This is a genomic window from Pseudoalteromonas sp. SWYJ118 (assembly GCF_015864505.1).
Classification (GTDB): Bacteria; Pseudomonadota; Gammaproteobacteria; order Enterobacterales; family Alteromonadaceae; genus Pseudoalteromonas; species Pseudoalteromonas arctica.
This window is the reverse complement of sequence record NZ_JADYXC010000001.1, coordinates 519,044-576,714: the sequence shown is the minus strand read 5'-3', so window position 1 is coordinate 576,714 and position 57,671 is coordinate 519,044. Positions and strand designations below refer to the sequence as shown.

53 protein-coding genes and 1 tRNA gene (1 of these 54 cut by a window edge) are annotated in these 57,671 nt (G+C 37.9%); 17 read left to right on the top strand and 37 right to left on the bottom strand.

The annotated features are described in order from the left end of the window. A protein-coding gene (locus I6F48_RS02700; RefSeq protein ID WP_007580923.1) for a Yip1 family protein crosses the window boundary here: on the top strand, window positions 1-294 show its final stretch. Its footprint begins 306 nt before the window's first position; only the last 294 of its 600 coding nucleotides appear in the window; the start codon falls outside the window, past its left edge; its stop codon occupies window positions 292-294. A gap of 116 nt (window positions 295-410) precedes the next feature. Here I6F48_RS02700 and purF read toward each other — a convergent pair whose 3' ends face one another. The 10 genes from purF to I6F48_RS02650 form a co-directional block, all read right to left on the bottom strand. Further along, entirely contained in the window at window positions 411-1,937 is a 1,527-nt protein-coding gene (purF, locus tag I6F48_RS02695; RefSeq protein ID WP_007580920.1) for an amidophosphoribosyltransferase, read from the bottom strand. Window positions 1,938-1,955: 18 nt separating this feature from the next. Further along, complete coding sequence (locus I6F48_RS02690) at window positions 1,956-2,450, bottom strand: CvpA family protein (RefSeq protein WP_007376853.1); 495 nt, start codon at window positions 2,448-2,450, stop codon at window positions 1,956-1,958. Between the two features lie 195 nt (window positions 2,451-2,645). Then, window positions 2,646-3,287 (bottom strand): SPOR domain-containing protein, encoded by a 642-nt coding sequence (locus I6F48_RS02685; RefSeq protein ID WP_024590975.1) that lies wholly within the window; start codon window positions 3,285-3,287, stop codon window positions 2,646-2,648. Window positions 3,288-3,298: 11 nt separating this feature from the next. Continuing rightward, window positions 3,299-4,564, bottom strand: a complete 1,266-nt coding sequence (folC, locus tag I6F48_RS02680; RefSeq protein WP_024590974.1) for a bifunctional tetrahydrofolate synthase/dihydrofolate synthase — start codon at window positions 4,562-4,564, stop codon at window positions 3,299-3,301. A gap of 25 nt (window positions 4,565-4,589) precedes the next feature. Beyond that, entirely contained in the window at window positions 4,590-5,465 is an 876-nt protein-coding gene (gene accD, locus I6F48_RS02675) for an acetyl-CoA carboxylase, carboxyltransferase subunit beta (protein ID WP_007376856.1), read from the bottom strand. Between the two features lie 140 nt (window positions 5,466-5,605). Beyond that, complete coding sequence (gene truA / locus I6F48_RS02670; protein WP_007584098.1) at window positions 5,606-6,403, bottom strand: tRNA pseudouridine(38-40) synthase TruA; 798 nt, start codon at window positions 6,401-6,403, stop codon at window positions 5,606-5,608. A gap of 148 nt (window positions 6,404-6,551) precedes the next feature. Then, on the bottom strand, window positions 6,552-10,817 hold the full coding sequence (locus tag I6F48_RS02665; RefSeq protein ID WP_197118720.1) for a FimV/HubP family polar landmark protein: 4,266 nt from the start codon (window positions 10,815-10,817) through the stop codon (window positions 6,552-6,554). Window positions 10,818-11,171: 354 nt separating this feature from the next. Next, the gene (locus I6F48_RS02660; protein WP_007586655.1) at window positions 11,172-12,188 is read right to left on the bottom strand and encodes an aspartate-semialdehyde dehydrogenase; all 1,017 of its coding nucleotides are present in this window, start codon (window positions 12,186-12,188) and stop codon (window positions 11,172-11,174) included. Window positions 12,189-12,236: 48 nt separating this feature from the next. After that, window positions 12,237-13,358 carry a 4-phosphoerythronate dehydrogenase gene (locus tag I6F48_RS02655; RefSeq protein WP_197118719.1) on the bottom strand — a complete coding sequence of 374 codons (1,122 nt, stop codon included), beginning with the start codon at window positions 13,356-13,358 and terminating at the stop codon, window positions 12,237-12,239. 265 nt (window positions 13,359-13,623) lie between these two features. After that, entirely contained in the window at window positions 13,624-15,846 is a 2,223-nt protein-coding gene (locus I6F48_RS02650; protein ID WP_197118718.1) for a TonB-dependent receptor, read from the bottom strand. Window positions 15,847-16,254: 408 nt separating this feature from the next. Here I6F48_RS02650 and I6F48_RS02645 point away from each other — a divergent pair, with 408 nt between their 5' ends. Beyond that, window positions 16,255-16,845, top strand: coding sequence for a LuxR C-terminal-related transcriptional regulator (locus I6F48_RS02645; protein ID WP_010553852.1), 591 nt, complete (start codon window positions 16,255-16,257; stop codon window positions 16,843-16,845). Here I6F48_RS02645 and I6F48_RS02640 read toward each other — a convergent pair. The 6 genes from I6F48_RS02640 to I6F48_RS02615 all read right to left on the bottom strand — a co-directional run bounded on the left by I6F48_RS02640 (window position 16,835) and on the right by I6F48_RS02615 (window position 22,557). Further along, entirely contained in the window at window positions 16,835-17,686 is an 852-nt protein-coding gene (locus I6F48_RS02640) for a hypothetical protein (protein ID WP_024594058.1), read from the bottom strand. The genes I6F48_RS02645 and I6F48_RS02640 overlap by 11 nt on opposite strands. After that, on the bottom strand, window positions 17,676-20,084 hold the full coding sequence (locus tag I6F48_RS02635) for a fimbria/pilus outer membrane usher protein (RefSeq protein ID WP_197118717.1): 2,409 nt from the start codon (window positions 20,082-20,084) through the stop codon (window positions 17,676-17,678). Before I6F48_RS02635 ends, I6F48_RS02640 begins: the two co-directional genes overlap by 11 nt. A 2-nt stretch (window positions 20,085-20,086) precedes the next feature. Continuing rightward, complete coding sequence (locus I6F48_RS02630; protein ID WP_231615168.1) at window positions 20,087-20,728, bottom strand: hypothetical protein; 642 nt, start codon at window positions 20,726-20,728, stop codon at window positions 20,087-20,089. 74 nt (window positions 20,729-20,802) lie between these two features. Next, on the bottom strand, window positions 20,803-21,501 hold the full coding sequence (locus I6F48_RS02625) for a fimbrial biogenesis chaperone (protein ID WP_197118715.1): 699 nt from the start codon (window positions 21,499-21,501) through the stop codon (window positions 20,803-20,805). Between the two features lie 55 nt (window positions 21,502-21,556). Then, a complete protein-coding gene (locus I6F48_RS02620; RefSeq protein WP_197118714.1) occupies window positions 21,557-22,033 on the bottom strand; it encodes a hypothetical protein in 477 nt (158 codons plus the stop codon). Window positions 22,034-22,086: 53 nt separating this feature from the next. Then, window positions 22,087-22,557, bottom strand: coding sequence for a hypothetical protein (locus I6F48_RS02615; RefSeq protein WP_024594052.1), 471 nt, complete (start codon window positions 22,555-22,557; stop codon window positions 22,087-22,089). Window positions 22,558-23,011: 454 nt separating this feature from the next. Here I6F48_RS02615 and I6F48_RS02610 point away from each other — a divergent pair, with 454 nt between their 5' ends. After that, window positions 23,012-24,142, top strand: a complete 1,131-nt coding sequence (locus tag I6F48_RS02610) for a porin (RefSeq protein WP_165728728.1) — start codon at window positions 23,012-23,014, stop codon at window positions 24,140-24,142. Between the two features lie 12 nt (window positions 24,143-24,154). Next, window positions 24,155-24,562: a phosphate ABC transporter substrate-binding protein gene (locus I6F48_RS02605; protein WP_024594050.1), complete on the top strand. Its 408-nt coding sequence runs from the start codon at window positions 24,155-24,157 to the stop codon at window positions 24,560-24,562. A 440-nt stretch (window positions 24,563-25,002) separates the two neighbouring features. Here I6F48_RS02605 and I6F48_RS02600 read toward each other — a convergent pair whose 3' ends face one another. The 8 genes from I6F48_RS02600 to rlmE all read right to left on the bottom strand — a co-directional run bounded on the left by I6F48_RS02600 (window position 25,003) and on the right by rlmE (window position 33,081). Then, on the bottom strand, window positions 25,003-26,628 hold the full coding sequence (locus I6F48_RS02600; protein WP_165728727.1) for a methyl-accepting chemotaxis protein: 1,626 nt from the start codon (window positions 26,626-26,628) through the stop codon (window positions 25,003-25,005). Between the two features lie 198 nt (window positions 26,629-26,826). After that, window positions 26,827-26,911, bottom strand: a tRNA-Leu gene (locus tag I6F48_RS02595). Between the two features lie 81 nt (window positions 26,912-26,992). Further along, a complete protein-coding gene (gene secG, locus I6F48_RS02590) occupies window positions 26,993-27,346 on the bottom strand; it encodes a preprotein translocase subunit SecG (protein WP_002962769.1) in 354 nt (117 codons plus the stop codon). A 1-nt stretch (window position 27,347) separates the two neighbouring features. Beyond that, complete coding sequence (gene tpiA, locus I6F48_RS02585; RefSeq protein ID WP_165728725.1) at window positions 27,348-28,097, bottom strand: triose-phosphate isomerase; 750 nt, start codon at window positions 28,095-28,097, stop codon at window positions 27,348-27,350. A gap of 71 nt (window positions 28,098-28,168) precedes the next feature. Then, on the bottom strand, window positions 28,169-29,518 hold the full coding sequence (glmM, locus tag I6F48_RS02580) for a phosphoglucosamine mutase (RefSeq protein ID WP_007586638.1): 1,350 nt from the start codon (window positions 29,516-29,518) through the stop codon (window positions 28,169-28,171). Beyond that, window positions 29,515-30,363, bottom strand: coding sequence for a dihydropteroate synthase (folP, locus tag I6F48_RS02575; protein ID WP_010553862.1), 849 nt, complete (start codon window positions 30,361-30,363; stop codon window positions 29,515-29,517). Before folP ends, glmM begins: the two co-directional genes overlap by 4 nt. Window positions 30,364-30,441: 78 nt before the next feature. Continuing rightward, window positions 30,442-32,385: an ATP-dependent zinc metalloprotease FtsH gene (gene ftsH / locus I6F48_RS02570; protein WP_231609128.1), complete on the bottom strand. Its 1,944-nt coding sequence runs from the start codon at window positions 32,383-32,385 to the stop codon at window positions 30,442-30,444. A gap of 66 nt (window positions 32,386-32,451) precedes the next feature. Next, window positions 32,452-33,081 carry a 23S rRNA (uridine(2552)-2'-O)-methyltransferase RlmE gene (gene rlmE / locus I6F48_RS02565; protein ID WP_007586629.1) on the bottom strand — a complete coding sequence of 210 codons (630 nt, stop codon included), beginning with the start codon at window positions 33,079-33,081 and terminating at the stop codon, window positions 32,452-32,454. Window positions 33,082-33,169: 88 nt separating this feature from the next. Here rlmE and yhbY point away from each other — a divergent pair, with 88 nt between their 5' ends. After that, window positions 33,170-33,466 carry a ribosome assembly RNA-binding protein YhbY gene (gene yhbY, locus I6F48_RS02560; RefSeq protein ID WP_002963153.1) on the top strand — a complete coding sequence of 99 codons (297 nt, stop codon included), beginning with the start codon at window positions 33,170-33,172 and terminating at the stop codon, window positions 33,464-33,466. 80 nt (window positions 33,467-33,546) lie between these two features. On the opposite strand, the gene I6F48_RS02555 is transcribed toward yhbY, so the two are convergent. Continuing rightward, entirely contained in the window at window positions 33,547-34,050 is a 504-nt protein-coding gene (locus I6F48_RS02555; RefSeq protein ID WP_165728722.1) for a SixA phosphatase family protein, read from the bottom strand. After that, window positions 34,047-35,201 (bottom strand): serine hydrolase domain-containing protein, encoded by a 1,155-nt coding sequence (locus tag I6F48_RS02550; RefSeq protein ID WP_197118713.1) that lies wholly within the window; start codon window positions 35,199-35,201, stop codon window positions 34,047-34,049. Before I6F48_RS02550 ends, I6F48_RS02555 begins: the two co-directional genes overlap by 4 nt. A 113-nt stretch (window positions 35,202-35,314) precedes the next feature. On the opposite strand from I6F48_RS02550, the gene I6F48_RS02545 reads away from it, so the two are divergent. The 6 genes from I6F48_RS02545 to I6F48_RS02520 all read left to right on the top strand — a co-directional run bounded on the left by I6F48_RS02545 (window position 35,315) and on the right by I6F48_RS02520 (window position 41,305). Beyond that, window positions 35,315-36,118, top strand: a complete 804-nt coding sequence (locus tag I6F48_RS02545; RefSeq protein ID WP_007586622.1) for a hypothetical protein — start codon at window positions 35,315-35,317, stop codon at window positions 36,116-36,118. A gap of 429 nt (window positions 36,119-36,547) precedes the next feature. Beyond that, on the top strand, window positions 36,548-37,330 hold the full coding sequence (locus tag I6F48_RS02540) for a MipA/OmpV family protein (protein ID WP_010553867.1): 783 nt from the start codon (window positions 36,548-36,550) through the stop codon (window positions 37,328-37,330). Then, on the top strand, window positions 37,320-37,703 hold the full coding sequence (locus tag I6F48_RS02535; RefSeq protein WP_007586617.1) for a DUF3019 domain-containing protein: 384 nt from the start codon (window positions 37,320-37,322) through the stop codon (window positions 37,701-37,703). The genes I6F48_RS02540 and I6F48_RS02535 overlap by 11 nt, the downstream gene beginning before the upstream one ends. 25 nt (window positions 37,704-37,728) lie before the next feature. Further along, window positions 37,729-38,433, top strand: coding sequence for a response regulator transcription factor (locus I6F48_RS02530; protein WP_024590954.1), 705 nt, complete (start codon window positions 37,729-37,731; stop codon window positions 38,431-38,433). 19 nt (window positions 38,434-38,452) lie between these two features. Then, entirely contained in the window at window positions 38,453-39,745 is a 1,293-nt protein-coding gene (locus I6F48_RS02525) for a sensor histidine kinase (RefSeq protein WP_101216201.1), read from the top strand. A 204-nt stretch (window positions 39,746-39,949) separates the two neighbouring features. After that, a complete protein-coding gene (locus I6F48_RS02520; protein WP_197118712.1) occupies window positions 39,950-41,305 on the top strand; it encodes a sodium-dependent transporter in 1,356 nt (451 codons plus the stop codon). 241 nt (window positions 41,306-41,546) lie between these two features. On the opposite strand, the gene I6F48_RS02515 is transcribed toward I6F48_RS02520, so the two are convergent. Further along, window positions 41,547-41,996 (bottom strand): GNAT family N-acetyltransferase, encoded by a 450-nt coding sequence (locus I6F48_RS02515; protein ID WP_165728719.1) that lies wholly within the window; start codon window positions 41,994-41,996, stop codon window positions 41,547-41,549. Between the two features lie 74 nt (window positions 41,997-42,070). Beyond that, window positions 42,071-42,814, bottom strand: a complete 744-nt coding sequence (locus I6F48_RS02510) for a sporulation protein (protein ID WP_197118711.1) — start codon at window positions 42,812-42,814, stop codon at window positions 42,071-42,073. 265 nt (window positions 42,815-43,079) lie between these two features. On the opposite strand from I6F48_RS02510, the gene I6F48_RS02505 reads away from it, so the two are divergent. Further along, window positions 43,080-44,654 carry a cation:proton antiporter family protein gene (locus I6F48_RS02505; protein WP_007586608.1) on the top strand — a complete coding sequence of 525 codons (1,575 nt, stop codon included), beginning with the start codon at window positions 43,080-43,082 and terminating at the stop codon, window positions 44,652-44,654. Between the two features lie 350 nt (window positions 44,655-45,004). Beyond that, entirely contained in the window at window positions 45,005-45,229 is a 225-nt protein-coding gene (locus I6F48_RS02500) for a DUF3820 family protein (RefSeq protein WP_007586607.1), read from the top strand. Window positions 45,230-45,317: 88 nt separating this feature from the next. On the opposite strand, the gene I6F48_RS02495 is transcribed toward I6F48_RS02500, so the two are convergent. The 6 genes from I6F48_RS02495 to ilvY all read right to left on the bottom strand — a co-directional run bounded on the left by I6F48_RS02495 (window position 45,318) and on the right by ilvY (window position 51,008). After that, window positions 45,318-46,565: an ATP-binding protein gene (locus I6F48_RS02495; protein WP_165740783.1), complete on the bottom strand. Its 1,248-nt coding sequence runs from the start codon at window positions 46,563-46,565 to the stop codon at window positions 45,318-45,320. A gap of 25 nt (window positions 46,566-46,590) precedes the next feature. Further along, entirely contained in the window at window positions 46,591-47,283 is a 693-nt protein-coding gene (locus I6F48_RS02490) for a response regulator (protein ID WP_007584133.1), read from the bottom strand. A gap of 14 nt (window positions 47,284-47,297) precedes the next feature. Beyond that, the gene (locus tag I6F48_RS02485; protein WP_007584132.1) at window positions 47,298-47,678 is read right to left on the bottom strand and encodes a DUF3019 domain-containing protein; all 381 of its coding nucleotides are present in this window, start codon (window positions 47,676-47,678) and stop codon (window positions 47,298-47,300) included. A gap of 1 nt (window position 47,679) precedes the next feature. After that, the gene (locus I6F48_RS02480) at window positions 47,680-48,492 is read right to left on the bottom strand and encodes a MipA/OmpV family protein (RefSeq protein ID WP_197118710.1); all 813 of its coding nucleotides are present in this window, start codon (window positions 48,490-48,492) and stop codon (window positions 47,680-47,682) included. Window positions 48,493-48,939: 447 nt separating this feature from the next. Then, entirely contained in the window at window positions 48,940-49,986 is a 1,047-nt protein-coding gene (locus I6F48_RS02475; RefSeq protein ID WP_197118709.1) for a GGDEF domain-containing protein, read from the bottom strand. A 116-nt stretch (window positions 49,987-50,102) separates the two neighbouring features. Next, entirely contained in the window at window positions 50,103-51,008 is a 906-nt protein-coding gene (gene ilvY, locus I6F48_RS02470) for an HTH-type transcriptional activator IlvY (RefSeq protein ID WP_197118708.1), read from the bottom strand. 138 nt (window positions 51,009-51,146) lie between these two features. Here ilvY and ilvC point away from each other — a divergent pair, with 138 nt between their 5' ends. Together ilvC and I6F48_RS02460 are read left to right on the top strand one after the other, a co-directional pair. Further along, complete coding sequence (gene ilvC / locus I6F48_RS02465; RefSeq protein WP_197118707.1) at window positions 51,147-52,619, top strand: ketol-acid reductoisomerase; 1,473 nt, start codon at window positions 51,147-51,149, stop codon at window positions 52,617-52,619. 192 nt (window positions 52,620-52,811) lie between these two features. Next, window positions 52,812-54,731 carry a methyl-accepting chemotaxis protein gene (locus tag I6F48_RS02460; protein WP_197118732.1) on the top strand — a complete coding sequence of 640 codons (1,920 nt, stop codon included), beginning with the start codon at window positions 52,812-52,814 and terminating at the stop codon, window positions 54,729-54,731. An 88-nt stretch (window positions 54,732-54,819) separates the two neighbouring features. Here I6F48_RS02460 and I6F48_RS02455 read toward each other — a convergent pair whose 3' ends face one another. After that, a complete protein-coding gene (locus I6F48_RS02455; RefSeq protein ID WP_165728714.1) occupies window positions 54,820-55,149 on the bottom strand; it encodes a GIY-YIG nuclease family protein in 330 nt (109 codons plus the stop codon). Window positions 55,150-55,256: 107 nt separating this feature from the next. Between I6F48_RS02455 and I6F48_RS02450 the strand changes: the two genes are divergently transcribed. After that, a complete protein-coding gene (locus I6F48_RS02450; RefSeq protein WP_004335706.1) occupies window positions 55,257-55,616 on the top strand; it encodes an outer membrane protein assembly factor BamE in 360 nt (119 codons plus the stop codon). A 133-nt stretch (window positions 55,617-55,749) separates the two neighbouring features. Here the strand turns inward: I6F48_RS02450 and I6F48_RS02445 are convergent, their stop codons facing one another. Together I6F48_RS02445 and I6F48_RS02440 are read right to left on the bottom strand one after the other, a co-directional pair. Then, window positions 55,750-56,073 (bottom strand): RnfH family protein, encoded by a 324-nt coding sequence (locus tag I6F48_RS02445; RefSeq protein WP_007584122.1) that lies wholly within the window; start codon window positions 56,071-56,073, stop codon window positions 55,750-55,752. Next, entirely contained in the window at window positions 56,070-56,510 is a 441-nt protein-coding gene (locus I6F48_RS02440; protein ID WP_007584120.1) for a type II toxin-antitoxin system RatA family toxin, read from the bottom strand. Before I6F48_RS02440 ends, I6F48_RS02445 begins: the two co-directional genes overlap by 4 nt. A gap of 147 nt (window positions 56,511-56,657) precedes the next feature. On the opposite strand from I6F48_RS02440, the gene smpB reads away from it, so the two are divergent. Next, entirely contained in the window at window positions 56,658-57,137 is a 480-nt protein-coding gene (gene smpB, locus I6F48_RS02435) for an SsrA-binding protein SmpB (protein ID WP_010553883.1), read from the top strand. Window positions 57,138-57,671: the final 534 nt, after the last annotated feature.

The following is a 57,671-nucleotide window of genomic DNA, read 5'->3' as shown; positions in this document are numbered from 1 at the left end:
ACATTTACACAAACACTTGAACTTGCAGCATATACTGCAACACCAGTGTTTATGTCGGCACTCGCCGCTTTTTGGCCTGTACTTTGGTTTGTAGTGTGTATTGGAATTATTGCACTGGCTTACTCGGTTTATTTACTCTACACCGGCGTACCAATACTTATGCATATCCCAGAAGAGCGCGGCTTTATTTACGCCAGCTCGGTAGTAACGTGTGGATTAATATTACTGGTTATTATTTTAGCTGTAACAGCTATGCTTTGGACTAATGGGATTGTTAGCCCAATGTTTACTTAATAAATTTCACCTAAAAAAAGAGTCATGTTTGATAGAAATGTTCCCTTTCTTTCCTTCGCAAAAAAGGAGCTAATTAGCTCCTTTTTTTTGTGTAACGACTTTTTATTAACTAATCATTAATCAGCTTCGTTTTCGTCTTGGTTGTGTATTTCTAAACCTGAAGACATTGCACTTTCGCGGGTGCTTTTTGCTGAATCGTTACGTAGCTTATCAATACGGTTTAAATAGTTTTGATCAATATCGCCAGTAATATATTGGCCATCAAATACTGAAGTTTCAAACTTAGTAATTTCAGGGTTTTCTTGGCTAACCGCAGCAATTAAATCTTTTAACGATTGAAAGATTAAACCGTCAGAACCAATACTTGCATTAATATCTTCTACTTCACGTCCGTGAGCAATAAGCTCAGCGGCTGAAGGCATATCAATACCGTACACATTAGGGAAGCGTATTTCAGGTGCCGCTGATGCAAAGTAAACGTTTTTAGCGCCAGACTCTCGGGCCATTTCAACAATTTGTGCTGATGTTGTACCACGAACAATTGAGTCATCAACTAATAATACGTTTTTACCTTTAAACTCGCGATCAATTGCGTTTAGCTTTTGACGCACTGATTTTTTACGCATCTCTTGGCCAGGCATGATAAATGTACGACCAATATAACGGTTTTTAACAAAACCTTGGCGATACGGTAAATCAAGTACACGTGCGATTTCCAGTGCTACATCACATGAAGTTTCTGGGATTGGGATAACTACATCAATATCTTTGTCAGCCCATTCACGTGCAATTTTTTCGCCTAGTTTAGTCCCCATGTTTACGCGTGTTGCGTACACAGACATACGGTCTATTGTTGAGTCAGGTCGAGCAAAATAAACAAATTCAAAAATACACGGCGAGTAAGATGCCTTATCAGCACAACTAAGTGAATGGAATTCACCTTCTTCTGTAACATATATAGCTTCACCAGGGGCTACATCACGAACAAACTCAAAACCGTCCGGTTTCAATGCAACGCTTTCTGAGGCAAACATGTACTCAGTACCTTTTTCGGTTTCGCGTTTACCAAATACAAGCGGGCGAATACCATTAGGGTCGCGAAAAGCAACAATGCCGTGGCCGATAATCATAGCAATAGTTGCATAACCACCGCTTACTTTATTGTTTACTTCGGTTACCGCAGTAAAAATATCTTCAGGGTCTAAATGCAACTTATCAGATTTGCTTAATTCGTGTGCCATGATATTAAGTAAAATTTCAGAGTCTGATGTTGTATTAACGTGACGACGTGCTTCAGAGAATAGCTGCTCTTTTAAAGCTTCTGCATTAGTAAGGTTGCCATTATGGGCAAGTGCTATACCAAACGGTGAGTTAACATAAAAAGGCTGTGCTTCAGATGAGCTTGAAGATCCTGCTGTAGGATAGCGCACATGGCCAAGACCAATTGTACCTTGTAGTCGTTTCATATGACGTGTGTGAAAGGCATCTTTCACTAAGCCATTTGCTTTGCGCAAGCTAAACGTATTATTCTCAATGGTAATGATACCCGCGGCATCTTGACCACGGTGCTGCAAAACAGTTAAGCCATCATAAATCGCCTGATTCACAGGGGATGTTCCGACTATTCCAACGATACCACACATGTAATTTATCCTCGCCGATTAACGGTTTACTGAATTTAAAAAGCTCGAGTTGTTTTCTAGGTACGAGAAGAACCATTCAACAACAAAGCCAAATTCTGGAATCAAAATAGAATTGCCCCACCAGTGCGTATTGGGTGCACCAGTAAAAGCATCAAGAAAGAAGAGTAACGCGCTCACGACCAACACGCCTCGTAGAGCACCAAACACTATGCCAAAGACACGGTCGGTACCCGATAAACCAGTACGATGTACAAGCTCACCTAAAATATAGTTTAGTAAACCGCCTAACAGTAGCGTCGCAAAGAATAATATGGCTATGGCCGCAGCATTTCTTAAAAGGGGTTCAGAAATGGTTGTTAGGAAGGAAGCTAAATATTGGTAAAATAAGCTAGAGATGATAAAGGCGCCAGCCCATACCGCTAATGACATTGCTTCTTTTACAAAGCCGCGTATTAAACCGATGATGGTAGACAATGCAATGATGCCAATAATGGCGTAATCAACCCAGATCATAAGAACCAATTAGTCGCTAATTTGGGGCGCATTCTATACCCAAACATCGTTAGTATGCAAGTTTAAACGGGAGATTACTGGGTTGTAGTCAATACAAAAAATTAACATTATAGAATGGGTATTGTGAGATAAAGATAATGGTAAAAACAAATATAAATAAATAAAAAAAGGCTTGTGATACAAGCCTTTTTTTAATTATTTTGTTACTTCGTATTGCGTAACTTTACCATTTAATTTAGTAAGCTCTTTCAGCTGGGGAAGCTGCTTTTGTAATTCATTTTTATCAAGCGAAGGACCAACAAATACCTTGGTTAACGTCCCATTTGGGGTTTTAATCGGTTTAGTAAACGTTTTAAACCCTTCAACTTTTAATTTAGCCTGTAATGCTTTTACATTTGCAACATGTGAAAAACTACCTAATTGAATAACGTAAGCCATACTTGTTAGGTTTTCATCACTTTTACGAGGCGCAATAGGTTTTGGTTTAGCCTGAACCGGTGCCTTAGTGATCGGTGTAGCTTTGGGTTCAATAGTCGCTTCAACAACTTTATTCTCTACAGCGTAGTCACTCTCATCCATAGCGTTTTGCTGCTCAAAAGCTTCATCGTCAGCTTGAATATCTTCAATTTCATCTTGTTTTAGTGGCTCAGCATTAGCCATGTTTTCATCAATTGACTCTTGAAGATCGATTGTTTTGAACTCAGGGCGATCAGGTATCGCTTTAAAGCCCTCTTTATAATGCACTTTTTCGCCATCGAGTATATTAGGGATAAACACAATTGCTGCGATCACTACTATACTTGTTCCGACTAAGCGATTAATAAAACTTGAGTTCACCGACATCCTCTCTATTTTTTAAAGTAATTAATAGCGCCGGCCACTGTAAAAAATGAACCAAATACAATCAACATAGTATCACTTTGTTGTTTTGGTAAAATTACACTCAGTGCCTGTGCCACACTATCATAGCTATTGATAGTATTATGATGAGATATACCCTGCAGCGCATTTTGTAAATTACTTGCAGTGTCGCCTCGCGGACCACTTAAGCTCGCTAATGACCACTCATCGACCAAGTGACTTACTTCTTTAAGTACACCCACTTTATCTTTATCAGCAAGCATAGCGGCTAATGCATGAATTTTAAAGCCTTTATCTTTATAGCTTGATAACTTATTGGCTAAATAACGCGCCGACTCAGGGTTATGTGCTACATCGGTAAAGACTAAAGGCTCAGCGCTTAACTGCTGAAACCGCCCTTCTACAACTAAATTAGCGAGGCAACTTCGTATGACTTGCTCACTAGGTAATAAGCTTAAAACACTTAGCGCAGTTAACGCAGTTGCTGCATTTTGACACGGTATTGCTGGCTTATCTATTACAAGATTATGTTCTTTATATTGCCAATTAAAGCTCTCAGCATTCTCTTTGAAAATAAAGTCACTGCCCGACAACGTCATATTGGCATTAATTTCTTTGCCGTAATCAGTCATTGTGTGAGGAATATTTAAATCCCCTATAATAGCAGGCGTATTTTCACGAAAAATACCGGCTTTATCATAAGCCACTAACTCTCGTGTATCACCTAAGTACTCTTTATGATCTAAATCGATAGTGGTGATCACGCTTGCAAAGGGAGTTACTATATTTGTAGCATCAAAGCGCCCGCCTAGACCAACCTCTAGTAATACATAATCGACCTTACAGCGTTTAAAAATTGCCAACGCACCCAAAGTACCATATTCAAAATAAGTCAAAGGAGTGTCTTTACGGCCTTGCTCAAGCTGGTGAAAAGCATCTATATGAAATTGGTCTGCCAGTTCTTCGCCATTAACTCGTACACGCTCGTTATAACGAATTAAATGAGGAGATGCGTAAGTACCCACGCTAAAACCTTGCGCTAGCAATAGCGACTCTAAGCAACGTGCAGTGGTGCCCTTACCGTTTGTACCGGCAATAAGAATAATTTTACTTGGAGTGTTTAAAAGGCCAATATTGTTGGCAACATTAGCAACTCGTTCTAGGCCCATTGCAATGTTAGCTGGGTGAACACTTTCTAAATAAAAAAGCCAATCATCAAGGCTTGATGATTGGCTAGGAATTGTTTTTGTCATAGCGTGTAATCAGTAAAGCTGAAATTTACGCTACTCTATGCTCTTGTTCCGTAGAAGGCAAGTTCATAAATTTAGCTAAAATGCGTGCAAGGGTATCGCGCATTTCACGGCGGTCAATAATCATGTCAATTGCACCATGTTCTAGCAAAAATTCACTACGCTGAAAACCTTCAGGTAATGTTTCGCGAACAGTCTGCTCAATAACACGAGGACCTGCAAAACCAATTAACGCTTTAGGTTCAGCAACGTTAATATCACCCAGCATAGCAAGTGATGCAGATACACCACCCATTGTCGGGTCGGTCATTACTGAAATAAATGGAAGACCTTTTTCCGTCATTTTTGCAAGTGCAGCACTTGTTTTAGCCATTTGCATAAGCGACATAAGCGCTTCTTGCATACGTGCTCCGCCTGATGCAGAAAAACAAATAAGCGGCATGTTATGCTCTAAACATTGATCAACAGCATCAACAAAGCGAGCGCCAACAACAGAAGCCATTGAACCACCCATAAATGAGAACTCAAATGCTACCGCTGCCACTGGAATACCTTTTAATCGGCCTTTCATAGCGACAAGTGCATCTTTTTCACCACTTGCTTTTTGGGCTGCACTGATACGGTCAGAGTACTTCTTAGAATCTTTAAACTTAAGAATGTCTTTAGGCTCATGTTGTGTACCAAGCTCTTGACGATCACCTTCATCTAAAAAGTGCTCTAGGCGCTTACGGCCACTAACACGCATGTGGTGATCACACTTAGGACATACGTTTAACGACTTTTCTAATTCAGCTTTATATAAAATTGAATCACACGATGTACACTTAGCCCAAACACCTTCTGGGATTTCTTTACGACCTGATGATTTTGTCGTTTTAGGTAAGATTTTTTCTAGCCAACTCATTTGCAACTCTCTTAATACTGTTCTGTGTCGCGAGCCTGCTAATAGCAATTAGCAGACAAATTTTTTCAATTAAAACATGAATTACACTAACGCGGTATAAAAAACTGGTCTTAGTAGTTAAAAGTGCTCATAAAAAGTACTTATACCACATCTATATCAGGCAAAAATAAAGGGCCTAAAGGTGTTTGAGGAATATTAAATTGCTCAGGGTAGTCAACATCCACTAAATACAAACCAGCAGCCTTAGCGGTAGCACTGGCCTTTGCGCGTTCTTTACAATCAAGTAGCTCTTTTATCCATATAGGTTGTTGTTTATGTAAACCAACATCCATTAAGCTGCCTGTGATATTACGTACCATGTGATGTAAAAATGCATTCGCTTTAATATCAATAATAACGTAAGTACCTTGGCGCTGTACCGACAGATGATGAATTGTTCTTGTCGGTGTATTCGCTTGGCAATGTATCGCTCTAAAAGAGGTGAAATCGTGTTTACCTATTAAGTACTGACACGCCTCTTGCATCTTTGTTTCATCAAGATGATGATGAAAATGCGTAACCCCCTCGTTTAATACCGCACCTCGTAGGGGGGAGTTATAAATAACATAGCGATAACGACGAGCTGTAGCACTAAAACGGGCATGAAAGTCATCAGCAACCGGTTGGGCAAAGCGAATAGCAATATCTTTAGGCATTAAAGTATTCATACCTAGTGTAAATGCGACCATATCGCGATCGGCTTGCGTTTCAAAGTGTATTACTTGGCCTGTACCGTGCACACCAGCATCTGTACGCCCTGCACATATAACTTCAACAGGATGATTACAAATACGCGACAACGCTTTTTCTACTTCTTGCTGTACGCTATTTACATGTGATTGACGCTGCCAACCACTATAACGTGCGCCGTTGTATTCAACTCCAAGTGCTACTCGCATAATTACCGTTTTACCTACTGTGCTAATGAACGAGGCATTTTATGCTATCTAACGATGCAATAAAAGGAGACCTGTCGTAATCAAACCAATACACATAAAAAAACCCGTATTTAGCTAAGCTAGATACGGGTTCTTATAAACATTTTAATTATTTTAGTTTAGCTTTTAAGCTAAGTGCTTCCTCTTGAACTTCTTCAGGACCTTTGTTAATGACATCCTCAATAACTTTAAGCGCAGAATCAAAATCATCAATTTCAATATAAGCACGCGCTAAATCAAGTTTAGCTGAGTAGCCACCACTTTCAGCATCAACATCCGTTGGGTTATCACCTGCAAGTAATGCATCAAACTCACTCAAACCGACATCCATATTAACGTCGGTGTAAGGTTCGTGTTCAAGTTCAGCGTCGTCACTTTCTTCTAATAATGAATCAATATCTACAAATTCGTCATTATCAAGTTGCTCAACATCACTACCTTCAACAAGTGACTCTTTTGTAGTTAATGAATCATCTGTCTCTAAGTCTTCTTTTAGCAAGCTGTCAAAGTCAACATCAAATTCACTGCTGTCATCAACACTTAAGTCTTCAGGCTCTGCTAACTCACTAAGTAATGAATCAAAATCAGTTTGCGTCAAATTCGACATAAACTCTTCATCAAGTTCGTCGTCAGAGCTAATATCAGTGCTACCCACTTCATCTAAGCTTGTTAACTGTGCTTCGCGCTCTGCATTTGTTTGCTCTTGCGATTCGTCTGATAACTCATCAGTTAGCGCTTGCTCTAAACTATCTTCGTCAAATTCAGCATCTAATTCAGAAAAATCATTTTCAATTAAAATCTCATCATCAAAATCATTTTCTAAACTATCTAAATCAGCATCTGCCATAAGTGCGTTTGCTAAATCTTGCTCAGCTTGGCTGGAAGCGACTCCCGGTGCCTCACCATCTAAATCATCCCCTTGTAATTCTTCAGGGGTAAATGGCAACTCACTTTCTAATGTTTCTTGAACTTCATCAAGGTTAAGAGGTTTGATGTCATCTTCAATACTTGGTGGTTCAACAGAATCAACCTCATTATTAATTTCTTGAAGTAAATCATCATCAAGCGACTCATCTTCAATCTCCGTTTCAGTTTCTAATTCAGAGAAGTCATTATCAATTAATAGTTCATCATCAAAATCATCTTCTAAACTATCTAAATCACCATCTGCCATAAGCGCATTTGCGAGATCTTTCTCTGTTTGACTAAGTGCTACTGCATTTTCATCACCCGATGCATCTCCTTTAAGCTCTTGCGGCTCAAACGAAGGCTCATTCTCTAATAATGATTGATCATCGTCTAATTCAAGTTCAGGATATTCATCCAACTCTTCACTTGGCGTTACAAGCTCGCTATCAAGCTGCTCTTCAATTTCAGTAAGATCTGAGTCATCGTCGCCCGCTAGCGGATCGTCACCAAGATCAACTTCTATTTCTTCAAGATCATCATCAAGCTCATCTAAAGACCAATCAGGTGTTTCTATATAGTCGTCATCAGTGGCCTGTTGTAGCTCACTTAAAAGCTCATCAACGCTCTTTAAAGTATCATCTGTGTATTCTTCAAGTGCATCTTCAGGATCAAGAAGCGACTCTGATGTGTCTGAAAAATCATCAACCGTTACATCTATAAGTTCTGGCTCTTCTTCAAGCTTAGGCTCTTCTGCAAGCTCAGGCTCTTCTACAAGTTCTGGTTCTTCTTCAAGCTCTGGCTCTTCTTCAAGCTCTGGCTCTTCTAAAGGCTCAAGTTCTTCTTCAAGCTCAGGCTCTTCTTCAAGCTCTGGCTCTTCTTCAAGCTCTGGCTCTTCTTCAAGCTCTGGCTCTTCTTCAAGCTCTGGCTCTTCTTCAAGCTCTGGCTCTTCTTCAAGCTCTGGCTCTTCTAAAGGCTCAAGTTCTTCTGAAAGCTCTGGCTCTTCTTCAAGCTCTGGCTCTTCTTCAAGCTCTGGCTCTTCTTCAAGCTCCGGCTCTTCTTCAAGCTCCGGCTCTTCTTCAAGCTCTGGCTCTTCTTTAAGCTCAGGCTCTTCTTCAAGCTCAGGTTCTTCTTCAAGCTCAGGTTCTTCTGCAAGTTCAGGCTCATCGTCAAGCTCGGGTTCTTCATTTAATGATGAAGCAAGCGACTCAATATCATCAACATTTAATTCTTCTTGAGCATCTGCTAAATCCTCAACTGAGTCTGCTAATGCATTATCAATTTCTGAATCTCTTACATCTGAATTTTTTAGTTCATCATCAATTAGGTTATCTATGTCGTCTAAATCAAAATCATCGCTTTGTTCAACTAATGAATCATCTACAGTATCTACTGCAGCCTCATCAATTAAGCTATCTATGTCGTCTAAATCAAAGTCGTCACTTTCCTCAACTAATGAATCATTTGCAGTATCCACTGCTGCCTCATCAATTAGGTTATCTATGTCGTCTAAATCAAAGTCATCACTTTCCTCAACTAATGAATCATTTGCAGTATCAACTGCTGCCTCATCAATTAAGCTATCTATGTCGTCTAAATCAAAGTCGTCACTTTCCTCAACTAATGAATCATTTGCAGTATCAACTGCTGCCTCATCAATTAGGTTATCTATGTCGTCTAAATCAAAGTCATCACTTTCCTCAACTAATGAATCATCTGCAGTGTCAACCGCTGCTTCATCAATTAAGCTATCTATGTCATCTAAATCAAAATCGTCGCTTTCCTCAACTAATGAATCATCTGCAGTGTCAACCGCTGCTTCATCAATTAAGCTATCTATGTCATCTAAATCAAAATCGTCGCTTTCTTCTAGAAGTTCATCTTCGTCGAGTAACTCTGCATCAATTGAGTCATCTACCACATCACTTTTTGGGTCATTCGCTTCATCAATTAAGCTATCTATATCGTCTAAATCAAAGTCGTCGCTTGTATCAAGTTCAGCTGAAGTGTTATTTGAGGTATCTAATTCTGTTGATGTTTGATCTAATAATTCATCTATATCAAAATTATCATCATCTGCAAGCTCCTCACTTAAAGCCGCCATTTCATCATGAGACTCTAAGCTATCATCCTCTAAAGCTTCGCTTGTTTGCTGTGCATCAAACTCAGGTAGACTATCGTCTTCATCAAACAAGCTATCTAAATCGTCATTAGTTAGAATTTCATCATTGTTTATTGAGTCATCAGATAAGTCTAAATCAATATCTTCAGCGTTTTCATCTGAAGGTTGATCAAACCCTTGCTGCATAAAAATATCGAGTTCATCATCGTCATCGGTATTTTCATCATCAAAAACAATGTCATCACTTAGTAGACTTTCAAGCTCATCCTGATCGAGTAAATTCTCACCACCTGAAAAATCATCTAGGCCGTCATCTAAATCATCATCAGGCAACATATCATTTTCGAGATTATCATCAAGTTGAACACTCAAGTCATCTAAAGGGTCGGGTACAATTGGATCGTCATTTAAACTTGGGCCTAAATCATCATCGCCAGTGTAAATTGGGGTTTGTGGTAAAAAGTCATCATCGTTTTGTGGCTCTTCTTGATTACTTGCTCGTTTGCGTAAAAACATAACAATTGCAAAAATAATCAGTAGCCCAGGAATAAACATTAATAAACCCAGCACTATCGGATTTGAAAATAATGAGCTTAAATCAAACGATTCTTTTGGTACTATCTCTTGTTTTTTTTGCTGTGCAATAATCTCGTTTTGCTTAACAATTAGTTCTTTTAATTGATTTTGAATTTCACTGTCTTGTCCTAACTGTAAGCGTAAGTTTTCGAGTTCGTTTGAAATACCTGATAATTGTTTTTTAAGATTATTATTCTCAACTAAAATTTCTTCTACATTGCTTACAGAATTTTTAAATTGTTGTTGTAACTCAACCAGCTTAGTACTTTGCTCTGTTTTTATTTCATTTAATTCTTTCTGTATCTCTTTTTTGGCATCATCTACGTCGACTTTACGAGCTTGGGTTACTTTTGTTTGTGCTGAGGTAATTTCGCTTTGCGTAAGTGTGCCATTTTTTTTCTTTTCCCATAATGCATCATCTTGCTCTGAGCGTTGTTTTGCAAGCTGTGTATTTACACCTTTTATTTCGGCTAAAGTAGGGATTTTTAAATAGGCACCATTTTGAATATGATTAAGATTTTGTTCTAAAAATGAGTTGGGGTTTTTGTTATACAAGGCCTGCATAACTTGATAAATGCTGACGGAGTTATCTGGGCGCACTTTAGCCGCTATACGCCAAAGTGTGTCTGTTGGTTTAATTGGCCCAATAGATCGCCCTTGCGCACCATAGTCAACGCCTTTAGGCCCCTTTAATTGGGTACTGTCTTGAGAGTAAACTGGCGTTACTATCAATGCAGACGCTAATATAATAAGTGTAACTAAACCGCGCATGCTGATCCTTTAATATTTAAATATTAACAAAACACTTAAAGCTTAAGTGCATAAATATTGTTGATTATTGCTGTTATCAGCCAAATGACTGACTCGCATTTATTATTACAATCTATTTTTATTGCAAGCTCTATTCCAATTACAAACTATAAACCAGTTAAGGCTTAATATCCATCGCAACACCTTGAAAATAAATGCCTTAAAACATCTTTATAAATATTAATTTATTGAGTGTTATCAATCAGTTTTTATACTTTCAAAAATAAACGGCAAAAAATTGACAAGCTCTATAAACAAAAAGCGGCAAACAAATAATGTTTACCGCTTCGAAAGTGTGTTCAGCGCTATTAACTATTACATGTAATTAGCAATAAGCTCTTCTGCAATTTGAATACTGTTAGTTGCAGCACCTTTGCGAGTGTTATCACTTACAACCCACATGTTTAATCCATGAGGATGAGAAATATCAGCACGTAATCGGCCTATATAAACAGTATCGTTACCACTAGCGTCAGAAACTGCTGTAGGGTAATCACCTTCATCATCAATTAGCTCGACACCAGGCGCGTCTTTTAAAAGTTGCTTAACGTGTTCAAAGTCATAAGGCATGCGCGTTTCAATATTAATTGATTCTGAGTGACCAAAAAACACGGGAACACGTACACATGTAGGATTTACTGCAATAGTGGTATCACCCAAAATTTTATGAGTTTCATTTACCATTTTCATTTCTTCGCGTGTATAGCCATTATCCTCAAAGCTATCAATTTGAGGAATAACGTTAAATGCAATTTGCTTCGGAAATACTTTATTATCCATAGGGCGTGCATTCATCAAGTTAGCTGTTTGCTTTGCAAGTTCATCAACCGCTTCTTTACCTGCGCCCGATACAGCTTGGTAAGTAGATACGTTAATACGGTCTATTCCGTAAGCATCATAAATTGGTTTAAGTGCTAACATCATCTGAATAGTTGAACAGTTAGGGTTAGCAATAATATTACGATTCCTAAAATCAGCTAGGCTTGAAGCATTAACTTCTGGCACCACTAGTGGGATTTCAAAATCATTTCTAAAGTGCGATGTATTATCGATTACAATACAGCCGGCATCAGCAGCAATAGGAGCATATTTTTCAGATACACTACCACCAGCAGAAAACAAACCTATATGCGCTTGGCTAAAATCAAAGCCTTCAACGTCAAGTACTTCAATGGTCTCACCACGAAACTTTATGTCTTCACCTGCGCTGCGGCTGCTCGCAAGTAAAAAAAGCTGATCTACAGGAAACTTACGATCTGCTAGCGTTTCAATGATTTGACGGCCTACTAAACCAGTAGCGCCAAGTACGGCGACGTTATATTTTTGCGACATATTTCTTCCTCTATAAACGACATTAAAACAACATCGTTAGTTAAATAATTATTTAGCTATGCTAAAGCCAAGTTGACTAAGTGCTGCTAGTTGTGGGCTATCACCTTGTAGGAATAAGGTGCTAAATTCTCGCCTTACCGGATAGTTTTTACGTAAACTATCAAAGCCCTCACCTTCTAAATGACGAAGTAAAATTCCGTCATCGCGGCGTACGTCATAAATTAAATGCACCAAACGGGCAATATCTTGCTCGCTTAGGCTTTGCGTAACAGTTGCATTTGTAATAACAGGTATTGGTAAAAAATCATCCAACGATTTACTCACTTCTACACCTTTTAGGTCACACAATTTTTGATACAACATTTGTGTACCTCGTGCTTTCCCCTCAAGTGTATGCCCTGCGATATGCACACTGGCATAACGCACATGCTCTAGTAATTCAGTTAGAATATTGGGCTCTTTTTCCCATACATCAAGTACTATATCTAAATCAGCCCCAGCTTCCATTACCTCAAGCAATGCTTGGTTATCAATTACATCGCCTCGGCTTGCATTAATTAGCGTGGTTCCTGGTTTAAGTGCTTGTAATCGCTCTTTATTCATCATGTGCAGCGTTTTGTGCTCGCCACTTTTAATAAGTGGAACATGAAAAGTAACAACATCTGATTGCGCTAATAACTCATCAAGCGCTACATGCTCTTGTAGTAAGCCCTGTTCGTGCTTAATTGGATCGCATAACAGTACGTCGACATTTAATACTTTTAATTTTTGCGACAAACACGTGCCAATGTTACCCATTCCTACAATACCAATTGTTTGACCACACAATGGGCGCGCATTTTCTTGGCTTAATGCAAATAAACTACTAATTACATATTCAGCTACAGCGACGGCATTACAACCAGGAGCACTGGTAAAAGCAATATTTCTATCATGTAGTAATTGCGTATCAATATGGTCAATGCCAATTGTGGCAGTGCCCACAAAGCTCAGCTTGTTAGCTTGTGCCAATAGTTCATGATTAACATTAGTCACTGAACGAGTAAGGAGTACATCTACATTTATTAATTGTTCAGGCATTAATTTACGACCATCAAAACGCTCAACCTCACCAAAGTCTGCAAAGTACTGCTCAACTAAAGGCATATTTTGATCGGCAAGAATTTTCATCACTGAGTCCGTTTGGCAATTAAGTGGCGCCATTGTAACGAACAACCAAGCCTTTACACAAACTAAAAAGGCGCATTTTAGCTGATACAAATACTTAAAAGTGGTTATGTTGATTGTTTTAAATCAGCAATTTAAATTAGGGATTTAAATTATGTGGATAATAATTTTACTATTGAATATATAAAGGCCGAATCACAGCATGATTCGGCCTTTATTATGAAAAATAAACGTCAATTACATTGAATTTTATTTACTTGATTTTAGTTTATAGCTCAAAATCTTTTTTGAATTTCAAACCAAATTCACTGCGGTCATTACTACGCATTACACCAACAAAACCTGATTGTTGTAGGCGACCAACATCGTAAACTTCGTTTAGAACGTTTTCACCATACAGTGTAACTTCCATATCGCCATATGGATTAGTGTACGAAATATTAAAACCAACTAGTTCACGAGAATCAATGGTCTCACTTTGGTTGTAAACTGATTGACCTTGCATTTCACTGCGATACGAATAATTAGCATTAAACGCAAGTGTTGCGCCACTCTCTAAATCCATAAAGTAAGAAGGTGCAACCATGACAGTCCAGCGTGGTGTCAGTGCTGGTGAATCGCCTTTACCTATGCCTTGTACACCCTCAGCCACTTCTGTTATTTCAGAATCTAAATAACCAACTGCACTACGAATAGTAAAGTCATCGGTAATAGCAACAGTTGTTTCAAGCTCAATACCTTGCGCTTTAGATTGACCTGCATTTTCTACAATTGTTACAAAGCCACCACCCGCTGTTGGATCTGAAAACGGCAATGCTAAATCGGTGTAATCAGTCACAAATACCGCAAGCATCATAGATACATTTTCGTGTACTTGGCCTTTTAAGCCCATTTCGTAGTTAATCGCTTTTGTTTCGTCAAACGATACAAATTGATCTGGTCCACCAAATGGACGCGGTGGAAAACCACCTGTTTGATAGCCTTTTTGAATCTGGCCATAAACATTCATATTATTGCTAAGCTGATAAGATGCATTTACATCCCACGTAACCGCATCAAAATCTGCACTTACATATTTACGAGTTGGAAATGATGGGAATATAGCATTTGCATCTTTTTCATCTTTTGAATAACGAAGGCCACCACCTACCGTTAAATCGTCAGTTAAATCGTAGCTAGCATTTATATATGCTGCATACGAATTAGTTTCTTGGTTAATTTCAAATTCGCCGTAACCGCCAAATGATTCTGTTACACCATCATTCAACAAGCCATTAGGTGTATTAAATGGGCTAAATACGAACGGGCCTGAACGTGTAAAGCCATCTTCATTAAAAAAGTAAAGACCAGATACAAAGTCCATATTATCGAATGTTGCATTTAGCTGAACTTCAAATGAGTACTGATCAGCACCGCCTTCCTCTGGAAACTCAGACAAGTTTAAAGGTGATGCATCATCATCTAGGCCACCTTCATACTCAGATGTACGGTAGCTTGAGATAAACTTAGTGGTATAAGTATCGTTAATTGCCCAATCGGCTGAAAACGATGTGCCCCAACCTGAGTAAGAGGTAGATTCAATACCCGCAACAGTTGTGCCTAAATCATCAGGGTCTGATGGAATTAAATCTTGAGTCAATAATGGGAAGTCGCCATTAAAAACATCATTTGAGTCTAGTGGGTCTGTCAATTCAATTGTATAAGGCGATTGGCCAGATTCGTTATCAACACCATCTAAAGAAAAAGTGAATGCTAAGTCGGTATTTGCTTGCCATTTAAGTGCAACACGACCACTAAATTCTTCTTCTTCACCAATTTCTTTTTCTGGGTTTGCTAAATTAACAGCTTCGCCCACACCATCACGTGTTTTGTACGATGCACTTGCAGACATACTTACATCATCTGTTAGTGAGTTATTAAAATAAACATCACCGGCAATACGTCCACGACTTCCCAGCTTAGCTGTAGTAGTAACAATCCCTTCATCACCAGGTTGCTTTGTAATTACATTTACAGCGCCCCCTAATGTATTACGACCATATAAAGTACCTTGCGGGCCACGAAGCACTTCAACACGCTCAACATTAGGTAATGATAAGTTAGAACCCATTTGACGACCTAAGTACACACCATCAAGATACACACCCACACCCGGATCGGTAGTTATTATGTGATCTTGCAAACCTATACCGCGGATAAATACAGACGCATGCGCAGAATTGCCCACGCCATAGCGGGTAATATTTAAATTTGGAACATATTTACCAATATCTTCTAGGTTACTCATATTGGCTTTATCAATTAGGTTAGCGCCAATTGAAGTGATAGCGGTTGGAGATTCAAACAGGCTCTCTGTACGTTTACGAGCTGTGACTTCTATCTTTTCAAATGCGTCTTGTTTAGCTGTTTTTTTAGTTTCTTCGGCGTTTACAGAGGTAGTGAGTGCAGCAAAAATTGCTAGACTTAGCTGTGAGAGGTTACGTAATTTCAAAATATTCTCCAAAGGATACCGTGTGATTTAGTTATGCATTTATACTTAAGAGTATAAATTTCAGGCATAAAAAAAGATGCGTAATGCATCTTTCCTCTGGATGGGTATTATATGACAGAATTGTGAAGAAATGTATAAATTATTTGAATAAATGTATAAAGAATAAAAGCAATTTAGACATTGTTAGCTTTAGGTGGATTATCATAAATAAAGAACATTAATATCAACCTCACTAAAAAGCTGTTTTAAAACAAAAAACCGCATAAATACAATTTTAAAAAGCACATAAAACGTACTTTACGCATGTACTTTAGTGTATAAAAAAAGAGCTACAACACATTCTCCTATCATTGAAATTAACTAAAAATAAGAATATAGTACTAAAATGTAGTCTATGGATAGAATATTATGAATATTGAAAACACAGCTGATAAAAGCCTCAAATGCTTCACAAATCCAAATTACACTTCACTTTTTTGTGTTGCAGCTGACTTCAACGTTTTACTTGTTAATTATCAAGCTTTAAACGTCATTACCAATTATGAACTTATTAATCAATTCATGCTAAAAAATGGTCACCAAGGACTGGTAATTTTTGATGTCCCAAAAGACTGCGATGTACTAGCATTAAAAGAGTGGCCAAATTTAAAAGGATTGTTTTACGAAGGCACTGACGAAGTACTACTTCAACAAGGATTAGAAGCCATTGAACAAGGAAAGTTATGGTTCCCTCGTGCAGTAACCGATGATTGGATGAGGCAAATGCTAGCGAGTGAACAACAAACTACGCTGCAATCAAACAACTTAACCTGCAAAGAAATGAAAGTATTAAACTTATTATTTTCTGGCTTACATTCAAGTGCAATTGCCGACACTTTATTTATAAGTGAAGCTACTGTTCGCGTTCACCTACACAAGGTTTACCAAAAAATTGCTGTAAAAAATAAGCAACAAGCATTACTTTGGTGTCAAAAAAACTTAAATAGAATTAATAGTTAAGTGGGCTTATTTGAAACCTTATTATGTCAGAATATTCACCGGCAGCTTGCCTTTCAAAATCATTTAGCTGAATTTTTAAAGGTAATAAGTAAACGGTTTGCCCTGAATATGAGAATTTATGTTGTGATACGTTATTTAGTTCAAGCCAACTTCCTGCCAGATCTAGACTGTAATTAATTGCATATTTATCTCTATAGAGACTGTGTATTAATTTACCATTATTATCTGAACTTACAGATAATTGAATATCTGAATTAGTAACAACTTGTAAACTAGGTAACATAGTGTATTCCTTACCCGGTATTAGCTCTCCCAAATTAATAGTATTTGAAAATGTATTATACCCAAGTACAGAAAGACTTGTTCTAGGCACAATATTTTCTTGAATGCTATATTCTCGTTCATCTAACAACTTGCTCCCCTGATCGTATAATTTCATTTGGAGTCTATCTGTATAGACACCAGCTTTAATCGGTGTTCCTGATGGTATTAGTAATGACAATATCGTCGAAGAATTAGTAAAGCTCAACTTTAAAGTTGATGTGCTAACTAACTGACTCTGTATACTTTGCATTTGGTACGGAACACTTTGAAATTGCCCTTTTAACTGAGCTTGGTTCTCACTTGTAATCACGAGCTGTAATTGACAACTCTCATCATTAATAACGCTTATACGTAACTCTTTCTTAGAGTCTATTTGCTGTAAGGCATGGTAGCTTTCAAAATCATCATAAATATGTTCAACCTTATCGAACCTAGCAGCACATTGCGCATGAATTAAAGGCGTAAAAATAAATAGTGCTAAACCACCCAATAATAAACTTACTTTTTTATTGTACATAAATAGCTCCTTTGCGCTGTAATTGTTCACCTTCAGATACTTCAATCGTAAAATGTGACTTTTCTGCATTCTTAAGTGTAATTTCATAATTACAGGCGGTTAAACCTGTTAATGCAAATCGTCCTTTTTTATTCGTAAAAAATGTATGCTCTTTCTTACTACTATTATCTAAACAAATAGCCGTTCCAACCTGTAACGATAGTGGCTTTTTTTGTTGGTCGTACAGCGTTGCAATGACTGATATGTTAGTGGCAGTCCCTATTGTAATTGCATGACCCGTTCGATAAGGTGAATAAAGAGTAATAATACCAGAACCTATATCATACCCTGGCGCTAAGTTATCAATATCGACTGCAACGTTGGTTGAGGCGTATGAACTTATATCGTTCAATAAAATAGTCTCGAAGTCTTCATTATCTGCCCTATATTCATCTTCATATTGCCCCAATATAACTTTTTTTCCTTTAAGGCTAGAGTGAGGTTTTACTAAAGCGAAGCTATCGTATATGGGTTTCCCAACAGCCCAACTATTATCTGCAAATGCTATACTTGACGCCAAGCTTAATCGGCTCTGATGGTAAGCTGAGTCCTCATTAAATTGCTCGTAAAAACTCCCATGATCAAAGTTCATAACAAAACGATTCGCGTTATATTGAGTATTTAGATCAAAAATAGCTTCATTTTGATCATTTTTTTCAAGCCCAGCTCTTATGTTCAAAGCTCCAACATAGCGCTGATTACTATCTTGAGAGAATTCTAAACGTGTTTTTTCACGCCTAGATTGATGAGATAATTTAGCCCGTCGAGTATTAGAAAACTTATAAGTGACAGACAACCTTACATCCCATTGACTTTCTTCAGCGAGACCCTCCCACTGCCCACCTAAACTATATCTCCATTGGCTATTATCGATCTCACCAGAAAGACTAACCCCAATTGATTTATCAAATTGAGCTTCATCATATGACCTTGATAAGCTTGTAAAAAAAGATGTTTGCGTATTATCGCCCCAAAAAAAACTATAATTAGCCTGAATATAATGCTCTCTTAAGCGAGAACTAGATTGAGAATCAGGCCGATAACCAAGGCCTGTAAAATATCTTGATGAGTATTCATAACCCACCGTAATGTCAGTGTTATTATCACTATGATTTCTATAGTTACTATAAACAATGCGATAAGCATGGCCTGTTTTTTCATTGAAACTTATCGCATTTTCAAACGCAATCTGTCCAATTTTAGCTGCATAAATATTTTTAAAACCAACCTGCTGAGAATACTCATCACCCTGTACTGCCGCACCAGCTGTCCAGCTAGGTGTAATGCCATAATCAAGATAAAAGCTGGCTAGTGGCTCGTCGTAATCATAATCTAGCTCACTACCTAAGCGTGAAGGAACGCCTAAATGAAACTCATATTCAAGTTGCCCTTGAGCAAAAAGATCTAAACCTGTCGTTACGTCAAAATCAACAAAACGCACAACTCCTGCTATATCAGTGATCCTCAAAGTAATATTATTGCTTCCTTCATTAAGGGGAATATCATCAAGAGAATATATACCTGCGGCTAAATTAAGTTTTTGTACTATCCGCTCGCCAACTAACACCTCTACAGAGGATGGACTCTCTAAGGTAAAGCTACGAGAAGCACTGGGTCTGATAGGTCTGTCAGAAACTAGCGAAAAATCATGTGAAAGCGACAAACCTAGTACCCGTGCTGTTGATTGAAAATAACTACCTGAGCTATAATTATCACCGACTGATATACGTAACCCACTAAGCGGTAGGTCATGTATTATACGAGTACCTAAGCGCCTAATATTTGATGAGGTAGGAGCTACTTCAGATAAATACTCCACTTCGTTTTCTAAAACCCAGCCTTCCCAGCTCACTACCATTTCAGAGCGAATAGCTAAGAGCTCATCTGTTGTGTCCTCGCCTTTATCTTGCTGATAAAAATAGCTTGAATAAGCATTAACAAATCCACTTAGTTTAGCGGGTTCCGATGCTGTTAAATTCCTTGAATCAGATTTTAAACTTAGCTGTTGAGGGCGAGTCAGTGTAAGAGGTACTGATATTTCTAAGCTAAAATCACTCATATCGAATGAAATATTATATCCAAATGACTCTAATGCTTTTGTATCAATGACATTCTTATTAACTTTAGACTCTAAAGAATCAAAATCTTCTGAAAATAAAAGTCGTTCGAATGACACTTTAATTTCACTCCATTTGAGTGATAAATTATCATTTGGGTCAACTGCAAGAGTTAATTTACCAATAGCATTTTTATTCAGTTCTGCTTCAACGCTGAGTTCGATGGTTCTTTTAGACGGGTTAATTTTTGAATAACATAATTGAGTAAAGCTCAATAAAAATATGCATAATAAAACTCGCATAACTAGCGAGCCAGCACTAAACGTAGATGATTTAAACTTCCTTCCTGTAAAGATTGTGGCATAGGGACTTTTATGACACTGGTGCTATAAGGAGCAAAAAAAACATCGTATCCGTTTGCTTTTAATTGATCTTTTAAAATTCGATCGCTCAGGGTTTTATTTTTAGTGATTTTTATTTCATAATCACTTAATCGTCCTGCCCCTTTTCCTTCATTTAATACTTCAGTGACGATAAAGCCATCCTCAACATGAGGCTCTTTTATAGTCAGTTTAGGAACTAATCGAGGTTGATCCAAATGAACAATTAAATTTATATTTAACAACATCGTAAGTTGTGACTGTTTATTTATAGACTGGTTTGCAATGGGCTGCTCAATCAAACTAACTTGATAGCTTTTATCTGTACTAGGAAGTTTTTTATCTAACCATCTAAATTGCAACTGCTGGCTTTGCCCTGGTTGCAAAAATAGCGATGGAGGAAAAACCCACAATGGAGAGTCATCTAAAGAAATTAATTTAGGCGTGCCTTGAGAAAAGTCAATTTCGTAAATTTGGATATCAAAAGCAATGTCTCTTGGTAACTGATTGTGAACCAAGCTAGAAGCGTTACTTGAACGACTATCAGGGGAGAAAGTAACCACCATAGGCGTTACTTCTACACCAAAGGTCGGTGCAATTACAATTACATATATAAAAAAGTAACTGCATATCCGCAACATTAAAAATTGACCTCAAGATCACTGCTTGCTGCATTAAATTTTGTTGGAATTTTTATTGAGACCTCACGGCTAGATTTTGGTAATAAAATTTTTCCAGTCAATGCTTTACTCAATTCAGCACCTTCTAATAATAGCTCTTGATCATCGCCTTTAATAAGCCACTGTGCCTGCGATAAGCGAATATATTTATTGCCTGTATTTTCTAGTAAAACACTCCATATTCCTGTATCAGCTTGACGTTTATCTTTAACAACTAACTTAGCCACTGCACCTTTAGGGATTACATTAAATAGAGTCCTGAAGCTGACTGACATGCCTATACCTGACTGCCCCGTTTTCTCTAAATCAACAGACACCTGATCAATAGCTATTCGATATGCTTTTGAGCTTTCTAACATTGGCTCACCAATATATCTAACAATTACCGATTGACTTTCCCCGGGAGGAATAATTGTGGTCATAGGAATAATTAAAAAGTCTTCTTCATTGGCTTTTAATACTTCATCGCCTTGAGTATTAATTGACAAATCAAAAGCAGATATTTCGATAGTTAAAGGGCTGTCTGAAGGGTTTGATATGCGAATGGTTTGTTGCGATTGGCTACCTGATGATTCAAGCTCAGCAACCATTGGCTTTACTTGAAAAGCCTGTGATGAGTATGAAGTAAGTAAAAAAATAATTAAAAATAGATAGCGCATATAGAGTCCCTCCCGCTAAAGTAAAAGGCAGTAGTTACTGCCTTTTATAATATGATTAGTTAGCTGTAATTGCCAACATTAGCGTATCTGCGTAAGTACCGGCATAGACAGGCTCTTGAGTCACAGTTAATAAAATATTACCCGCAACCCCTCCGGCAGCTAGCGTTGGCGAACCAGACTGACTTTGTGATTCTGTCTGATCATTTTGGCCATTCTCAGCTGAAAGTGTGAAATTAAATGCGTCAGCAGTTAACATTGCTGTATAACCAACACCTTGATTTTCTTGATCAGCATTCTGTAAGTGCCCTTCAGATGTTGTTAATGACATAGTCGCACCATCGGCATCATTGCATTGCAAATCAAAGCCTACGTTTTTAGTCGCACCATTTGTTAATGTTTGGAAGAATTGTGTAGTGTTAATGTTGCTCACCCCACAAATCGATGACACTGCACCACCTACATTTAGATTTTCAGCAAATGCTGCGCCAGATGTTAGAGTTGCGATTGCTGATAACACGATTAACTTTTTCATTTTAATATTCCTTATCCATGTGACATATTTGTTTATATTTAATAGTTAGTGTTTTACCAAACTCCACCAGATACAACCGATGGTGTCATTTCTATGCGAAGCACATCCTGGTAACTTCCGGCATAAATTAAAGGCTCATCTAGTTTTAACTGTAATTTAGCTACGCTGTTAAATAAAATCTTATCAACATCAAAATTGTACATAGATTTGAGCTCAAGTGCTGTTGCAGAAACGTCGCTTGAAACCCCCTCTATTGACCAATTAATGTTATAAGCATTTATTTGAGTACTTTGCTGATGGCGCAGGCCACCATTTTCAGATTGCATTGATACTCGCATAGGTGAATTACAATTAATCACTAGCTTTGTACTCGCAAGGCCATCTGAAGAAAACTGAAGGTTGTTATTTTGAGTAGTAAAGCCGCACACTGGTGAAATATGACCTACCAGAGTTAAACTTACTTCATCGTTACTGTATGCATTCATTGCAAAGAAACATAATAAAAACCATATTACCTTCTTCATCCGCGCCATCTCCTTTGACCGACCTCGCTAAGACAGGACTGATACTATGATAAAATTGCAGTTTAGAAAGTTGTTATTTGCTTATGATTAGCTTTACTTATTGATAATTTCGACTATGTAACAATATAAAATATAAACATTTAAACTAAATAACTTATGTAAAACACTTATAATTAAATGTTAACAAATCTATATGGTAGTAAATACAACACTTACGGCTTGTAAGTTACATTAAGACGTTATAAACAAAAATCACCAGGCGTATATTTTATATCCAACCCCAGTACTAAACATTTTTAAACACAAACATTCGCACCTGATTAATTAAAAAACAAAATAATATTGACTAAAAATAAAATAAAAACCTTAAACAGTTCTGTTTATTAGATAAATACTCGTTATGCACTTATACTAATAAAGAAATCAACATTTAAATAACAAATAGGAACAACATATGAAAAAGCTATCTGTAGCAGTGGCTGTATGTGCAGTTTTAGCATCTAGCTATGCTAGTGCTGAGGTAAGAATTAATGGTTTTGCATCAATTGTCGGTGGTAAAAGTCTGGATAGTGACAGTACTTTGTACGGCTATGATGACGATATCTCTTTTAAAAATGAGAGTAAATTCGCTTTACAATTATCTGCAGACCTACATGAAAAGCTAACAGCTACGGCTCAAATTATTGCGCGTGGAGAGGATGACTTTGACGCTACATTCGAATGGGCATACATTACTTATGAATACAGCGATGAACTGCAATTTAGCGCTGGTAAAATGCGTGTTCCTTTTTACAAGTATTCTGATTTCTTGGATGTAGGTTATGCTTATCGCTGGGTACGTCCGCCAAAATCAGTATACGGTATCCCATTTTCAACTTATGAAGGAGTTAGTGTAGTTTACAGCTCTCAATTAGGTGATTGGGATTCTACGCTTCAAGGCTTTTATGGTGCATTCGATGGTGATATTGACGTATTTGGAACAGAATTACCTGCTGAATTAAATAATTTAGCCGGTATAAACTGGAGTCTATCATACGACTGGTTCAGTGCGCGAGCTGCATACATTGTGGCCGACACTAGCATTTCATCAGAGGATAGCGGCCTAATTGGTCTCGTAAGTGTATTGTCTGATAGTGGCTTAACTAATACTGCGAATGACCTAATCACTGAAGAAGATAAAACGAGTTTCGTTGGCGTTGGTTTTTCTGTTGATTATGAAAACTTTTTGTTTGATGCCGAATATACACAATTTGAGGTTGAAGACAGTATACTACCAGAACAGTCACAGTATTACGCATCAGTTGGTTACCGTATTGACAGTGTAATTGTTCATTTTACTTATGAAGACAATGATGACAAACATGACTCATCACGTTTTAATACCATTGAGTCAATACCAACCTTAAACTCGGCTGTAAATGGTGCTCTTGAAGGTCTTCGTGCACAAAGTAACGTATACACAATTGGTGCACGTTATGATTTTCACCCTTCCGCTGCTTTCAAAATCGACTTTAGTCGTTTTGAAGATGATATAACCGATACAGAGACGGATGTTGTAGCTGTTGGTGTAGATCTTGTCTTTTAATTGGAGCTTATGATGAAAAAATTAATTTTAGTAAGTGCACTTTCATTGTGCTCAATTAATGTATTTGCAGAAGTTGCTGTGATTATTAATCCAAGCAATGCTAGCACAGTAGATGCTGACACAATAAAAAAGATTTATCTGGGAAAAAGTAAGTCATTTAGTAATGGCGATAAAGTTAATCCTATAAATCAAGATGGTACATCTGTAGCTGATGAATTTAACGACAAAGTAGTAGGTAAGTCTAGCAGTCAGTTAAATGCATATTGGTCAAAGCTTGTATTTACAGGTAAAGGCACCCCGCCTGAAAAACTAACAACTGACCAAGCTGTTATTGATTTTGTTGCTGCTAATAACGATGCTATTGGCTATGTTGATAGCGCTAAAGTGACCGATAAAGTAAAAGTAATTGCTACCTTTTAGCAGTGAAATTGATATAAAAACCACCTAGAGGTTAATACTGATAGGTTAATAAATATTTAACTAATCAATAAACCGACCTTCTGGTCTGTTTATGAAGGCTTCTGAATTTATTCAGAGGCCTTTTTTTGCAGCCCACTACAACACTTTTTCTAGCCAATAGTTACGCATCCAATTCAGAAGACTTCTGTCAGCTGAGTGTTGCGAACTGTGCAATTAATATTATTAATTTAATTCAGACTATGTTTATTGAGAACTCAGGGAGTATCCCTATATAAATAGAGTAATAGTAAGCTAAAGTAGAGCATCACATATTACTAATAAAGCGAGAGTGGACATATACTAGGTATGTCAAACCAAATACCCAAACAAAAAAGCCAGTCAGCGGTTAACTAACTGGCATCACCCTAGGGTAGATTTATATACTGACTCAGTACTGAGCTTTACTCAATTCTAAACTTTGCGGTTGCATCTAATAGGTTATCAGATAGGTAATGTAGGTTTTTGGCTACGTCGCGTACAGCAAGTAGTGAGTCCATAGTATCTTCGAACGATACATGCATATTTGACACATTATCTACTACCATAGCTGCAACGGATGTTTGTTCCTCAGTCGCTGCTGCTATTTGCGAATTCATACCATTAATTTCTAACATTTGCTCTGCGATTTTCTCTATTGAAATACCTGTTTTTTCTGCGGCTGTAGCATTATCTGTTGCCATATCACGTGCTGAAGTCATAGCAGCTACAGATTCATTTGCGGCAGTCGTTAATGATCCCAATAGTTCACGTATTTCATTAGTAGAATGTGCAGTGCGAGAAGCCAGTTCACGAACCTCATCTGCCACTACAGCAAAGCCTCTTCCATGTTCACCTGCTCGTGCAGCTTCAATAGCAGCATTAAGAGCAAGTAAGTTTGTCTGATCTGCAATAGACGTAATTACATTCAAAATCTGCGATACATTTTTTGTATCGTCCGCAAGCTTATTAATAGTCCCTGCAGCTCGATTAATTTCATCACTGAGCGTACGAGAAGCGGTAACTGACATCTGTACTTGTGTACGACTTTGTTCAACTTCTTTCTCGGCCGTTTCAGCAGCGTGAGAAGCGTTAGCTGCAGATTCTGATATATCACCAACACTCTGCTTCATTTCTTCCATAGATTGCTTAACAATTTCAGCATCAGTGGTTTGCTTTGTTGTAGCACGCTCAGCTTGTTCCATACCTTGAACTAGTCGTGTTGAGTTTTCCATTAAAGGCTCACATACAGCAATAACTTCAAGAACTGTTTCTCTTAGTAAGGAAATAAATGCGTTAAAATTAATAGAGACTTGGCCAATTTCGTCTTCTGAGTTAACAGATAGCTGTGTGCTTAAAGAACCATTGCCGCTTGCTAATAAACTAAGGTTGTTAGCTGCATCACTCGCAGATGAGCCTATATTTTTAGCAATCCAAATAGCCATAAACAATAATAAAATTAATGAAATAATGGATACAGCTAACATTAGAGTTAATGCTTCATCAGAGCGCGCTTTAGTGTTGGCAACCAGTTCAAAAAAACGATTATCCGCTTTTTGTTGAGCGCCTTTAAAACTTTCTAAAACAGATCCATATAAACTTGTTTTAAGCTGCGCTTGTTGCTGAATCTTACTAAAATCAGCAGTACCGTTAACCATACCTTTAGCAATACTTGAGGATATTTTTTCATAATCTGACAACTCATTAATAATATCGTTATTAATGTAGGAGTTATTAAGTTGCGTTATTAAGGTAATATTAGACTCTAAAGTTTGATATACCTCGTCTGCTTTAACTATAAGATCTTGCTCACCAAACGTAACCGCTTGGGTATAAAGTTCATCAAGCTTTTCTAAAAGCCCTACGTTTTGCGACGTTATTTTTACAACTTTATACGATGAGTTACTCATTTCATCGAGAGAAACCTTATTATCATTCATAGCTAAATAGTTTATCAATACGATCACTATGAAAGCTACTACCGCAATGCATGTTATTGCATGTATTTTTTTTGTTATGCTTAGGTTTTGAAAAGAGAAGCCTGAAGCCATACTGTGCTACCTTATTTTATTGTCTATATCTATTATCGGCTTGATATCTATAAGTGTGAGCTAAATTTGTAATATTTCTAGTTTTTTCTAACAAATAGAAGAATTATTTAACAATAAACACACATCGCTCATAAAGCAATCACAATAAATTACAGATACAAAAAAACCAGTAACATTACTGCTACTGGTTTCTAAATTTGGTGCGGATGGGGGGACTTGAACCCCCATGCCCTAAAGCACCACCCCCTCAAGGTGGCGTGTCTACCAATTCCACCACATCCGCATTTTTTAAGCTTTCGCTTAATTTTTAAACATGTGATTTATTTGAGGACTATAAATCGTTTAACGATAGCTTTACGCTAAATTAGTTTGGTACGTCAGAGCTTTGCTCTTTAGTAGATGTTACTGGAACATCTTCTTCAACAGGAACTACTGTTTCTACTGCTGGAGCTGCTTCTAGGTTTTCCCATTCGTCAGTCTTTTTAATTTGACCAGCAGTTAGGTTTCCTAACACAATGCTTAATACAAAAAATACCGTTGCTAAGCTTGTGGTTGTTTTTGTCATAAAGTTACCTGCACCTGACGAACCAAAAACTGTGCCTGATGCACCAGCGCCAAATGAAGAACCCATATCTGCGCCTTTACCTTGTTGAATTAAAACCATTCCAACTAGAGCCAAAGCCACAACTAAATAAACTACTAATAAAATTTCGTACATCTTATACAGTCCCTTTTGCACTGTTACAGATTGCAGTAAAAGATTCTGCTTTTAGACTTGCGCCGCCAATTAAGCCGCCATCTATATCTGTTTGTGCAAATAATAATTCGCTATTTTTTTCATTAACGCTACCACCATATAAGATGGTAAGCCCTTGTGCTAAATTGCTATCAAGTGATGCAATTTTGTCACGGATAAATTTATGAACAGTTTGTGCCTGCTCTGGCGATGCAGTCTTACCTGTGCCTATGGCCCAAACGGGCTCGTATGCTATCACAGAATCTTTCAGTGCTGCTACACCTAATTTCTCTATTACTGCATCAATTTGTGCAGCAACTACTTGTTCGGTTTGACCGCTTTCTTGCTCACTTTCACTCTCGCCTACACATAATATTGGTGTTAACCCAACTTGCTGTGCTCTAGCAAACTTTTCAGCGACTGTTGCATTACTTTCGTTATAAATACTGCGGCGTTCAGAATGACCAACAAGTACGTAAGTTGCACCTAAATCTTTTATAAGCTGCGCATCAACTTCACCAGTAAATGCGCCAGGTGTATTTTCAGAAACAGTTTGAGCTCCTGTAGAAACACCGCTAGCTACCATTGCTGGTACAAGTGGGAATGGAGGAAATAAAACAATGTCCATCTCTTGTGATTTTACATCGTTAATAGCGTCAGACATTTGTTTAACTAACTCTAAAGAGCCATTCATTTTCCAGTTGCCTGCGACCATCGCCTTGCGTATTGCCATTATCCACTCCACATTAGAAAGCGGGCGAGATATTAACTTTTCTCGCCCAAAGTTACAAGAGATTATTGTTATTAATCAGTTTGTTTGCTCATAGATTCTACAACAGCTGCAATTTTTTGAGCGCTGTCGATTACAATCTTTTCTTGCTCGGCTTCAACCATAACACGAACCACAGGTTCAGTGCCTGACTTACGCAGTAAAACACGCCCTTTATCGCCTAAAGCAAGCTCTACTTCTGCTACAGCTGAAAGCACTTCTGGTGCTTTTGTCGGGTCAGTTCCAGCGGTATAACGCACGTTTATCATTTTCATTGGGTACTTGGTAAAACCAGCACCTAAGTCTTGTAATGTACGGTTTTGTGCAACCATAGCAGCCAGTACTTGCAAGCTTGATATAATGCCATCACCCGTGCTAATTAAATCTAGATTCAGTACATGGCCTGAGCTTTCGCCGCCAATTTTCCAGCCTTTCTGCTGTAGTAACTCCATAACATAGCGATCGCCCACTTTACTGCGAGCAAACTCGATACCTTTTGCTTTTAAAGCATTTTCAAGGCCCATGTTAGACATAACAGTACCAACTACACCACCACCCAAATTATCATCTTGGGCTGCTTGGCAAGCAATAATATAAACCAGATCATCACCATCAAAAACACGGCCATTATGATCAACCATCATCACGCGGTCACCATCACCATCGTATGCAATACCTACGTCGGCTTTAAGTTCAAGCACTTTACGTTTAAGGGTATCTACGTGAGTAGCGCCACATTCATGGTTGATATTAACGCCGTTAGGCTCACACGCATGTGTTATTACTTCTGCGCCAAGTTCACGCATAACAGAAGGTGCAATATGATAAGTTGCGCCATTTGCGCAATCGACAACAATCTTAAGACCTTCTAAAGACAGGCCTTGCGGGAACTGGCTCTTACAAAACTCTATATAGCGGCCATCCGCACTGACTAAACGCGATGCTTTGCCTAATTTATCTGAAGCAACACATGTCATTTGCTCATCAAGCATCGCTTCAATTTCAAGCTCTACTGCATCATCAAGCTTTAAGCCTTGACCATTGAAAAACTTAATACCGTTATCGTAATATGGATTATGTGAGGCACTAATTACAATACCTGCCTCAGCACGAAATGTTTGCGCTAAATAAGCAACGGCCGGTGTAGGCATAGGACCCAATAATACAACATCAATACCAGCAGCAATTAAACCAGCCTCAAGTGCGGTTTCAAGCATATAGCCCGAAATACGCGTATCTTTACCAATAATTACTTTTTTAGTACCACTTTGCGATAATACACGCCCAGCAGCCCAGCCTAGCTTCATTGCAAATTCAGGGTTTATTGGAGCAGCGCCTACAAGTCCACGCACGCCATCGGTGCCAAAATATTTTCTTTCTTTCATTGTGAAATTCCTTGTTCGCAGGCTTGATATACACCAAGTACATCTGCGGTTTCTTTTACGTCATGTACACGAATAATTTTTGCGCCATTTTGCGCTGCGATTAACGCACCCGCTAAGCTGCCCGCTAACCGTTCATTTGTATTTCTGTTTAATAAATTACCTATCATCGATTTACGAGATAATCCGGCCAATAATGGCAAACCTAATTTATTAAAATCATCAAACTTAGCCAATATTTGATAGTTATGACTAAGCGTTTTTCCAAATCCAAAACCTGGGTCTAGAATAAGTCGTTCAAACTTAATCCCAGCTGTTTCACATGCTTTAATACGTTCACTAAAAAACATACTTATATCTGCAAACAAATTATCGTAATGAGGTGACGATTGCATGCTCCGGGGCTGCCCTTGCATATGCATTAAACAAATTGCTACATCTTCATACTGCGCAACCGTTTCTAAGGCGTCTATTTCTTGCAAAGCTCTAACATCATTGACTATATCTGCCCCTGCAAGTATTGCTTGTTCCATTACTTGTGCTTTACTGGTATCAATTGAAATAACGCAATCACTGTGCTGACGTATCGCTTTAATAGCGGGGATTACTCGAGCAAGTTCATCTTCTAAGCTAACATCTGGCGCGCCTGGGCGAGTAGATTCTCCCCCTATATCTAAAATTGTCGCACCGTCATCTAATAATTGCATTGCGCGCTTTAGCGCTATTTTGGGATCTAAAAACTGCCCACCATCAGAAAATGAATCCGGCGTTACATTTAGTATTCCCATAATAACGGGCTTTTCAAGATTAAGCGTACGCCCTCTCGGAAGCTTTAATATGTTAGTCATTGCCAACCTTTATTCTTTTTCTAAATAGCTGATACAAAAAAGCCCCGAAGTTCGGGGCTTTCATTACTATTTTAACGATTATTCAGCTTTGTCATCAAGGTTTGTTTCATCTTTTTTTGATGAATCATCAGTCTTTTGATTTTCATCAGCAACTGGTTCTTGAGGTTCTTCCGCTTTTACCGGTTTAGCTTCATGACGGTCATGTGCATCACGCGGTTCACGTACTGGTTGGCGTGCCATTAAATCATCAATTTGCTTAGCATCAATAGTTTCGTATTTCATTAACGCATCTTTCATTGAGTGAAGAATATCAATATTTTCTTTTAATATTTCTTCTGCTCTTTGATAGTTACGATCTGAAAGTAATCGAACCTCTGCATCAATTACTTTTGCCGTGTCGTCCGACATGCTAGATGAACGACTACCGCCACCACCCATATACATTTCGTTCTGATCTTCAGCGTAAAGTAACGGACCTAGTTTTTCACTTAAACCCCAATGTGTAACCATTTTACGCGCTATATCTGTAGCTCGTTCAATGTCATTACTTGCACCCGTTGTTACTTTATCTGCGCCGTAAATAAGCGCTTCAGCAATACGGCCACCATAAAGGCTAGAAATCATTGATTCTAAAAGCTCTTTTGAATGACTAACACGATCTTGCTCAGGCAAGTACATTGTTACACCCAGCGCACGGCCACGTGGAATAATAGATACTTTATAAACTGGATCATGTTCTGGCACCATACGACCAACAATAGCATGGCCAGCTTCATGGTACGCTGTCATTGCTTTTTCTTGCTCGCTCATCACCATGGTCTTGCGCTCTGCGCCCATCATGATTTTATCTTTAGCAGCGTCAAATTCAGCCATACTTACAACACGTTTATTACCACGCGCTGCATAAAGTGCAGCTTCGTTTACTAAGTTAGCTAAATCCGCGCCAGAGAAACCTGGAGTACCACGTGCTATAAGAGCAGCTTCTACGTTATCGCCTAATGGCACTTTACGCATGTGTACTTTAAGTATTTGCTCACGACCACGAATATCAGGTAAACCTACTTCAACTTGACGGTCAAAACGACCTGGGCGAAGTAATGCAGGGTCTAGTACATCTGGTCGGTTAGTTGCTGCGATAACAATAATACCTTCGTTACCACCAAAACCATCCATTTCTACTAGCATTTGGTTAAGTGTTTGCTCACGTTCGTCGTTACCGCCGCCCATACCAGCACCACGTTTACGACCAACAGCGTCAATCTCATCTATAAAGATAATACAAGGCGCCGCTTTTTTAGCTTGCTCAAACATGTCTCGTACACGTGACGCACCAACACCCACAAACATTTCAACAAAATCTGAACCAGAAATTGTAAAAAATGGCACTTTAGCTTCACCAGCAACAGCCTTCGCAAGTAACGTTTTACCGGTACCTGGAGGACCAACCATTAGTACACCTTTAGGAATACTACCGCCAAGTTTTTGAAACTTAGAAGGATCTCGTAAAAAGTCTACCAGCTCAGTAACATCTTCTTTCGCTTCATCACAACCTGCAACATCAGCAAACGTTGTTTTAATTTGATCTTCACTCATTAAGCGAGCTTTACTCTTACCAAATGACATAGCGCCTTTACCGCCGCCGCCTTGCATTTGACGCATGAAGAATATCCATACACCTATAAGCAGTATCATCGGGAACCAAGAAATAAATATACTTGCTAAGAATGATTGTTCTTCAGGTTGTACACCCTTCACATTTACATCATTTTTAAGTAAATCATTTATTAAGTCTTCATCGTACATTGGCATCGTTGTTTGAAAACGCTCACCACTGCTCTTAGTACCAGTAATATTTCCTGTACCGCGGTCGATAATAACTTCTTGTAAAGAGCCACTGCGGACATCTTTTACAAATTGAGTATAACTTGTTTGACGATCAACTTGCTCGCCGCCATTAAAGCTCTGAAAGACTGACATCAGCACAACTGCAATCACCAGCCATAGTATTAAATTTTTCGCCATATCGCTCAAGGGGTTAACCTCTTGTATCCAATTAATTTAAATTCAACTAAACGCCAAGCAACTGTACTACAGTTTGTATCCAGTCGCTACTATATATACTTCCCGAGAACGGGCACGTGAGGCATCAGGTTTGCGTATTTTCACTGCTTTAAAACTATTACGTACATCTTGCAAGTATTGATCAAAGCCTTCTCCTTGGAAAACTTTAACAATAAATGCGCCATTTTTCTTTAGTACTTGACTACACATATCCAGCGCAAGTTCTACCAAATACATACTACCCGCTTGATCTACTGAGTTATTGCCACTCATATTTGGTGCCATGTCAGAGAGTACCACATCAACATTTTTACCATCAATACGTTTTAACAACGCATTTAATACAGCCTCCTCACGAAAGTCACCTTGTAAGAAGTCAACACCCGCAAGTGAATCCATCGGCAATATATCACACGCGATCACTTGGCCTTTGTCACCTACTTTTTCAGCCAAATATTGAGACCAACTTCCTGGAGCCGCCCCTAAATCAACAACTGTCATACCTGGACGAAGTATTTTATCTCTATTTTGTACTTCATCTAATTTAAAAACCGCTCGGGAACGCCAGCCTTTTTTTTGCGCTTCTTGAACATATTTATCATCAAAATGTTCTTTCAGCCATCGCTGTGAACTGGCTGACTGTTTTTTATTTGTCATAAATTAACACGCAACTAATTAGTAATATTCTCTAGATGGCGTTAGAATACCCTTAATTCAAGCCATATTCAGCAAAATTTGTATAAACATGACATTATCAAACAAACAAAAGCAGTTTTTAAAAGGTCAGGCACATAGCCTTAAGCCTGTAGTTTTACTAGGTTCTAACGGTTTAACCGAAGGCGTAGTAGTAGAAATTCAAAGTGCATTAGAAATTCACGAATTAATCAAAGTTAAAGTTCCAACTGACGATCGTGAAACAAAAGCATTAATTTTTGAAGCAATCGTACGTGAAACTGGTGCGACTAAGCTACAAACGATAGGTCACACTATTGTGCTTTATCGTCAAAGCGTTGAGAAAAAAATACATTTACCGCGTAACTAATTATTCCTGTTAAAGGATTTAGTGCGTTTAAATTAAAAAAACCAGCTTAATGCTGGTTTTTTATTATTTAACATTTTAAATCAAAAACTCATTTTATGATGGGTTACATCATATTCGCTACCATTACTACTGCGCTTCTTATTCAATATAAAGTACTGAGAAAATTGTGTTTCACTCATTGCTGGCACTTTTTCATTCGAAAGTAGCTCGGCTAGTTGCGGTGTTGTATTACTGTGCCCAATAACAACAACTACACCTTTTAGTTTTAGTAACTCATTTTTTAAATCACTTAGCTTACCTGCGTTATACACATTTATTTTGGTATTAAAATGTGCCTGCAAAGGTGCGGCTGTTTGCAACGTGCGTTTATAGTTGCTGCTAAAAAGATGTATATTTTGATGTTCTTTAAACAACGTAACTAAATTATTTGCACGTGCCTTCCCCTCTTCTGAAAGCGCTGGATTTTTACCCGTTAACTTTTCGCTATGACGAAACAAATATATCTCATCAGGTGCTGCAAACACTAAACTACAATTGAATGACATGATTAAAAAAGTGATTGCTAATATTATTTTATTATTCATATTTTTTTACCTCGTTTGTATTCTAATAGCCTGTCGATAAATTCAGTCGTTAGCTCATTGATTACGCCGGTTTCAGCATTAACTATTAAGCTAAAACCAATATTTAAGTGAGGAAATACAATCACATCACTTCTATAACCTTGCACCCAGCCACTATGATAGTAAAGTGTTTCATCAGCATAGTTATAAACGCGCCAGCCTAATCCGTAATAGGCTTCATTGAGGTGTTTTTTCCATACCCTGCGATGCATTTCTTTTTTTGTATGTGTATAAGGGCGTGTTTGTTTTGCTAGAGTATCCAATGACAAAACATCAGGGTATTGGCCCAGCTGCGCTCTTAACCAAATAGCCATATCACTTGCGCTAGCGTTCACACCAGCTGCAGGTCCCACTTTATAATAATTTTTTTTAAGCTTAGCGCTATACCAGCGTTTTTTACCCCGCACATGAGGTAGAGCATAATTATTGTCATGCACCATTTGTTCAAAACCTAAGCTCGCATCACTCATTTTTAATGGCTCAAAAATAGCTTCTCGTAACCACTGTCCGTAACTTTTATCGGTGCTTTGTAATATCACATCGCCTATAAGACTAAACATAACGTTTTGATAGCCATAACATTCGCCGGGTTTGCAAATTGGTTTGACGCTAAGCAGCTTTTCAACAATACCTGGGTAATCCATACGAGATTCAATTAAATTGTCGTATGCATTAGGAACTAATCCACTTGAATGGCTTAAAAGATGAAACACCTTTAAATCATCTTGATAAACAGTCCCTTTAAAATCAGTTATGTATTCGCTAACAGGCTTATCTAATTCCAGTAGGCCGTTAGCAGCCAATTTAGCTGATAACGAGCCTGCAAATGTCTTCGAAACAGACGCGAGTCTAAACCGAGTATGCTTATTAACTTTTTGTCCATTTCGTGATTTAGTTACGCCCATGGTGTGGATGTAGTCTGAATTGTTTATATTTACAATCGAAAGCGCTGCACCGGGTATACCTTTACTTTTTAATTTTTTTTGTGCGTAACGGCCGTACTTTTTTACAAATGCATCCCAATCAGGATCCGCTTTTGCTGCAAAACCCACAGAACTAAACAGCAAACACAAAGCAGATAGGCAATACGATAAAGAGTTGAGATACTTCATTTTTTATAAAATTTATCTTTTTAACTACATCTGCGCAGATAATATCATGAAGTTTTGTTTGTACTAACGTACAATACGACGATTATTTGGTTTTAAGCGAGTGTTTAGTACTTATGCGTTTTTTAGTTGTGTCACTTTTTATTTTATTATCAACTGGTTGTGCTATTACAAAGCAACCGGCCGAACCACTGGCTATGCCATTAAAGCCAACATTAAAAAGTCAGACCTATCAACTTGAGTACACTACAGAGCACTCATCTCCAAAAGTTAAATCGGTTCAACTTCCTGCACATAAAGTAGTTAGAAACCAAACAGTAAAAATCATTACCGATAAGGCAAGCGTAACCGATAAACTTCTATCGCAAATTAGCCAAGCACTGAACGATAAACAACTAAAAGTAACAACTAAAAATAACAGTGACTACACACTGACTATTCAGCAACTCGATTTAACTTTCACAGATGATACTAAGTACGCAATAAAGCAACCAGAGAAGCCATTTACTTTATATTCAAATGTTGCCCAGCAATACCCAACACAACAGTGCGCTGCAATATTTGCACAAGTTAGTATGCGTCTCACGCACAAGTCATCGGGTGATGTTGTTTGGTTTGCTAAATCTTCAATCGACAGTGCAAGTTTTCATCGTGAACCACTAATTTACAATTTCACCGAAGAGCAAAAAATAACAAATGAGCTTGAGGTTGTCGCTTTTATTCATCAGCAAAACACTGACGAGGCCCGAATTGAAAGACTTGGCAAAGATATTCAAATACCTCAGTACAAAACGTTGTCAAAACTATCTAGCCTTACCAAACTTAGCGGTCCATGTAATAGAACAGAAGTAAGTGCATTAACACCTATGATGCAGTTTTACTTGAGTAGTATATTAATCGATAAAATTAAAGTTCAGTAAATTAGGGTCTGTTGATCTTTACGGATTAAAATTTGTTCAAACTAGGGGCTATTTAATCGCGGCGCGAGATTTGTAACCTAGTGGGCTAAGTCAAAACCGAGCAACAAAGAGTAAATAGCCCCTAGGAAGAACCCTTTGGGCAGCGCCTGTTTGGCATTAATGCTACGTTATCGCCCATTTATGGGGAATAGCCACACTGCATAGGCTCTGCCTTACCTAAATACCAAACAGACTGCTGCAAATTTAACCTTGAAAGATCAACAGACCTAACACTTACTACATTTTTTTACAGATTAAAGGAACGAATTAACAATATACTACGCTTAATAACAAATAATAATTAGGCCCTAAGGGATGAGAAACGCTTTGCTTAACCATACTTTACTGAGCATAACACTGCTTTTTTGCTGCATTTTTAGCACGTCGAGTATGGCAAGTAACCGCTATTATGCAGATAATACGTTAGAGCCAACCCAAGGCTTTGCGTGGGATTGGAGTGCTGGTGCGGGCTTTTATATTGAAGATTCTTACCTTGTCGGCATTGAGTCTTACGATAAAGGCGTTGAGCTCGACTTAAGTCTTGCTGTTTCCTACGATAAATTTTACCTTGATTTCGATCACAATCAACTCAGTGGCGGCCTTGTAATAGGCTACAGTCTTATAGATAAATTTGATTGGGGCCTAGATATATTAGGCACAAATACTCAAGCTGGATTTGACGAAAAAGGCCTCGGATTCTATAACCATGGTGTTATAAAAGAACTCCAAGGTATAAAAAAACGTAATTACGACTTTGACGTCGGCCTTCGACTTTCTCGTCGATTTGAAAATTCTCAATTCTCTTTTGAATACCTTCATGATGTATCTGGCGCGCACAATGGCTGGGTTATAAACAGCTTTTTTAGTCACATTTTACCATGGCGAAACTGGGAGTTTAGATCTGGTGTTGGTTTAAGCGCCTACTCTGCTGACTTTACCAATTATTACTTTGGCATTGATAGCGATGAAGCCACCAGCCTTCGCCCGATTTATAGCAGCAATGCCAGTACTAGTATTATTTTTGAGTTCCATGCTGAGTACCCAATAAGCCAAGATTGGGTGTTTTTATCCGGCTGGCTTACCACATGGTTTTCAAAAGAGATTGACGACAGTCCAATTATTTCCCAAGGATATCAACACAAAGCCAAGGTAGGCCTACGTTATGTATTTTAGATGGATCTGTGTATTACTGATCTTCCCCAGTACTTTTACTGTTAAAGCTCAGGAACCTCCTGAAGCACTTATAGCAGTTCCAGACACCTGCGTTGCATTGCGCGAAGGGCGAAATTGCTATGCTGACGTAACGCTAACGTGGGAGCAACCTATCATTGGTAATTACTGCCTACGTGACGCCACCTCAAAGTACATAATGCAATGTTGGCTCAAGCAACAGAGCGGTACCTTTAATTATGCATTTGATTCACAGCAAAGTATTTCATTTGAACTATTTGACAGCAATACCTCTAAAATAATTAGTATTGCCGAAGTAAAGCTTCAATGGGTATATCAAAACAGGCAAAAAAAGCGCCGCTGGCGACTATTTTAATACCAATCGCATTAAGGATATTTTCATGGATAACTATGGCACTATTTTACTCGTTGAAGACGATGTATCACTTGCTCAATGGGTTGCTGAATACTTAACAGAGCAAGGCTACACAACGCATGTTTGTCACAGAGGTGACGAAGTAATTAGCCAAGTCAAAACGTTAAATCCAAATATCGTGCTCCTTGATATTATGCTTCCAGGGCAAGATGGTATAAGCGTGTGTAGAGAACTTCGTAGTTTTTATAATTCGCCCATCATAATGCTCACCGCACGCGATGAAGAAATGGATGAGGTCATTGGTCTAGAAGTAGGTGCAAGCGACTACATAATGAAACCTGTGCGCCCTCGTGCATTGCTAGCGCGTATAAAAGCAGCCCTTCGCCAAAACAATGAGCCAAATACCCCACACGTTAACGAGAGTGTTATTAATGTTGGTACGCTTAGTATTGATACCGAATCTAGAAATGTAAAACTCAACAAGCAAGACGTAAACATATCAAGTGCTGAGTATTTACTGCTTCATTACCTTGCGAGCAATGCAGGCCAAGTGGTCTCGCGTGACGCTGTATTTAAAGCAACCAAAGGCAGAGAATACGATGGGCTTGATAGAAGTGTTGATGTACTTATTTCTGCACTTCGTAAAAAGTTTAATGATGATCCACAAAACCCTGAAAAAATTAAAACTATTTGGGGCCGTGGATATTTACTTGTTTCTACTGCGTGGTAATAAAGTGATGAATAAATAAATGAAAAAGTTTTATATATCGCTTTTAGGCAGTGCACTTTTATCTATTGTGGTATTGGGCTGGCTTATTGATGCTTTTAGTCAACAAGCGCATACCCCACAGGATGAATTTAGTCAGCAAAGTAAAATGATTATGGGTTTTAGCAAGCAATTAGCTAACATACCCACATCTGAGCGCAGCGATTATGTAAAACAACTGGCGCTAGAATTTGATGTTTTAATTGATTATAAACCTAATGAATCACTTGCTTTACCGCCTTCTTTATTATTACAAATGCATACGCCGGGTGGGCTGATTTTAGAAGATCAGCAAGGCTTTTATATGCTTTATAGCAGCGCTGTTTTAAATCCTTTTCACTTATCAATGCGTTTAGATAAAATTTTTGATAGCGAGCAACATAACGACATTATATTAACCTTACTCTTTTACGCAGGCTTATGTGTATTTATGGGGTTTATTATTGCGCCCTTAGCTAAACGATTAACCGTGTTAAATGAAGCCGCTAAAAAGTTTGCCTCTGGTAATGTTCAAGCCCGAATAAAAGTATCTCATTTTACTTACATAAAAGACGTAGAGCTTACCTTTAACCGCATGGCCAGCCAAATAGAGAAACTTGTCGCTGAAAATAAACTAATGGCTTCAAGTTTATCTCATGATATACGCACCCCTATCGCGTGCCTGCGATTTGGTTTAGATGCGGCATTAGATAGCCATGATGAGCAAAAAGTAAAACAGTATTTAACCCGTATGGAAAATGATTTAGACCATATGGAATCGATGCTTAGTAGCTATTTAGCTTTTGCTACTTTAGAACAAAATGCTAATAAGCTGACCTATTCATCAACAAACATTAAGTCCTACCTTGAAGATATTTTAGTTCAACTTGCACCAAAACTTGAAATGCAAATGCTTAACGTACAGCTCAATAGTACAGATAAAATAATAAATGCAGATCTTCACTGGCTTGCTCGCGCAATTACTAACTTATTAACTAACGCATGTGATTTTGCAAGCCAACATATTTACCTGAGCGCAAAGTTACACGAGCAACAGCTTATAATAACGGTAGAAGATGACGGCCCGGGTATCGCTCGAGAAAATTTTAGTAATGTATTTAGCCCATTTTTTAGGGAAGAAGATCACCGTAACAGAGCTGATAAAAGTTACGGCCTTGGTCTAGCTATTGTTGAAAAAGTAGCCGACTGGCATCATGGCAGTGTTAAAGTAAGTAAAAGTACCCAGCTAGGTGGTGCGTGTTTTACTTTCACTATTGCACAGCATCATAATTCGTAAAGCAATAGTTACAGACTGTAATTAACAATTATTAAACAAAATCAACTCGTTATTTTAAACGACTCGATAACAACAATTAAAATCGATGGTTATAACACACACTTTACTTATTAAATTGTGCTAGATCAGCAAATAAGCACTTTTTATTTTTTAACATTTCCAGTAGATTGTCACCGCCGTCACACAATAGAGAAGTACAATAATATGAGCGCAGTTAGAGGCGAGTTCAGCTCTCGCTTTGGTTTTATTATGGCCGCCGCGGGTTCTGCCGTTGGTTTGGGCAATATTTGGGGATTCCCTACACAAACAGCAAGTAATGGCGGTGCTGCATTTTTAGTCGCATATTTAGTGCTTGCGTTCTTTTTAGCCTACCCCGCTTTAATGGCTGAACTTATGATTGGTCGTCATGGCCAAGCAAATGCGGTTTCATCACTTCAAAAAATATCTAATAAGCCATGGCAAAAACACTTTGCCTTTATTGTTGGTTTTGGCGGTATTTTATGTGCTGGCTTTATATTAAGTTTTTACGCCATTGTTGCTGGTTGGATGCTCAGCGCTACAGCTGAACCCATAGCCACTTTAGTTGGTGCCAACACAGCATCTACATGGTTAAGCGAGCAATCACTTACCCGAAACATTATATTCACTCTCGTCTTTATCGTACTAACTGTCGCTATTATCAGTAGAGGCGTTGAGAACGGTATTGAAAAATGGTCAAAACGTTTAATGCCCGCTCTTTTGGGGATTTTATTTGCACTTATTGCTTATGTAATGACCCAAGATGGCGCAATGGAAGGTTTAAAGGCTTACTTAGTTCCTGATTTTTCGTCTATTTTTGACGCAAAACTATTAGTTAGCGCACTAGGACAAGCTTTTTTCTCTTTATCGCTAGGTACTAGCGTAATGATTATTTACGGCTCGTACATCAGCAAAAAAGAAAATCTTGTTTCTTTAGGTGCCTATGTAACCCTTATTGATGTATTTATAGCCTTTGTAGCGGGTTTACTGATTATTCCGGCTATGTATATAGCGCAAGCTCAAGGCGTTGAAATATTCTCGGCCTCAACAGGTAAATTACTCTCTGAAGATACGTTAGTATTTCAGGTACTCCCTGCTTTATTTGATGGAATGGGCGAAGTTGGCTTATTTGTGGGCTTTTCATTTTTTGCGTTAATGAGTATTGCCGCTTTAACGTCATCTATTTCAATGTTAGAGGCGCCAGTATCATACACTGTAGAACGCTTTGGGATGAAACGCGTTCAGGCAACCTGGTTGATTGGAGCTTTAATTGCTATCGTTAGCATTATAATTGTGTGTAACCTTAGCAGCTTATTTGGCTTAGTGATTACTTTAACTACAAAAGTAGCTCAACCTTTGCTTGGCCTGATGTGTTGTATATTTGTAGGCTGGATTTGGTACAGAAGCTCATTACTTAAAGCAATTAAAGAAGGTAATCCTGAGGTCCATAACACATTGTTTTGGAAAATATGGCCTTGGTATACCAAGTTTGTGTGTCCACTTGCTATTGGTATGGTGTTTTTACACTCACTCTTGAGCTAAATAATACCTTAACCTTAAAATAGTCTTAAATTAAAATAGCCCACATTAGTGGGCTTTTTTATAACTGCTTAAATTGGATTTATACCAATCTGCTTATATACGGGGTCTATTTAACGTTAAGAAAATTACGCTAGAACTAGGCAAAAATTTTTGTATTTAGTTGTTCTAAATAAAAAATTTTTAACGACGTTATAGTGCAATTTAATTCGTTAAATTGATCAAAGATTTATGCAGGTTGGTATTATTTAGTAAGTTTTAAAATCATATCCTGATGAGGTATACCGTCTTCTAAATATTCACTTTTATAATCCTCAAAGCCAAAAGAGCGGTAAAAATCAAGTAAGTAAGTTTGTGCACCTATATAAATATCTCGCTCAGGCCATTGTGCTTTGCAGCAGTCTATAGCTTTAGTAATAAGTAAAGTAGCATACCCATTACCACGCGCTCCTTCACTCACTAGCACGCGACCTATTGCGCTGTATTGCTCACTTTTGTCATAACAACGCGCATAAGTTTGTAGTTGCTCATTATCCAATGTATATAAATGCTGTGTATTTGAAGCAATATCTACATCATCAAGTTCAGGGTAAGGACATTTTTGCTCTACAACAAACACATCAACCCGCCCACGCATAATAGTAAAAAGAGTCTGTGTATCAAGAGCGTCAAACTGCTCACATTTAAACTGCATATTAAATCCTATAAGCAAAAAACCCAGCTTAGGCTGGGTTTATTAAAATCACTCGCTAGCTTAGTTAGCTTATACTAAGTAAATAAGCGCTCTAGCTGATCACACAACTGCGATAGATTCACATGATCGTGCTCTATGGTCAAATCTACATAACCATCGCCTTTAAAGGCTCTGTCTAGCTCTATAAGCACATGTGTTTTATGTGCCTCTGGTACAAACGATAATTCAATCTCCTGAATGCCAAATAAGCTGCGGCTATTAGGTTTATACTCAAGTTCTTGGTAACACCCAGATAATGACTGAAAAGTTGAAGCCCGTAAGTGGCCTTTTTCTACGTCAGCTTTCATTAAACTAAAACCTAACTTTTCCATCGCTTGCATACACGTTTTAACCGCTTCATTAGGGTAAATGTGTAAATGATCTTTATCTGTTGGGTCAAGTGCTAAGTCTATATCTAGGCCTGTTTCTAGCCATACATGTGATTGATTATAACCTGCATTAATTTCTGTAATAGGTGTTTCAGAATGAAGACGTGCTTCAAAAAGGATGTTTTTAACTTCGCCTGGCTCAATTGTACCAATATCTGTAATTCGCCATTGCTCAATTACATGATTAGTAAAATAATCGCCATCATCACCCGCAACTTTAACACGAGTCATTAATAATAAATCTAAGCCTGCGATATCTTGGCTAACATCCCCTGCTGTGATAACTATTTGTGCGTTAAAAAGTTGACCTGGTTGTAGGTGTTCAGTTTCTAAAATAGTGTCTACTTTTGCAGCACCAATACCTACCGACGCTAAAATCTTTTTAAACATATCTCTCTCCTTAAGCTGAGCTGCTCTATTATTTGCTCTGGCTTAAACTTCTTCGTTATCGCATCTTAACCATATTTAAAAGCTAATGTCAGTGAAAAAATGTTATTTACATACTATTTACGATTAAATAAGTGTTTAATGCGCATTTTTCATACGCAGCAAGGCAAGTAATTGATTAGACGCGTTCATTTTTAGGTCTATTATATTTTCAATGGCATAAATTTTTCGTTACACTGCAACACCAAATGAAGTGATATTAAGAATTATGGAACTAATCTATTTTGCTGCCGCGTTTGTTTGTGGTTTTGCCGTTTATCAATTAAAACTACCTCCTCTTATTGGATTTTTATTAGCAGGCTTTGCTTTAAATTTATCGGGATATAAAAGTACAGAGTTGCTCGATACAATTGCAGCCCTTGGCGTTACCCTTCTTCTTTTTAGTATTGGCTTGAAACTTAAAGTTAACAGTTTAATTAAACCTCAAGTTTGGGCACCTGCAACATTGCATATCATTTTTAGCAGTGCGTTATTTAGTGGCTTTATGCTGTTACTTGGCGTATTCGCTATTCCACTATTTGTTGATTTAAGTTGGCAAAGTGCTTTATTAGTTGGGTTTGCGCTTAGCTTTTCAAGTACTGTATTTGCAGTGAAAGTGCTTGAAGAACGCGGGGAAATGGCAAGCTTACACGGTAAAATAGCCATTGGTATATTGGTAATGCAAGATATCTTTGCTGTTATCTTTTTAGCTATTAGCACCGGCAAAGTCCCAAATTTATGGGCAATTGCACTAATAATTGCTTTGCCTTTATTACGACCTGTAATGTATGGCGTATTGAACCGATCTAAACATGGTGAACTATTACCATTGTTTGGTTTTTTCTTTGCTCTAGTTGCTGGTTATCATGCATTTGAATTTGCAGGCCTAAAAGGCGATTTAGGTGCATTAATAATAGGAATGATGTTTGCCCCTCACAAAAAGGCAGGCGAGCTATCAAAATCCCTGCTTAATTTAAAGGACATATTGCTAGTTGGCTTCTTCTTAAGTATTGGTTTGAGCGCAGAGCTAACCACTAACTCCTTGATTGTTGCTATTATACTTATTTTAGTATTACCCGTTAAAATAGCGCTTTATTATGTGTTCACTAATATATTTAAACTACGCGCGCGTACATCATTACTTACTGCTTTTAGCTTATCTAACTACAGTGAGTTTGGTTTAATTGTATGTGCAGTGGCTGCAACTACAGGCATGATCACCTCTGAATGGCTAGCTGTAATGGCAATTGCTGTTTCTATTACCTTTATAATTGCCTCCCCATTAAATAAACGTTCAAACGAGTTGTACGTCAAAATTGAGCACTGGTTATTAAAGTTCGAAAGCAAAACTCGTTTAGCTGAAGAGCTACCTGTTAACCTTAACGATACTAGAATAGTCATTTTTGGTATGGGACGTATTGGTACTGGTGCTTATGAGACTATCAACGCGACTCACCCAAATGTTGTTGCAGGTATAGATATAAAACCTGAGGTGGTAGATAAGCACGTTAACAGAGGCCGCAACGTCTTAATTGCTGATGCAACCGACCCTGACTTTTGGCAACGAGTAAATCACTCACAAGTAGAAATGGTTATGCTTGCAATGCCAAAGCATATGCAAAATATCTTTGCTCTAGAGCAGCTACAAGCCTCTGGTTATAAAGGCCAAGTAACAGCTATTGCAAACTACCCTGATCAACAAAAAGAACTAGAAGAAATGGGTGTTCATTCTACTTATAACTTTTACCTAGAAGCCGGTAGTGGTTTTGCAGAGCACGTTAAACAAGAGCTATTTAACGAATAATTACTTTTTATAACGTCTATAAATAACAAGGCCTTAATTAGTTAAGGCTTTGTTATTAGTTTTTAAATAAAAAGCAATTCTATTTACATTCCTTTACAAGCCAATTCACCACAACAATGAAAAACAGGTAGACTAACTGTGTTGGTTAAATAAGAACCCACGTTCTAATAATAACTTAATTAGATCCCAGCTAATTAAAGTTCAACTAGGTTTATATCAATCAACATAAAATTATTAAATCAGAGGGCCTACTCCCTCGCAAAATAGGCTGTTTCTTGCCCGTCACAGCCTATTTTATATCTCTAAAATCCCTTACACTTACGCATACTTTAAATACATAAGTAGTTTTTATGGATCCAAAACAACTAAAAATAGCTATTAATACCATAATGCCGTTTGGAAAATATGCAGGACGGCCATTGCTTTTACTGCCAGAGCCTTATTTAGTCTGGTTTAATCAGCAAGGGTTTCCTGACTCAAAACTAGGTAGTCAACTTGCGATGATGTATGAGGTAAAACTAAATGGCCTTGAGCAAATGTTAATGCCATTACTTGAAAAAAATAAAAATAGTTGAGAACTTTTTTAAGTACTTGCGGTCTATTGTATTGCTACTTGTTGATTTTGGTTTTTAACCGCAAAAAAAGCGCCTCTAGGCGCTTTTTTTATGTCTTTAATTTGAGGGGTAAATATACAATAAATTTAGCACCACCTAAGCTTGAGCTTTCTGCTTTACACTCTCCTTGGTGCCACGACACAATTTTAGCAACTATAGCGAGTCCTAAACCAAAACCACCGGTATCCTTGCCTCTACTTTTATCTAGTCGAGTAAAAGGTTTAAATACATTTTCTCGCTCAGCGGGAGCTATCCCCTCACCATCATCTTCAACAATCAATACGATGTGTTTTGTCTCTTGTAGCAATGAAATTTTAACTTGTTTATGAGTGTATTTGAGCGCATTGCCAATTAAATTTTGAAATACTCGCGCCATAAAGTGACTATCACAGTAATAACTTAAATGCTCAGGGAGGTTTACAGAGAGCGTTGTTCGGGCTTCAAAGTTTAGCTTTTCAACAGTTGTTTTTACCAGCCCAGCTAAGTCACAGTTTATTGGCTGTAAACTAGGTTGTTGAGAGTCTAATCGCGCGTATTCGAGCATTTCAGAAACTAGTGACTCAAGCTCGCTAATGTCTGTTTGCATGTTTGTTAAGTATTTCTCACCTTTTTCGTCAAGCATTTGTTCTTGCAGCATTACAATTGCAAACTTTAAACGTGCTAGTGGTGTTCTAAACTCATGCGACACCGATGAGGTAAGTTCTTGCTGCGCACTAAGTAAAAACTCAATACGTTGCTGCATTACCTTTAATGTATCAGTAATAGGTAAAAAGAAAGACTTAGAAGAGTCGTTTAGTTGAAAGTCTTGCAAACCCTCTACCGCTTCACACGCTTTACGTAGCTTTGCAAAGTCGCGCCATAGTAAAAAGCTCCACAGCCCAACAGGTATACCTACAATAATAAGTAGTAATAAATACGGCCAAACAGAAGATGATTCCTGCGTTAATACACCTACCGGTCCTACTTGAAGTAATGAATCATTACCGAGATCTACATACCAAACAATGCGTTGTTGCTTATCGTATAAGTATAAGTAGTGGTTTTGGTTGAGCTGCGATTGTTGTTTTTGAGGGAGTATTAAATCACGTCGTTCAATCACTTTACTTTCAAAGTTGTGCTTTAATTTTTTAAGACCATTTGGAGTTTGTGAGAGCAACCAGAGTGATTGCCCAAACTCATCATCTAAGAAGACCTGTTGTTGCGACTCTTCGTAAGGCCACAATTGCTCTATAACACCGCTTACTACAAACAAAGAAACGATGATATATAAATATAAGCTGGTAAACAGTTTTCCCATTAAAGCCGACTAACCTTAAATAGTTCTAAAGATCCCATGCATCAGAAACAAATAAGTAGCCTTGTCCCCATACAGTTTTTATACGATATGGCTTATCGCTGTTGTCGCCTAATTTTTTACGAATTCGTGATACGCGTACATCCACAGTTCTATCAAGTCCATCGTATTGGCGGCCAATCATATGCTGGTGCACATGTTCTCGACTTAGTACTTCACCCGCATTTGACGCTAATAGCCATAGTAACTCAAACTCGTGCGAAGTTAATACAATCTCCGAATCACTTAGTTTTACAATACGACTTGTTTTATCAATGACTAAATCACCAAACTGGAGCTCTTCGCTTGATTTTACCATGGGTTGTCCACGACGCAGTAATGCATTAATTCGCGCTAGTAATACACGTGGCTCTGCTGGTTTTATTACATAATCATCAGCGCCAAGCTCTAAGCCAAGTACTTGGTCGAAATCTTCACCTTTAGCAGTCAACATTAAAATTGGTAGAGTAAATTTATCTCTTACTTGGCGGCAAACGCTAAAGCCATCTTTACCTGGCAGCATAACGTCTAAAATCATTAAATCGGGTGTATTGTTTTCTAAGTAATTAAACACTTCGTCACCACGGTCTAATACTTCGACTTCAAGGCCATTATGTTCAAGGTAATCTTTTGTTAGTTGTTGTAAACCGAGATCATCTTCAACAAGTAAAATTTTTGGCATTAGTTGCTCCTAAATTAAAAAAAGCTCCACGGAGAGCGAAGCCTACGCCTATTTTTTTTAGCATGGGCGCTTTGTACTTCAACCTGTGTTTTTGCTATTAACACACCCGTATGAGGATTGATTAAGGAGTATATGGTCTCCACCTGAACACGCGCTTTATAATTAAATTGCCCAGAAAGTTGTTGCTCCCAGCATTGAAGCCGTTGCTCTTGCTGATACAAACAGACATCACTGTAGGTGTTTAATTGCCATTTAAATTGTAAATCAAGATCGCAAAAACCCTGCTGTTCAGAGACAACGCAGACTTTTGGAGAAACGCTAAAAAAAGGGGTTTGTGCCACACTAAAACCACTAAAAAAAGTGGTAATAAAGACAACTAATATTAAATACTTCATATTAAAAAGTACGATCGAATCCTATAAATGCAGTCATTGAATAAGTACGTTCGAAGAGCGGACTGCCATCCATAGCCGAATAGTCGTAATATGCTACATGAAAACGAAGAGAGTCAGCCTTACTCAGAGGCCAACGGGCATCGATTTTAGCATAAGGTTGCCAACTACTACCAACGTCTATTTTGCCAAATTGAGTTTCACCCTCATTAAGTCCATAAAAATAGCTATTTAGTTCCGCAGATTTATAGTTTATTCCAAGTGTTGGCTTTATTTTGAGCTTTCCTATCACAGTATGATACTGCCACTGTAATGCTGCGCGTACACCTCGATAAACATCGGTTATATCATGCAGAGCCTGAACCGAAAAAACATGGTCTTCATTTACATAGTGATATGCAATACCCGCATCCAGTGCAATTAGCCGTTTATGTAAATTATCAATATCAACATAGCGAGAGGACGAGGCTTCATCTTGCATTACGAACTGATTGTTGAGAGCACTGCTTTGTAGTGTAAATACATTTTTAGGGTGCCAGTCTATAAAAAAGCGAGACTCAGAGTTGAGTTCACCAACTAGATTAAAGTGATGCTTAGGGGTTTGCAAAAATGAATAACCAAGACGGCCATTATCAAAAAACCATTGCTCTGCATAAAACGCAACTTGAGGAATAAGCACGAGCGGAATATTATCTCCACCATGCAAAGGGTTGGTTATAACTCCAGCCCCCACGCTTAAACTCAAATGCAGACGATCGGTTGTTATATCTTGCTCTGTATAATCGTCAGCATGCTTGCTTGCCTGTGTTGCTTGCACCGAAAGGCAAATAAACAAAGTGCTAAAACATAGAGCTGTTAATAATGAGAAGGCATACCGCATCAGCGTAAATCAAAGTATCAAAATAAGTGAGTTCCCCATACTAGCAAGGTCTTTTTAAACTAGCTCTAGCTGGTTACAATTATTCACAATTTGTATACGAAAATGTTAACTTTATGCTTTTCGGACTATTTATCTTTCAAGGTAGTTGTGTCTAAGGATTGTACTTTGAGTTGCTTGTGTAGTTTTTGACTAATAGTACTTTAAGATACTTTGAAAATGAGGCACAACGTAGCAAATGCAATTATTCAAATAAAAAATTACTAAGAGCTAACTCGCTACAGCTCTATTGGGTTTTACCTGCTTGTTTACCAAAACTGAAGTTGGATTAAATCGCCCTAAATTGAGCGGCTTTAACCCAAATAAATCAAAAACCTCTGGCACTTATTAAATATCAGGGGCTATTTCTATACGATTTCGTCCATGTGTTTTGGCAATGTATAAGGCTCTATCTGCACGTTCAACTAAAACAGAGCTATTAGTAAACGGGCGTAAAATTGCTAAACCAAAACTTGCTGAAATAGCACGCTTTGCAGTTACATCATGCTTTTTACGAATCGCCAATTTTGCAATAGCTAAACGAATACAATCTGCAAACGCTATTATATCGTTAATAGTGTCAAAATAGGCTGTTATGCAAAACTCTTCGCCGCCATATCTATATACATTTGCAGCTTCAGTTGTATTTTCTCTCACTTTTTTGGCAACCAATCTAAGTACTTCATCACCCTTTTGATGACCAAAGTCATCGTTAAAGCGCTTAAAGTGATCAATATCAAACATAATAAGAACGGCAAGAGAGTCTTCTTGCGCTTGTTCTGAGTATTCAAAGCAAAAATTTACAATATCTAGATCAAACTTACCTCGGTTATAAAAACCAGTGAGTGTGTCGGTATCGGCAGCTTCTTTTGAAATATTCAGTGCTTCTTTTAAATCTTTTATTTCATTGTAAGCAACGGCTAATTTAGTTTGAAATTCTCGAGCATAATCTTGCATCGCAATAGAATCATCAGTCAAACGTTCAACGCATCCCAGTATTTCATTGTAAGAGCTTACATCAACAAGCATATTCAACTCGTTTTGTGAGTCGACTAAACTTGTTGTAAAGCTTTTGGAGTGATCAAGCGTTGTACTTATGTCCTGCTGAACTTGTTCCATAGTTGTATGAAATTTTTCAGTTATTTCCTGAAAAAAAACGAGATCGTCTTGCGTTAAGTGTTTATCAAAAATCTCTTTTGCTTTGTCTTGTGAGCATGTTTGTTGCTCAGCAATAACATGGTCTAATTCAGCATTTAGTAAAGGGTTGCTTCCTTGGATGTAACAGTACCAAATTGCATAGTTGATAGGGGTTACCGGCATACGGTACTTTACCATCAAAGGAATCGCCTTTTTTAGGCATTGGGCAGAATGAGCAAGTGATACGGCGTGGTTCATAAATAAACTCTCAAGCGTCATTGTTTTTATTATTAGCGCTCAATGTTAAGTAATAGTAAACTTATACGCAACCTATATTCATACTATTTAACTAACTTGCTTATTCTCTGCGCGCATTAAATCGCTTTTGCATCTAAAGTTTGCGCAATATTCCACAAAGCACTGATTGCAGGGTCATTTAACTCTTTCCTTAATACTGCCAAACCAATATCAAACCCATCAGGCGCTTGCATTTTTGGTGTTAGTATTTGTACTTTATCTTGCAGCGGGCTGTTATCTAGCACTATTTTAGGGACCATTGCGACACCTAATCCTAAGCTCACCATAGATACCATTGCTTCGTGCCCAGCAACCTGTGCGTAAATTTTCCCGTGAATATTATTTTTGCGCCACCAGTGTTCTAACCTTTGGCGAGAAAAGCCTTGCTCTGGGACAATAAATTCCAAATCAGACCAATTAATATCATCACCATTTTGTGTTAGCTTTTGTGTGATCGGACATTGAATTTTTGGTCCAATTAATAAAAGCGGAGAGTGACCAATATCAACAAAAGCAATTTGCGCCGGTAATTTACTTGGCTTAGCTGCAATAGCCATTAATTCGTGTCCATCTAACACGCGGTTTATAGCAAGTGCAGGATCTCCTGTATTTAATGTTATTTCTATATACTGATGCTGCGCACGAAGTTGCTCTAATATTTGATGTAAAAAACTATAGGATGCAGTAACCGAGCAATAAATACTTACTTTTCCGTAAATATGTTGCTGTGGATCTTTTACATTCGCTTTAAAGCGCTGCCAATTAGCAAGCGTCGCTGTCGCGTAATCAATAAACGACTCACCTTCTCGCGTTAATTTAACACTGCGGTTATCACGTATAAATAATGCGACACCTACTTCCTCCTCTAAATGCTTTATATTGCGGCTTAAAGTCGGTGCACTTATATGGCAAAGCTCACTTGCACGCCCAAAGTGGAGTGTTTTAGCCAACGCTAAAAAGTAGTTTAAATGTTTATGATCCATACCTAATCCTGCATTTCATATTATGAAACACTTTAATTCAAATATATCATTTTACGCAAGCAACGATTTTACATATGGTGTTTGTAAGCGCAATAAACATTGCGCATCTAACAAACATGATTTTATAGGACACTAACAATGGCGAATTATTTCAATACCTTACCTTTACGCGAGCAATTAGCGCAATTAGCGCAATGTGAATTTATGGACGCAGGCGAATTTGCCGATGGCGTTGATGCACTTAAAGGTAAAAAGCTGGTTATTGTAGGTTGTGGCGCACAAGGCTTAAACCAAGGCTTAAATTTACGTGATTCTGGTTTAGATGTTTCTTATACATTGCGCGCATCAGCTATCTCTGAGCGTCGCCAATCATTTTTAAATGCATCTGAAAATGGTTTTACAGTAGGCACATACGAAGAATTAATTCCTACAGCTGACGTAGTACTTAACTTAACGCCAGATAAGCAACATACCGCTGTAGTAAGTGCAATTATGCCACTTATGAAAAAAGACTCTACTCTTGCTTACTCTCATGGCTTTAATATTGTTGAAGAAGGCATGCAAGTACGTGAAGACATTACTGTAATCATGGTTGCGCCTAAGTGTCCTGGTTCTGAAGTACGTGAAGAATACAAACGCGGTTTTGGTGTGCCAACTCTGATCGCGGTTCATCCAGAAAATGACCCTCAAGGTCTTGGTTTAGCGCAAGCTAAAGCGTATGCAGCTGGTACTGGCGGACATCGCGCAGGTGTACTTAAATCATCATTTATTGCTGAGGTTAAGTCTGACCTAATGGGCGAACAAACCATTTTATGTGGCATGCTACAAACCGGCTCTATTTTATGTTTTGATAAAATGATAGAAAAAGGCATTGATGCTGGTTACGCATCAAAACTAATTCAATACGGCTGGGAAGTAATTACCGAAGCACTTAAGTACGGCGGCGTTACTAACATGCTTGACCGCCTTTCAAACCCTGCAAAAGTAAAAGCGTTTGAACTAAGTGAAGAGCTAAAACTAATTATGCGCCCGCTTTATAATAAGCATCAAGATGACATCATCGACGGCACTTTCTCACGCACTATGATGGAAGACTGGAATAATGATGACGTCAACTTACTTAAATGGCGCGCAGAAACAGCAGAAACCAACTTTGAAAAGACCCCTGCTGGCGATGTAGAAATCTCAGAACAAGAATTTTTTGATAACGGTATTTTAATGGTAGCAATGGTTAAAGCAGGTGTTGAACTTGCATTTGAAACCATGACTGCAGCCGGTATTATTGAAGAGTCAGCTTACTACGAGTCATTACACGAAACGCCATTAATCGCCAATACTATTGCGCGTAAAAAGCTTTTCGAAATGAACCGTACTATTTCTGATACTGCAGAATATGGTTGTTACTTATATAACCATGCATGTTTACCACTATTAGCTGACTTTATGAAAAACGTTGATACCGACATTATTGGTAAAGGCCTTGGCGATCACAGTAACCAAGTTGATAACCAAACATTAATTCAAATCAATGCCGCACTGCGTGAACACCCTGTTGAAAAAGTAGGTGCTAAATTACGTGGCTACATGTCAGCAATGAAAAAAATTGTTTAACCCTAAACAATAAAAGTTTCGCTTGTTAGAAACCAAGCCCGTATGCTTTTTGCATGTGGGCTTTTTTATGTCTGTTAATAAAACTTTAACCAATCTGGTATATCTTTGCCTATTCTGCTTAGCCAATATTTAGTTCCAAATAAATAATGTGCTAATATGTTTTTCTATTTAGTTGTAAAATTAATTAATATCATGACGATACAAAATCTTTCGATCACTCAAAAAATCACAGCTTTAGGCAGTGTTATTGCTATATGCGTAGCCGCACTGATTGGTTTGACTTCCCTACACAGCTCAGAGGATATTATCGAGCGACGTATGATTGAGTCAGAGCTCCCTAGTAAACTGCAAACAATCAGTAATCACATAGGCGGTGAAATCAACGAGTTACTCGGTGCTGCTCAGCAACTATCATCAAACGAATTTATTTTACAATGGGCTCAATCAAACAACCAAGACGATACATTACTATTAAAAGAATTAAATCGCGTTGCCCAGCAATACGATTTAGCCACAGCATCTTGGGCAAATAGAGACACTGCACAGTACTGGAACCAGAATGGGTTTTTGCGTGTGTTAAAAAACGATGCAGCCGATGGCTGGTTCTTTGCTTTTAAGCAATCAAAACAACCTTACTCTATCAGTATTTATCAAGAGTCAGCCAATGATGTGAAAATGTTTGTAAATCATCAGCAAGCTAATGGGACTGGTTTAGCAGGTCTTGCAAAAAGCATCACTGATATGCAAAAGCTATTACAGCAATTTAAAATTGAGCAAACAGGCTTTGTATTCATTGCAGATAAAAGTGGATTGATTCAGCTTCATAAAGATGCAAGTAAAGTAGCTAAAGCAAACATTGATGATTTATATACTGCAAATATTCACAGCCAACTATTTAATAGTAATGGCTTTGCACTAGAAGAAATTAATTTAAATGGCGAACCGACACTTGTAGCTGCTATGCCTATTAAAAACACCGATTTATATGTTGTAGCCCAAGTGCCAAAAAGTGAAGTTTTCGCAAGCGTAAACACCCTGCAATGGCAAATATTTACTTTTACGGTAATTACAGCATTGGTTGCGAGTTTAATCAGTTATTTGCTTGCTCGCTCACTTTCATCTCCACTTTCTAAAATGGCTGAGTTATTTTCACGCTTAGGCTCTGGCGATGCAAATTTAGCATACCGCTTACCAGAATCGAGCCAACCAGAGCTTAACAATCTAAGTAACGGCTTTAACCAGTTTATAAATAAAATAGAAACAGCGATTACTCAAGTTGCGAGCGAAAGTCACGATATTAGAAAAAGCTCTGATCATGTATTTGAACAAGCAAAACGGAACTCCCAAGCAATAGACAACCAAAAAGAACAAACAATATCTGTCGCAGCAGCAATCAACGAAATGGGCGCTACAGTACAAGAAATAGCGCAAAGCGCAGCAAATACAGCTAAGTTAACCGATAACAGCCGCGAAAATACTATTCAAAGCCATAAACAAGTACTCCAAAGCCAAGCAACTATATCAGCCCTTGCCAGCGATATTGATGGCATAACAGAGCAAGTTACTTTGCTTTCTAAAAAAACGGTTGATATTGCAAGTATTGTTGACTCAATTAGAGGCATATCGGATCAAACTAATCTACTTGCTTTAAATGCTGCAATTGAATCTGCTCGCGCAGGTGAACACGGACGCGGCTTTGCTGTTGTTGCTGATGAAGTACGTGCACTGGCAAACCGTACATCGCAATCAACCACCGAAATTCAATCTATGATTGAAGAGCTTACAAAAATATCTGATGATGTAGTTAATGATATTAGCCAATCGAAAGATAAAGCTCAGCAAAGCGTTGGTGCAATGCAAAGCTCTGTTGAATTACTTGATACGATAACCGAAACAGCAAATCAAATAAACGATATGGCTACGCTTATAGCGACTGCAACTGAGCAGCAAAGTAATGTGGTTGCCGATGTAAGTCGTAATATTGAGCAAATTAGCGAAATTAGCGATAAAGCAATGAGCGAACAAATCAATACAGAGCAAGCGATTCGCGACTTAGCCAACAGTGCACAAACACTTGATGCGCTTGTAGCTACCTTTGAACAGCATCGCTAAGCAGCTCTGATATTACACGCCAGCTATGAGCATAAGCTATATTCGAAGATAGTTTTTGCTCATAACGAATATGCTTAATTTACACAAACTAAGTACTTTTGCTATCGCCAGTATTAAATGCTAAAACGTACGCTTCCTTTTTAGCTCTAGGGAGCTTTTTTAATTGATACTCAAGCTTACTTGCTTCACTTTTATTACCTACTTGTTGTTGATGGATAAGTAAAAGAGGCCCTTTTCCTCTAAGGTTTTTAGCCCCTTTACCAGCTTGATGAGTTGCAAAGCGTTTTTCAACATTAGTCGTGATCCCTGTGTACCAATGACCAAATCGTGTTTCAACTATATATAAAAACCAAGTAGACTCAGTTTTTAAAATATTCGTTTCAATATGCTGTAAACTTTTTTCATTATCAGTGGTCAAAACATTACCTTAACGCCCTTAACATAAAACAATTGCTTAAAAGGGTTTTACCTTCAGTGACTAATCGGTATCATGCAGATTATAAAAAATAAGGATCACAACTAACAATGCAGTCGTTAAAAACTTTTTCTCTTTGGCTTATCGTCGCTTTAACACTTAGCTCAGCAGCAGGTTGCTCTAGCTGGGTATACCGAATTAACATTCCACAAGGTAACTTTTTAGAGCAATCGGATGTTGAAAAACTTCGTGTAAATATGACCCGAGAGCAAGTTGTTTATGTATTAGGTAGACCTATTGCCGAGGACGCCTTTGATAACAATACTTGGCGCTATATTTACAGCTTTAATAAAGGCCGTAAAAACGAACAAAATAAAGAGTTAGTAATTAACTTTGAAAATGAAAAGTTAGTTTCAATCTCAGGTGATTATGACCAACCTGAAAACTTTACTACACCGCTAGAGCAATAAACGTCTCAGGTAGTAAAAAAGGTGAGCATGGCTCACCTTTTTTATTGGTTTACTTAAAAAGCTTTTACCATTTTAAAAGACGTTAGCGTGTGATTTAATCTGTTAAATTGTTCGAAGTTTATGCCGATTGGTATTACTTCTCGAGTGGGCGACCACCCGTTATTTTATTTGCACGCCCCTCTTCTTTTGCTTTTTCTGCACGTTTTCTGCGGGCATCTTTAGGATCTGCAATTAGTGGACGGTATATTTCTATACGGTCACCGTCTTTTAATTCATAGTTAGCTTTTACAGTTCGATTCCACACACCTAACGTTAGCGATGTGGCATCTATTTCTGGGCACTTTTCTATAATACCTGACTGAATAACAGCTTGCTCGACTGTAGTCCCTTGTGGCACTTCAATTGATAAACACGTGGCCGTGGTCGGTAATGCAAAGACCACTTCAACATTAATCATACTCGCGCTCCATAAACCTGTTTTGCACGTTGAGTAAATGCACTCACCATATTTTTTGCTACATCGTTAAAAATCTTTCCAAAGGCAAGCTCTATTAACTTACTTGAAAATTCAAACTCTAGGTGCAAATGAACCTTACATGCTTTGGCGTCAAGCTCTTGAAAATGCCAGCGCCCTTTTAAGGTCTTAAACGGACCATCAACAAGGCGCAGTAACACGGTTTGCTCATCAACAAAGGTGTTTTCGGTGGTAAACCACTTTTTTATACCCGCCTTAGATATTTCTAAACTCGCGGTCATGTTATTATCGTGCTGTGAAACAATTTTTGAGTCTGAGCAATTTGGTAAAAACTGTGAATAAGCTTCTACATCATTAACTAGATCAAACATCTCTTTAGTGCTGTACATAACCAGCGCACTTTTTTCTATTTGTGGCATACTCACTCCCAACTGTGTGGGCGAATTTTAGCAAGCTTTGCGCGTTTCCCCAAATTTTCATGCTGCTTAAATTAAAGCTAAATTTTTAAAAGCATTATTAAAAAAATCGATGTAAAACATCTCACATTACGTATATTATAGGGCACTATGGCTAAGAAAAATTCATCAAAATCGACAAGTAATACCATCGCGCTAAACAAAAAAGCGCGACATGAGTATTTTTTACACGATAAGTTTGAAGCGGGTGTTGAACTACAAGGCTGGGAAGTTAAAAGTATCCGAGCTGGTAAAGTAAATATCACAGAAACTTATATTCATCTTAAAAATGGCGAAGCATTTTTACTTGGCAGTCAAATTCAGCCACTTATAAGTGCATCGACCCATGTAATTTGCGACCCGCTACGTTATCGTAAATTGCTATTAAGCAGACGCGAACTTGACCGTTTATTCGGTGCAACAGAGCGCGATGGCTATTCTTTAATAGCTACAGCGATGTACTGGAAAAAATGCTGGGTAAAACTTGAGTTTCATTTGGCAAAAGGTAAGAAATTACACGACAAACGCGAAGACGGTAAAGATAAAGACTGGTCGCGTGAAAAAGAACGCTTAATGAAGCATAAAGCATAATTAAAAACGCCTAATTTATTAGGCGTTTTTAATTTCACCTATATAAAAGCTCAAATAATACCAATTCTCTTAATTAAATAATCTACTTTGAAATAAGAAAATCGTATCGATAACAAGACAAAACTTGTTATACCAATCTGCTTATATATGGGGTCTATTTAACGTTAAGAAAATTACGCTAGAACTAGGCAAAAATTTTTATATCTAGTTGTTCTAAATAAAAAATTTTTAACGACGTTATAGTGCAATTTAATTCGTTAAATTGATCAAAGATTTATGCAGGTTGGTATTACTTAGCCATTATCAGCAATTACTCCTGCATTACCCCACCTCCTGTATCTAGCAGTCGTAAATCAGAAAATTTCAATGCCTTTAGCATCAACTTTAACCCCTCAAATTGATTAAGTATTACTGCGAATTGGTATTACATAATTGAATAAATTAAAAGTATAAAAACAAACATAAGTTTTAATTTATAGAAATAAATTATTACAAATTATTTCTATCATTAGCTATTCCACACATGGCTTCATG

Coding starts and splice junctions, on each gene's coding strand:
- purF (WP_007580920.1), bottom strand. CDS start 1,937: ATGTGTGGTATCGTTGGAATAGTCGGAACATCCCCTGTGAATCAGGCG.
- I6F48_RS02690 (WP_007376853.1), bottom strand. CDS start 2,450: ATGATCTGGGTTGATTACGCCATTATTGGCATCATTGCATTGTCTACC.
- folC (WP_024590974.1), bottom strand. CDS start 4,564: ATGACAAAAACAATTCCTAGCCAATCATCAAGCCTTGATGATTGGCTT.
- accD (WP_007376856.1), bottom strand. CDS start 5,465: ATGAGTTGGCTAGAAAAAATCTTACCTAAAACGACAAAATCATCAGGT.
- truA (WP_007584098.1), bottom strand. CDS start 6,403: ATGCGAGTAGCACTTGGAGTTGAATACAACGGCGCACGTTATAGTGGT.
- I6F48_RS02665 (WP_197118720.1), bottom strand. CDS start 10,817: ATGCGCGGTTTAGTTACACTTATTATATTAGCGTCTGCATTGATAGTA.
- I6F48_RS02660 (WP_007586655.1), bottom strand. CDS start 12,188: ATGTCGCAAAAATATAACGTCGCCGTACTTGGCGCTACTGGTTTAGTA.
- I6F48_RS02655 (WP_197118719.1), bottom strand. CDS start 13,358: ATGAAAATTCTTGCCGATCAAAATATGCCTTTAGTTGAGCAGTACTTT.
- I6F48_RS02645 (WP_010553852.1), top strand. CDS start 16,255: ATGAATATTGAAAACACAGCTGATAAAAGCCTCAAATGCTTCACAAAT.
- I6F48_RS02640 (WP_024594058.1), bottom strand. CDS start 17,686: ATGTACAATAAAAAAGTAAGTTTATTATTGGGTGGTTTAGCACTATTT.
- I6F48_RS02635 (WP_197118717.1), bottom strand. CDS start 20,084: ATGCGAGTTTTATTATGCATATTTTTATTGAGCTTTACTCAATTATGT.
- I6F48_RS02630 (WP_231615168.1), bottom strand. CDS start 20,728: ATGGTGGTTACTTTCTCCCCTGATAGTCGTTCAAGTAACGCTTCTAGC.
- I6F48_RS02625 (WP_197118715.1), bottom strand. CDS start 21,501: ATGCGCTATCTATTTTTAATTATTTTTTTACTTACTTCATACTCATCA.
- I6F48_RS02620 (WP_197118714.1), bottom strand. CDS start 22,033: ATGAAAAAGTTAATCGTGTTATCAGCAATCGCAACTCTAACATCTGGC.
- I6F48_RS02615 (WP_024594052.1), bottom strand. CDS start 22,557: ATGAAGAAGGTAATATGGTTTTTATTATGTTTCTTTGCAATGAATGCA.
- I6F48_RS02610 (WP_165728728.1), top strand. CDS start 23,012: ATGAAAAAGCTATCTGTAGCAGTGGCTGTATGTGCAGTTTTAGCATCT.
- I6F48_RS02605 (WP_024594050.1), top strand. CDS start 24,155: ATGAAAAAATTAATTTTAGTAAGTGCACTTTCATTGTGCTCAATTAAT.
- I6F48_RS02600 (WP_165728727.1), bottom strand. CDS start 26,628: ATGGCTTCAGGCTTCTCTTTTCAAAACCTAAGCATAACAAAAAAAATA.
- secG (WP_002962769.1), bottom strand. CDS start 27,346: ATGTACGAAATTTTATTAGTAGTTTATTTAGTTGTGGCTTTGGCTCTA.
- tpiA (WP_165728725.1), bottom strand. CDS start 28,097: ATGGCAATACGCAAGGCGATGGTCGCAGGCAACTGGAAAATGAATGGC.
- glmM (WP_007586638.1), bottom strand. CDS start 29,518: ATGAAAGAAAGAAAATATTTTGGCACCGATGGCGTGCGTGGACTTGTA.
- folP (WP_010553862.1), bottom strand. CDS start 30,363: ATGACTAACATATTAAAGCTTCCGAGAGGGCGTACGCTTAATCTTGAA.
- ftsH (WP_231609128.1), bottom strand. CDS start 32,385: ATGGCGAAAAATTTAATACTATGGCTGGTGATTGCAGTTGTGCTGATG.
- rlmE (WP_007586629.1), bottom strand. CDS start 33,081: ATGACAAATAAAAAACAGTCAGCCAGTTCACAGCGATGGCTGAAAGAA.
- yhbY (WP_002963153.1), top strand. CDS start 33,170: ATGACATTATCAAACAAACAAAAGCAGTTTTTAAAAGGTCAGGCACAT.
- I6F48_RS02555 (WP_165728722.1), bottom strand. CDS start 34,050: ATGAATAATAAAATAATATTAGCAATCACTTTTTTAATCATGTCATTC.
- I6F48_RS02550 (WP_197118713.1), bottom strand. CDS start 35,201: ATGAAGTATCTCAACTCTTTATCGTATTGCCTATCTGCTTTGTGTTTG.
- I6F48_RS02545 (WP_007586622.1), top strand. CDS start 35,315: ATGCGTTTTTTAGTTGTGTCACTTTTTATTTTATTATCAACTGGTTGT.
- I6F48_RS02540 (WP_010553867.1), top strand. CDS start 36,548: ATGGCAAGTAACCGCTATTATGCAGATAATACGTTAGAGCCAACCCAA.
- I6F48_RS02535 (WP_007586617.1), top strand. CDS start 37,320: ATGTATTTTAGATGGATCTGTGTATTACTGATCTTCCCCAGTACTTTT.
- I6F48_RS02530 (WP_024590954.1), top strand. CDS start 37,729: ATGGATAACTATGGCACTATTTTACTCGTTGAAGACGATGTATCACTT.
- I6F48_RS02525 (WP_101216201.1), top strand. CDS start 38,453: ATGAAAAAGTTTTATATATCGCTTTTAGGCAGTGCACTTTTATCTATT.
- I6F48_RS02520 (WP_197118712.1), top strand. CDS start 39,950: ATGAGCGCAGTTAGAGGCGAGTTCAGCTCTCGCTTTGGTTTTATTATG.
- I6F48_RS02515 (WP_165728719.1), bottom strand. CDS start 41,996: ATGCAGTTTAAATGTGAGCAGTTTGACGCTCTTGATACACAGACTCTT.
- I6F48_RS02510 (WP_197118711.1), bottom strand. CDS start 42,814: ATGTTTAAAAAGATTTTAGCGTCGGTAGGTATTGGTGCTGCAAAAGTA.
- I6F48_RS02505 (WP_007586608.1), top strand. CDS start 43,080: ATGGAACTAATCTATTTTGCTGCCGCGTTTGTTTGTGGTTTTGCCGTT.
- I6F48_RS02500 (WP_007586607.1), top strand. CDS start 45,005: ATGGATCCAAAACAACTAAAAATAGCTATTAATACCATAATGCCGTTT.
- I6F48_RS02495 (WP_165740783.1), bottom strand. CDS start 46,565: ATGGGAAAACTGTTTACCAGCTTATATTTATATATCATCGTTTCTTTG.
- I6F48_RS02490 (WP_007584133.1), bottom strand. CDS start 47,283: ATGCCAAAAATTTTACTTGTTGAAGATGATCTCGGTTTACAACAACTA.
- I6F48_RS02485 (WP_007584132.1), bottom strand. CDS start 47,678: ATGAAGTATTTAATATTAGTTGTCTTTATTACCACTTTTTTTAGTGGT.
- I6F48_RS02475 (WP_197118709.1), bottom strand. CDS start 49,986: ATGAACCACGCCGTATCACTTGCTCATTCTGCCCAATGCCTAAAAAAG.
- ilvY (WP_197118708.1), bottom strand. CDS start 51,008: ATGGATCATAAACATTTAAACTACTTTTTAGCGTTGGCTAAAACACTC.
- ilvC (WP_197118707.1), top strand. CDS start 51,147: ATGGCGAATTATTTCAATACCTTACCTTTACGCGAGCAATTAGCGCAA.
- I6F48_RS02460 (WP_197118732.1), top strand. CDS start 52,812: ATGACGATACAAAATCTTTCGATCACTCAAAAAATCACAGCTTTAGGC.
- I6F48_RS02450 (WP_004335706.1), top strand. CDS start 55,257: ATGCAGTCGTTAAAAACTTTTTCTCTTTGGCTTATCGTCGCTTTAACA.
- I6F48_RS02445 (WP_007584122.1), bottom strand. CDS start 56,073: ATGATTAATGTTGAAGTGGTCTTTGCATTACCGACCACGGCCACGTGT.
- I6F48_RS02440 (WP_007584120.1), bottom strand. CDS start 56,510: ATGCCACAAATAGAAAAAAGTGCGCTGGTTATGTACAGCACTAAAGAG.
- smpB (WP_010553883.1), top strand. CDS start 56,658: ATGGCTAAGAAAAATTCATCAAAATCGACAAGTAATACCATCGCGCTA.